The sequence below is a fragment of the Shewanella sp. MMG014 genome (assembly GCF_018100775.1).
Classification (GTDB): domain Bacteria; phylum Pseudomonadota; class Gammaproteobacteria; order Enterobacterales; family Shewanellaceae; genus Shewanella; species Shewanella japonica.
In genome coordinates, this window is record NZ_JAGJDZ010000005.1 from 57,672 (window position 1) to 115,342 (window position 57,671).

The following is a 57,671-nucleotide window of genomic DNA, read 5'->3' on the forward strand; positions in this document are numbered from 1 at the left end:
TGGTATTTCCTCTGCAACAAGTGAACTACAGTCAGAGTTTGAGCAGCTTGAATCCGATAAATCACACTTTTTGCAAGAAGCCAGACAACTAAGAAATGATGCGGATAATCACTATAATGTTATAACTGAGCTTAGCCGACAGGTTAATGTGGCTGAACAAAAACTATTAAGTGGCGGTGGTGCTTGGGCTAACGATAGAGAGGAAACAAAGAAAGAGATCGATAGCCTTATTATGGCAAAGCAGGATACTGAGTCTGAAGTATTGAAAGAGCTTGATGGTTGTTATCCGTTAAGCCTTGCCCCTAATACTCTAAAAATGCTCACTAAACACTTGGAGCAAGAATCTGATTACCGGTCTCGACAAAATTTTTCGGTGCAATTCGATGAGTTCTTGCCACAATTACAAACCGCTTTATTTAATTCAACATTACAAAGCGACGATACGTTAACGCTTCTAAAAAGTGAGCTATCAACATTTACACAAAGTGTAGATTTACCTGAAGTAGAGTTTGGTATTTCTGACCAACAAAGTGGTTTACTGCATTCTCAAATTGAAAGCTTGAGTCAACATTCATTTGATAAGGTCAATAAACTCAAATCGATTCTTTCATCATTAGAAGATACGATTGATAACGCAGCGATAAATATTGAAAGGGCACCAGAAAAAGAACAACTAAAGATTGCATTTGATGAATTACGGGCACTAGAGCAAACAAAAAAAGAAGCCGTAAAAAAATACACAGATAAACTTGTTAGTGCTAAAGAAAAGTTCAATAAAGCTCAGCAGGTCGCGCAACGATTACTTAAGCTGCATACCGATATGAAGCGTGCTTTTGGTGATAACGATTCTGCATCTCGTGCGGTTGCAGTTATTAAGCTATTAGAACAGCTAAAAGATCAATTGGGACAAGTTCGATTAACCCAATTGGAATCTGAGTTTAATAGCTCATATCACAAGCTGGCCAGAAAAGATGATTTAGATATCCATGCAAGCATCGATAGCAAGAGCTTTGATGTAACATTATATGGTTTTAACAATCGACATATTGACAGAAAGGCTATGTCAGCTGGTGAAAAGCAAATATATGCAATTGCAATGTTAGATGCTCTTGCAAAGGTTGCAGGCAAAAAGCTACCAGTCGTAATTGATACTCCATTAGGCCGCCTCGATTCCATGCATCGTAATAAATTGATAGAGCATTATTTTCCCGAGGCATCTGAGCAAGTAATAATCCTATCAACTGATACTGAAGTTGATGCTGGATTTTTTGATGCGTTAGAACATAAAATCAGCCAAAGTTATCAAGTTACTTTCAATGCAGATGTACAATCTTCATCCATTGAAAAAGGCTACTTTTGGAAAAATTCAGAACTGCAGGAGGCTATTTAATGTTACCGACTCGAGGCTTGAAACTACCCAAAGAAACTGAAGAACAGTTGAGACGTTTAAAACTTAAAGCTAAAGTCACACCTAATGTTGCTTCAAGAGTGGCTTTTTTTAAATCTGTTGAGACCGGATATCGTTATCATGACTCCTCTATTAAGCTAGATGGGTCTTTAGTATTGGATAAAGTGACCTGGTTAGGCGATTTAACTCTTGCGATTGATTGCACTTTAAAAATGCTTTATCCCGCGTTAGACAATAAAGAACTAGAAAAAGCTTGGGCAACACATGTTCAGCATGGCGTCAAAACACTACGTATGGTGAAGTCAGTAAAAGATTTAGTTTAATCATTTTTACACCTATTTGTGAATATTCACCGTTAAGTACTTTATTAAAACCCATTACCCAATTAATAGCTTTTAAAAGTGGTTAGGCCAATTATTGAAGCACAATATGAGTATCGCCTCATTGCTTTGAAGTGGTACCAGTAACGCGATTAGCTCAGTACAATTAGGTGAAAGATTTGATAAGGAAACTTAAATAAAAACACACTTAATGCTGACTTAATAAGTGTCTATGATAAAGTCTTAACTCTAGTTGCATTATCACCCCCCTCCCTAATTTAAAGAAGGTTTTGTGGAACAACTGACTATCATCATTGATTTTTTAGCAACCTATAAGTTGTTTGTTACCGTATTAATCATTCTTTTGCTGTCGATGCTTAAACGCTTTGTCGTGTCTAAGATCCGTGGCGATATCGCTTTTGTGAGCGAGGGGCAACGTAAGTGGATGTCGCGAACTAAAAACGGCACGTTCATCTTAATAGTGATGATTTTGTTTTTGCTGTGGCAGACCGAAATCAATAAGTTTGCGCTGTCTGTTACCGCTATTGCGATTGCGTTTGTGGTGGCATCAAAAGAAATCATTTTATGTTTTACCGGCTCGATTCAGCGGGCGAGTTCACGCTCGTTTGTGATTGGCGACTGGATTGAAGTGGGTAAGCTGTGCGGTGAAGTGATTGAGCACAACCTAATGGCGACGGTGATCCAAGAGATTGACTTACACCATGGCCAATACCATTACACAGGTAAAACGGTCACCTTCCCTAATAGTATGTTCTTTAGTTATGCAGTGAAAAACCTCAACTTTATGAAGCGCTATGTTTATCACAGCTTTAATATTACGGTCGTTGAGTTTGTAAACTTGTATCCGCTGTTCCCAGATTTAGTTGAAAAGATTGAAGCACACTGCGAAGACTTTTTAGAAGTCGCGACCCGATATAATAATATTATTGAAAGGCATGCGGGCGTTGATCTACCAGGGCCTGAGCCACACATTCATATTCACAGTGGGCCTAACGGCGAACAAGTCGTCCATATTATGATATTTTGCCCCACTGAGCGCGCAACGCACTTAGAACAACACATCAGAGAAGACTTTATGATTGCCTATCATCAAGCCTTTCCTAAGTCAGCTTTAAGCGAATAAAGCTTATTAAAAATAGCTATTAAAAAGCCACTCGATTGAGTGGCTTTTTTATATAATTTTCACAATTTAACGCTCGATTTTTAACGTTAAATTATTAGCGAACGATTATTTACGCTCGATTATTAGCGGTTCACTGAGTGCAATTTATCGTGCAGTTGATGCAAGTCTTTGACTTCAAAGGTGGGGGTAATCCCATCGACGACATCCTTTCCATGGTGATTAAGCCAACAGGTATCAATACCTGCATTTACGCCGCCAAGAATATCCGAGTGTAGGTTATCACCCACCATCAATACGGTGTTTTTGTCTGGATGACCCATTAGCTCAAACGTGTGCTCAAAAATACTCACATCGGGCTTAGCTTTGCCAAACTGTTCAGAAATCACTACGTGTTCAAAAGCGGGTTTAAAGCCAGTTCTTTCTAATCGCACATTTTGTAATTCTGTTAAGCCGTTAGTGATGATCCCTAAACTGGCTTTACCTTCTAAACTGTTAATGAGTTTTTTAGCGCCCGGTAACGGCTGACAAATATCAGCCATAGCAGCTAAAAAGTCGCTATTAAGCTGTTTGGTCGTTAAGCCTAATTTGGTCGCCCAGTGTAAAAAGCGTGTGTGTTGCAGCTCCGCGGCATCGATTAATCCTTGCTGATAATCAACCCATAACTGCTTATTTACGGTTTGATAAAAAGCGAAATCACTGGCATCAAATTCGATATCAAAGCGAGAGAACATCAGCTTTAACCCTGCAAAAATATCAAAATCAAATAGGGTTTCGTCGGCATCAAACAAAATCCATTGGTACTTCATGATTTACCCTTACTGATATATACAGTTGACTGAATTATTCAAATAGCGCCATCAGTTGCGCTTCTTGTGCGACTAGGCTTTTGTATACGGTTAACTGGTTGGCAGCTCTGTCGAGGTTATGGCCTTCGCGATGAATACCGAAATACACATCACCGTTTAAGTGATCGGTTAAAAAGCGCGACCCAAGCATTAACGCCATTACCTTTATGCCTAACCACAAACTACGTTTTTCTAGCGGGGTTAAAATTGCAGCTAATTGGTCGGTATACGCTTGGGTGGCTGCAGCAATGATTTCAGGACGAGCAACGACCTTATCAAGTGCTGTTGAGTCTTCTTCCTCTGGTGAGCAAAACGCGCGCACCATGTCACCAAAGTCATACATTAAGTAGCCTTTCATGCAGGTGTCGATATCAATCACTGCCATGCTCGACATGTCACGTTTATCAAATAGCATGTTGTTGATTTTGGTATCGTTATGGCACACACGCAGCGGTAATTGGCTTTCTATTTGTTCAAGCTCTGCGAAAAGTGCCTGCTGAGAAAGCACAAAGTCAGCCCAAGGCTTGCAGTGCTCAAGCCTGCCAGCGTTATCTTCGGCAATGGCTTGTTTAAGCTGCTCGATACGTTGCGGTAAGTTTAAAAAGTTGGGAATAACATCGACTAGGCTGTTGGCATCTAAGTCACTTAATGCAAAAGCGAAGTGACCAAAAGCACTGGCCGCCATTTCAGCTTGCTCAGTATTGGTGACGACTTCAATCGTATGGCTGTTAGCTAAGTAGCTAATGGCGCGCCAATAACCTCTATCACCAAGGTCGACAGATAAGCGACCATCTTTTAATACGACAGGAGAAATGACATCAAGCTGATACTCACCAAGAGTGGACTTTTGTATTAGGTGATGACTGACTTTTGCCGCATTTTCGATTAATACGTCTGGCTCGGTAAATACAGTAGTATTAATTTGCTGTAGCACAAGTTGCCCTGTAGACCATCTCACCAAAAAGGTTTGGTTAATATGGCCATTGCCTAACGGGGCAATACTGGCATTTTCATCAGTAATTCCATACAAAGGCAAAATTGTTTGCCTAATAAACTCCACCACCCAACACTCCATATTTTTTATCGCGAGCCCGATAGTCTAATCCATCCCTGAGCACAAGACTAGCTATGCACCAGTAATGCCTTAAAACTCAACAAAAACGACACTATTCACGCTATCTCACGAGGTTAAAGGCTTTTTAAGTAGTGCGCAAAATCAGGTTGACTAGACAATGTTGCTTGGCTGCCCTTCAAACTAAAATTAAATCCGCACATTTTAAAACTACCTCGCATGGCTATATTGTTGATGATCTTAGCGTTATCTAGAGGAGAGAAACGAGCTTCAGTACCGCTGTCTGCCATTAAATCTACCTGCATAGGGCGGAATTTACTGCCGTCGTTAAACACTAATTCAGCACAACGTTTATCACCTTCTGCGTTATCTAAACGCCAAATAGATTGCGCATCGCCTTCATCACCTAACCAGCGAATGATTAAAATATCTTGTTGTAAAATCAGCCAAAACCCATCTGGTAGCTTAACTCTTGCTGTCTCGCTAATGATTGCAGGCTGCTCGATAGGCGCTATTTCTACTGGCTCTTGTTCAACATCGCTGTTACTAAATAGTAAGCTTATGAGGTAAATAATTACCGCAATGACACTAACAACACCCAACCCTTTAGCTAGCATCATGAGCGTTTTTTGATTGTTTTGTCCCCAAACAAGCCATGACTTTAGCAGTTCAGATAACGAGCCAGACTCTAATGCACCACGGTCAACTCTGTAGGTCGGTTTATCATCGCTTTCATAAGCGGCTTGCTCATCAATATTGTGTTGTTGGGCTTTAATATCATCTTTATAAACGGTTTCATGCTGATAACCAGGCTCATAACTGACATCATCGGCATCATAAACAGATTGCTCATTATCTTCAGTCATTGATGAAAACGCATGCTCGCCGCCTATAACTGGCTCTTGTCTTCGGCGTACATCGCCAAGCTTTACCGCTGCTTTAGCGTGAGGGCCAAAGTAACCCATTACATACGCAGGTTTTCGCTGGTTTGTTTTTGGCGCAGCAAACCATGCAAAACCGCCCGCTGTTAGTGCAGCAAGAATAAATACGGTAATAGAGACTGCTGCAGGAAAGCTAAAACTGAGCGACATGCTAAACAGCAGCAACAACAATACAGGGATCGCAAGCAACGTATTGGGTTTAGCCGCATCTTTTAAGCGACGTAAAGTGCTTAACGCGCAAATAGGTAACGCTAAGACAGCTGCAATTAATGTCACAATCGAGTTTGAAAAAAGTAGCGCAATCAATAACACAAAGACTAAGCAGCTTAATTGAATGGCTAAGGCTCTTAGGCCGTTATCTCGACCTTGGCGACAAAATAAGGAGGCGAATGACACAAGCAATCCCAATATCTAAATAAATGAACTGTTGGCAGACTAAACAATTTCAACGCTAAAGTCAGTGAAACCCACGTAAAATGGCACAAAAAAATGCTAAAAAGCACTATTTGGTACTAAATCGAAGAGGAAACTTATCCATTGTCTTTTTCGATTAAGGTTAAATTCAGGCTAGTTAGGTGCTGCATCTATATCAGTCGGGGATTGAGTGCTAAATTCAACGCAGAATTCTTTGCTATTTTTAGTGCAGATTTTTGCATTTTTCTCTATCACAAATCTCGCAAATTGTATGGCTTTGAGTATAATACTCGGCCTGATAAATAATCTGGTTGGAAATTGCACTATGAGCGCTCGAGGAAATCTATTTATTGTGTCTGCCCCAAGTGGCGCCGGTAAATCTTCACTTATCTCTGCTTTACTAAAAGATAAGCCAAGCGACATGCAAGTGTCTGTGTCTCATACCACCCGTCAGCCTCGCCCAGGTGAAGTGAATGGTCAACATTATCACTTTGTCTCGGTTGAAGAGTTCAAAGCGCTTATTGCTGAAGAATCCTTCTTTGAATGGGCTGAAGTGTTTGGTAACTATTACGGCACATCCCGCACGGTTATTGAACAAACATTAGCAAATGGTATTGATGTATTTTTAGATATTGATTGGCAAGGCGCTGAACAAGTCAAAAAACTCATGCCAGAAGCCATTGGGGTATTTATTTTACCTCCTTCAAGAGCTGAACTTGAACGCCGTTTAACTGGCCGTGGTCAAGACAGCCAAGACGTCATTGACGGACGTATGGCTGAGGCTGTATCAGAAATGTCACACTATAAAGATGCAGATTATATTATTGTAAATGATGATTTTGACGTAGCTTTAGGCGATCTTTGCGCGATCATTCGCAGTCAAAGATCAACCTGTGCTAGTCAGATCCATACTCACAGTGGTATGATTAACGATCTGTTGGCAGATTAATTGTCATAGTGTACAATTTTGCGTCATTTTTTTCCCATAGATAACACTGGAGTTTCACCACATGGCTCGCGTAACTGTAGAAGACGCCGTAGAACAAATCGGCAACCGTTTTGACATGATCCTGGTTGCAGCGCGTCGTGCACGCCAAATCGCTGTGCAAGGTAAAGACCCTATGGTTGAAGAGATGAATGATAAGCCAACGGTTATCGCTCTACGCGAAATCGAATTAGGCTTAGTCACCTCTAACACTTTAGATGCTGACGAACGTCAAACTGTTCGTGAGCGTGAAGCCGCTGAAATTGCTGCTGTTGCAGCAATTGCTGAAGGCCGTACGCTTTAAGGAGTAGCGCCACTTGTATCTGTTTGAAGGTCTTAAGGAGTCTGCGTCAGGTTATTTAGAACCCGCGCAAGTAGAGTTACTCAAGCAGGCGTACATTGTTGCGCGTGATGCCCATGAAGGGCAAATGCGCACAAGTGGCGAACCCTATATTACCCATCCCGTTGCGGTAGCCCGCATTGTGGCTGACATGCGTCTTGATCACGAGACATTAATGGCAGCCCTGCTTCATGACACCATCGAAGATACCCCAGTTACCAAAGAAGAACTCACTGAGTTATTTGGCGTAACCGTGGCTGAACTCGTTGAGGGTGTGTCAAAACTCGACAAAATTAAGTTTCGCGATAAAAAAGAAGCCCAAGCCGAAAACTTCCGCAAGATGATGATGGCAATGACGCAGGATATCCGCGTTATTCTAATCAAGCTTGCTGACAGAACGCATAACATGCGTACTTTGGGTGCATTACGTCCCGACAAGCGTCGTCGTATTGCTCGCGAAACCTTAGAAATTTACGCACCGATCGCCAACCGTCTTGGTATTCATAATATCAAAAGCGAGTTAGAGGATTTAGGTTTCCAAGCCTATTATCCAATGCGCTACCGTGTGCTTAAAGAAGTCGTTAAAGCAGCCCGTGGTAATAGAAAAGAACTGATTAACAGTATTGAAGGTGCGATTACGACTCGTCTTGAAGATGCCGGCATTAAAGGCACAGTCAAAGGTCGTGAGAAAAACCTTTATTCCATCTATCGTAAGATGAGCAATAAAGAACTGCAGTTTCAAGAAGTCATGGATATCTATGCGTTCAGAGTCATGGTCGATTCCATTGATACCTGTTACCGCGTATTAGGTGCCATGCATGGTCTTTACAAGCCGCACCCAGGGCGTTTTAAAGATTATATTGCGATTCCAAAAGCCAATGGTTACCAATCATTGCATACCTCATTATTTGGCCCTCATGCGGTTCCTGTTGAAGTTCAAATTCGTACTGAAGAAATGGACTTAATGGCAGATAAAGGGGTTGCTGCTCATTGGATGTATAAAAGCGGCACCAGTAGTTCGCAACAAAGTACCACTCAAATTCGTGCCCATAAATGGATGCAAAGTCTGCTGGAGCTGCAACAAAGCGCCAGTAGTTCATTCGAGTTTGTGGAAAACGTTAAAACCGAACTCTTCCCAGAAGAAATTTACGTCTTCACGCCTGAAGGTCGTATTTTAGAACTTCCGGTTAACTCGACTGCCGTCGATTTTGCTTACGAAGTGCATACTGATGTGGGTAATACCTGTGTTGGCGCACGTGTAAACCGTCAAGCATACCCACTCAGTCAGCCATTGATTTCCGGTCAAACAGTGGAAATTATTACCGCTAAGGGCGCACGTCCAAATGCCGCTTGGTTAAACTTTGTGGTAACCGGTAAAGCGCGCGGTAAAATCCGTCAAGTACTGAAGAGCTTGACCAGTGACGATGCTGTAGCATTAGGTAAACGCCTATTGAATCATGCCTTGGGTGAAACCAAGCTTGATAGCATTGATGCTGAGCAACTGGATAAGGTCATCTCTGAAACCAAACATGACGATTTAGAGTCACTATTGGCGGATATCGGCTTAGGTAATGCCATGAGCATTGTGATTGCTCAGCGATTACTGGGTAAGAACCTCACGACTAAGAACGAAGATGACGACGATCACGAAGAACATTTAATGCCGATTCGTGGTGCTGAAGGTATGCTTGTTACCTTCGCAAACTGTTGTCGCCCTATTCCAGGTGATGCAGTCGTTGCCCACGTGAGTCCTGGTAAAGGCTTAGTGGTTCACATGGAAAACTGCGCCAATATTCGTGGTTATCAAGGTGAGCCTGATAAATATATTCCAGTACATTGGGATAACGTTGAAGGCGAAACTTACCAAGCTAACTTGCGGGTTGAAATTGTTAACCATCAAGGCGCTCTAGCTAAGATCACCAATATTATCGCTGCGGCAGGCTCAAACATTCATAACTTGAGCACTGAAGAGCGCGATGGCCGTGTTTACCTCATTAACCTACGTATCTCGGTTGATGATCGTGTTCACCTCGCCAATGTCATGCGCCGTATTCGCGTATTGCCAGAAGTCTTGCGCACCTCACGTAATCGCTAGTAAGATTGCTAATCTAACTTTCCTAAGCTGAATGACTCTAACTCTATGAGGCAGCTTAGGTTTGCTTGCATTTTATTTTCAATTTTGAAGTTTTTACTTTCGCAGAGGGCGTCATGGCAGAAAAAATCATTATCGCAACCGATAAAGCTCCACAAGCAATTGGCACATATTCTCAAGCTGTAAAAGTGGGTAGCACTGTTTACCTATCAGGCCAAATTCCGTTAGTCCCAAGCACAATGGAAATGGTCAGCGATGACTTTTCTGCGCAAGTGGTGCAAGTATTCGAAAACTTAACTGCAGTATGTGAAGCCGCTGGCGGCAACATGTCAGATATTGTGAAGCTCAATATCTTCTTAACTGATCTTTCTCACTTTGCAACTGTAAATGACATCATGGCTAAATACTTCAGCCAACCTTACCCTGCACGTGCTGCAATTGGTGTAAAACAGCTTCCAAAAGGCTCTTTAGTCGAAATGGATGGAATAATGGAGATCTAGGTCACAAACCGACTTTTCCTCTACAGGGCGCCAATAGGCGCCCTTTTTATTAGAGCTATTACTCGATAACGGTTCACTTTTCAGCAAAACCTGCTAGTTTATTAGTTGTATTTATTAAAAATTAACAGCTTAAGGTTTGCGCAGGGTTCTATAAATAGCCATACTGATAGCTATCGTGTTCATTATTTTCTCGTTCATTGGGAACCAGTAATGCTCGCCCAGCACAATGTTACATATGTAAGTGTTATTCGCACTTTATGCACATATTTAACCTTATAGGCGAATGTAACTGGTCTGAACTGATTAAATATTCAATGCGATTACAATAGATTATTACGTTAAAGACATTGAAATAAACACGACCTACATTAAAACAAAAAAGAACACGGAATCGTCAATGGAAAATCTAATGAAAACGCCAGTAGAAATGTTGTCGCACTGGGTAGAAACCCAGGGTAATGAAGTCTATTTACGCCAACCTATCAATGGTCAGTACGTTGACTTTACTTGGCGTGAAGTACAACAAAAAGTTCAGCAAGTTGCCGGTGCACTGCGTCATTTAGGCTTAGTACCAGGCGATAAAGTCGCGGTACTTTCTAAAAACTGTGCTGAATGGTTTATCACTGATTTAGCATTAATGCATGGCGGTTATATCAGTGTGCCGATTTACCCAACAGCAAATGCTGAGACTATTCGCTATGTCCTTGAGCACAGTGAAGCTAAAGCCATTTTTACAGGTAAATTAGATTTCTGGGCTGATCAAGAAGCCGGTGTAGGTGGTGAAATCTTACGTCTTGCAATGCCATATGACACCATGCCTTCTCAGTATCACTGGGACAAAATTCTTGAACTTGGCACGCCATTAGTTGATGCGCCGACGCCTACCGCAGAGCAAGTCATGACGCTGATTTATACCTCTGGCTCTACCGGTAAACCTAAAGGCGCAATTCAAACATTTGGTAGCTACGGTTGGACTTGTGAAGCCGTCGTGCGTGATTTAAAAACCAATACCACTGACAGATTATTATCTTACCTGCCATTAGCCCACATTACTGAGCGTGTCGCAATTCAAGGATCATCATTCTACTCAGGTTCTTCGGTCGCCTTTGTTGAAAGCCTAGACTCGTTTGTTGCAGATGTGCAGCGCTGTCGTCCTACGGTGTTTTTCTCGGTGCCACGTTTATGGACACTATTCCAGCTCAATATTATTGAAAAAGCCGGTGAAGCTAAATTGGACTTCCTGCTTAAAGTCCCCATCATTAGCAGCTTAGTTAAACGTAAAATCCAAAAAGGCCTAGGGCTGGAACATTGTCGTTTGCTGGGTTCAGGTTCAGCGCCTATTCCACCAAGCCAGCTTGAGTGGTACCACAAAATCGGCATGAACATTTCTGAAGCTTGGGGCATGACTGAAAACTGTGCTTACTCGATAATTAACTTCCCATTCGATGCCACTAAAATTGGTACAGTGGGGCGCCCAGTCGAAGGTTGTCAAGTGCGCCGTAGTGACGAAGGTGAGCTGATGGTTAAAAGCCCTGGCTTAATGCAAGGCTATTACAAACAAGAAGAAGTCACCAAAGCTTGTTTTGATGAAGATGGTTTTTTCCATACTGGCGATTTATGTGAAATTGATGATGAAGGCTTTATCTCAATTACGGGTCGCGTTAAAGATAACTTCAAAACCTCAAAAGGTAAGTATGTTGCGCCAGTCCCAATTGAGCGTAAGTTAGCTCAAGATTCGCATATTGAATTATTGTGTGTCATTGGTTCGGGTTTACCGCACCCTGTGGCATTGGTTCAATTATCAGAAGGTGCTGCGTTGCAACCTCGTGAAGAAGTACGCTCATCACTCAAGGCGACCTTAGACAGCATTAACCCTAACTTAGAATCACACGAGCATGTTGACGCAATGGTTGTGGTAACAGAGCCTTGGACCATTGAAAATGATGCAATGACACCAACGCTTAAAATTAAACGCCACGTGCTAGAAAAGCAGTTTAGTGCCAAAGTTGATGGTATTCGTGGTGCGAAAATTTGCTGGGAAGATGAAATTTAACCCGCTGTTTGGTTAGACTGATTAAAGCACACCTTATTGGTGTGCTTTTTTGTCCCTGGTATTTGCGAAATAACCCTATGCTATACCTAAGCTATATGAACAAAATTTAACCTCCGGCTCGATAATTTAAATTGCGCAAAACTAAAAAATCACTATGCTTGCCGTCCATTTCGGTTTCAGCCATTTTTGAGAGTGAATCATGCTAATTATGTTGTCGATTATCGGCGGTTTTTTGATTTTAACCCTAGGTGCAGAAGCGCTCGTGCGAGGAGCAAGTCAAATCGCGCTCAAGTTGGGACTTACGCCGCTTATTATCGGTTTAACAATCGTGGCCTTTGGCACCAGCGCCCCTGAGCTTGCAGTGAGTGTTAAATCAGCTATTGCAGGTAATAGCGGAATTGCGTTGGGCAACGTTATCGGCTCAAACATTGCCAATATCGGTTTAATCTTAGGAATAACCGCGCTTATCCGTCCAATAAAAATCGAATCACAAATGGTGCGCCGAGATATCCCTATTATGATTGCGGCCTCATTATTGTTTTGGGGGTTATTACTGGATGGTGGTTTAAGCTTTTTTGATGGCGTCATTCTCACTACGTTGCTTATCAGTTACTTACTATTTAGCTATTTCACAGCAGACAAACAACAAAATGACGACTCTGAAAGTGCAACAAATCAAAGCAACCTCCTTTCAGTACTAATGATTATTGTCGGTATTTCTATGCTGGTCGGTGGCGGCATTTTGTTTGTCGATGGCGCAGTTGCCATGGCAAAGTCGGTAGGTATTAGTGAGGTGGTTATTGGCCTCACCATCGTCGCGATAGGCACCAGTATGCCGGAGCTTGTCACCTCTATTGTGGCAGCACTGAAAGGCGAAAGTGATATAGCGATTGGTAATGTTGTTGGTTCAAACCTATTTAACATTTTAGGGATTTTAGGGGTAACGGCCCTTATCCACCCTATTATCAGTAATGAGATAAGCCAAATAGACTGGGTGGTCATGATCGCATTAGCAGCAGTATTACTGCCCTTTGCTTACACAGGCCTGCGGATTGGTCGCCGAGAAGCTGCTGTTTTAGTCGCCAGCTATTTAGGCTATATCAGTTACTTAGTGATCCAAGCGTAAGTATAAAAACGGTTCAGTCTATTCGATAGGGTCAAACAAAAAACCTAAGACGATAACATCAGGGCTAAACCATAAGCCAGCATGCTAATTCAGTATGCTGGCTTTTTTATTAATGACATTTGTCATTATAAACTGATGACGTTTGTGCCTGCACACATTCACGCCAATATTGAATACTAACTCTGCACTCAACACACACTTGAATAAACGGAGTTAATCATGAAAACATTATTTATTGCCGCTACCTTATCTTTAGTCAGTCAAACCAGTGTCGCAGATATCAGTAGTATTGATGCTGCAGCCAATACCATGAACCTTGAAGCGCTCAATCAAATCAGCCAGCAAAGTGTTGATTATGAACATGCCTATGCCCAATACCGTATTGCAATTACTGCCAATATTTTAGGACAACGTGGTGTCGCAAAACGTGCGCTTACTGATGCACAAGCCACACTTGAAGCAGTTATCAGTCGTGAAGATCATGCTGAATCGATGACATTATTAGCGCAAATCTATGGCATGCAAATCGCTTATGACGGCGCTAAAGCCCAACAATTATCATCTAAAGCAGGCGCTTTATTACAGCAGGCTGAACAATTAAGTCCCGACAACCCTCGAATTGCATTAGTTAAAGCTATGAGTGCATTTTACACGCCTGCGCAATATGGTGGAGGTTACGACAAAGCCAGTGAGTTGGCCTCATTAGCCATTGCACGCTATCAAAACCCTTGTGATGAGATCTGTTGGGGACATGCTGAAGCTTACACTTGGCGAGGTCTTGCCAAACAAGAGCTCGGTCAACAAGACGCTGCAGAGCAGGACTGGCAACAAGCGTTAACCATTAATCCAGACTATGGATGGGCTAACTTCCTGCTAAACCCAACCTCTACAGTGAATGCTAGTCAATAATGCCACGGGGCCTGTTAGCTACTGCTACCCATTGCCGATGGGTTGCAGTATGCTAACTTGCTAAGGAAAGGTTATGAATACTCAAGATACTGCCAATCAGTCTGCTCAAGGAATGGTTCACACGGATATGACCACTAACGAAAACAACCACCCAGAAAAAGCCTACAAGCAAAAAACGGCTTGGGTCTATTTGTTAAACCTCATTTTTTATTTCATACCTATTTGGTTTATGCGTGATGATGTTATGCGTGTAAGCATTAGTCTATTGCTATTAATTCCATTCTTATACGGTTATTTTTGGGCTTATAAAAGTAGCCAAGCAAAAGCCATACACCCTATATCCTTAATGATTTCGACTGCGGTTATCGCCAGTTTATTTACCAGCGGCGGAATTTCATTTTTTAGTTTTGCGGGCTTTTTTATTGGTTTTTTTTACTCATTACGCACCAGCATTATCAGCTTTATCGCCATCAGTATTGGGTTATGGACACTAAACTACCTTGTAGGGTATCCCGCATTTTATTTCCCGCTATACGGCATGTTAATCGTGTTTGTGGTGGGATTATTTGGTGTAGTAGAACATAACAATGAGCGAATTAGACGTCAGCAACGTCAATCAAATGATGAAATTGCCAGTTTAGCGACAGCCCTAGAACGAGAAAGAATTGCTCGAGATCTTCACGATATTATGGGTCACAACTTATCGTCTATCGCCCTTAAAGCGCAGTTAGCGGAAAAACTCGTTGAAGCAGGAAACCTGCCTTTAGCAAAAGAGCATTTGAGTCAATTAGCAGAAATAGCCAGAGACAGCCTTAGTCAAATCAGACAAACAGTATCGGATTATAAACATAAAGGCTTGGCTGACACCTTACAGCAATTAACCGCATCCCTTCGAGAACAAAGCATAGAAGTGAACGTCAACGGCCAATTACCTGAGATGCCCGAGTTATATGAATCACAACTAGGGTTAATGTTTACTGAACTAGTCAATAACATGCTCAAACACGGCACCGCAACTGAATGTTGGTGGCAGTTTAGCCATCAAAACAACACCCTAAACGTACGTTTATCTGATAATTCATCAACACAAGCGATAGTGGAAGGGAATGGACTAAAAGGCATCGCAGAACGGGCTCAGTTGCTCAAAGGCGCATTTAACTATCAAATTACCGATGGTTATCAGTTCACGATTTCATTGCCTCTTTCTACCGATAAGGACAGCTGATTCATGAAAATTTTACTGGCAGAGGATCAAGCTATGGTGAGAGGAGCGCTTTCAGCACTGCTCACTCTTAGCAATGATGAAACCATTGGCCCAGTTGAAGTCACAGAAGCCGAAGACGGCACTCAGGCTATTGCGTTACTCAAACAACACTCGTTTGATTTACTGCTCAGTGACATCGAAATGCCAGGGCATACAGGCCTTGAATTAGCACAATGGCTTAAAGAACAGCATGGTGCAGCACTGCAAACCAAAGTCATTATCTTAACCACCTTTGGTCGAGCCGGTTATATCAAGCGAGCGCTTGGCTGTGGCGTCGATGGCTTTTTATTAAAAGATGCCCCCACAGAAAGTTTATTATCGGCAATCAAGCAGGTCATGGCTGGCAAAAAGGTGATCGATCCAGAGCTTGCAATCAGTGCCATCGGGGATATTGATCCGCTAAATGATAAGGAACGAAAAGCGTTACGATTTGCCAGCGAAGGATTATCTACCAGTGATATTGCCGCGAAGCTGTTCATTGCCGAAGGGACAGTCAGGAATTACTTGTCTGAAGCGATCAGTAAGCTTAATGCCAGTAATCGTATTGATGCTGCCCGTATCGCTAAACAAAAAGGCTGGTTATAGCGTTGCTTAGCTGCCAAAAAGGGGAATATTATTGCCTTGTATTCAAACTCTGCTAAGATAGGCATAAATATCTGTATATATTTACAGTACTATTGTCTCTAGCAAGCATTCTCACTCGATAGTGAACTGTATAACTTATTGGATAACTCTGTTAACCCTTGCTAGCATGATAGCGCCAACACTCGACAATATGAAGGCATTGTGGATTTGCAACCATTGGATCAGGTTCCTATTACCGACTTAAAAGGCGTAGCCAAAAAAGTCGCTGAAAAACTCGATAAGCTGGGCATTAAAACAGTACAAGATGTGCTGTTTCATCTGCCTATGCGCTACGAAGATCGCACCCAAATCTATCCTATTGCGAGTTTATATCCTGCCATGTATGGCACTGTCGAAGCAGAAATCATTTCTACCCAAATTGTCCCTGGCCGCAAACGCATGCTGACCTGCACTATTGCAGACGACACAGGAATGCTAACCCTACGTTTCTTTAACTTTTCAGTTGCCCAACGTAATGGCATGCAAAACGGCGCGATTATTCGCGCTTATGGTGAAATTAAGCGCGGTAAAAGACACTTTGAGATTATTCATCCCGAATACAAGATAATCAAAGAAGGCGAGAATCCAGCATTAAGTGATTCACTGACCCCCATTTACCCTTCAACAGAAGGTCTTAAACAAGCCAGTTGGATTAAACTAACCGAACAAGCTCTGACTCACCTAACTCACGGCGGGTTAACCGAGTTGCTCCCCGCCGAGTTACAGCCCAATAATATGAGTATTAGCCATGCTTTACAGTTAATACATAGACCTCCCAATGACATCGAACAAGCTGACTTGGAGATGGGGATGCATCCTGCTCAGCAGCGGTTAGTACAAGAAGAGTTATTGGCGCACAATTTAAGTATGCTAAAGCTGCGTCAACGTAACAACCTTGATAAAGCTGTCACGCTTTCGGCAACAGGCCAACTACTAAACCCGTTTTTAAAAGCCCTGCCCTTCAAACCCACAGGGGCTCAACAGCGAGTGGGTGCAGACATAAGCCAAGATATTGAGAAACCAACACCAATGATGCGTTTAGTGCAAGGTGATGTCGGTTCAGGAAAAACCTTAGTTGCTGCACTGGCAGCGCTACAAGCCATTGAAAATGGCTACCAAGTGGCGATGATGGCACCCACCGAATTGCTGGCTGAACAACATGCCATTAATTTTGCAGCGTGGTTTGAGCCGCTCGGACTAAAAGTCGGCTGGCTTGCAGGTAAACTAAAAGGCAAGGCAAGGGCTCAATCACTAGCGGATATCGCTGATGGTAGCGCCAATATGGTCATTGGCACCCACGCCATCTTCCAAGAACAAGTCAGTTTTGACAAATTAGCACTGATAATTATCGATGAGCAGCATCGCTTTGGAGTGCATCAACGGTTGGGCCTACGTGAAAAAGGCATTAGCCAAGGTTTTCATCCTCATCAATTGATCATGACAGCCACTCCGATACCTCGCACGTTAGCAATGACAGCTTATGCAGACTTAGAAACCTCTATCATTGATGAGCTACCACCTGGCAGAACGCCTGTCAGTACAGTTGCTGTGAGTGATAATCGCCGTGATGAAGTCATTGAGCGGGTCAAGCAAGCAGCCTTAAACGACAATCGACAAATTTATTGGGTCTGCACCTTAATTGAAGAATCTGAAGTGCTGGAATGCCAAGCTGCTGAAGATACAGCAGAAGAACTCAGTCGTTTATTACCAGAGCTCAATATTGGTCTGGTGCATGGACGAATGAAAAGCGCAGAAAAACAGCAAATAATGGCTCAATTTAAAGCGGGTGAGCTACATTTACTAGTGGCAACCACTGTGATTGAAGTTGGTGTTGATGTACCCAATGCCAGTTTGATGATCATTGAAAACCCCGAAAGGCTGGGCTTAGCGCAATTACACCAATTACGTGGTCGTGTCGGTCGCGGCTCAGTCGTGAGTCATTGCCTACTGCTTTACAAAGCGCCATTGTCGCAAACAGCAACAAAGCGACTTGGTGTATTAAGGTCGAGTAATGACGGTTTTGTTATTGCCCAAAAAGATTTAGAGATCCGCGGCCCAGGTGAAGTGCTCGGCACTCGTCAAACTGGGCTGGCAGAAATGAAAATAGCAGATTTGGTCAGAGACCAGTATTTAATTGAAAACACCCAAAAACTTGCCGCACATGTCATGCGACAAGTACCTGAAAATGTTGATGGCATCATTCACCGTTGGTTAGGTGATCGCCAGCAATACGTACAAGCATAAATTATTGTTAACTTAGGTCTAGTATCACTAGACAAGCGTTAATAATATTGCAGAATGAGTGATGAGCTTGAGGCTAAACAATATTTATCTCGTGTTCAGTTCCACTTTTGATGTTTAAAGCTAAGGAATAGAAATGCAAGTCAATCAAGAAGACAGAACAACACCACAATCGAGCCGTGCAGGTGGCAGCAATGCAGGTGTTATCGGCGTAACCATTGCCGTTATTTTGGCTGGTGCAGGTTATTTCTATTTCACGTCAGAGCCGTCTGAACCTGAGGTGATAGCCCCAACACCAGTACAATTGCCAGAGCCGGTGCCTGAACAGCCCATCGAGCAAGAGCCAATTGAAGAAGTGATTGTTGAACCAGAAGTGGTTGAGCCGACCGAAACCATTCCAACAGAACCTGAAGTGGTCGTTGAACCATTACCAGCACTGACCGAAAGTGATGATTTTGTAGAGCAAAAAACCATTGAAATGGCTGATGGAATGAAAATCGAATCCATCATCCTTAAAAAAGACATTGCTCGCCAGTTTGTGGTATTTGTCGACAACATGGCACAAGGTGAAGTCATTCATAAAGCCAGCCCTTTGAAAGGTCCTAAAGACAGCTTTAGCGTCAGTGAAATTACCGACAAAATCTACTTAAACCCAGACAGCTACCACCGTTATGATCTCTATGCAGACATGATAGCGGGCATGAATGATGAACAGCTAATCAGTACTTTTGAAGAATTATCGCCTTTATTTGACGAAGCATTCGAAGAACTTGGTTATAGTGACATGAGCTTCAATGAACGCATGGTAGAAGCATTTGATGTGATTTTGGCAGCCCCTATTATCGAAGATCCAATTGAGCTGTCATCAATCAGTGTTAACTATTTATTTGTTGACCCTAAACTTGAGTCGCTACCCAACATTCAAAAATTAATGGTGCGCATGGGGCCTGAAAATACCAAGAAAATCAAAGGTGCTGTAAGAAAGCTTAAACAACAGCTAAACAACTAGCTTTGGTAGGTATTTTTAGTACTAGCCAACCTATCGCTGCCAAACCCTAATCTAATAAGAGCAAGTTACTCGATCAGGTTTGCAGTTCAAGCACCCACAAAATAGCGACCTTATGTCGCTATTTTTTGTTTTTGTGATGCTAAATATTACGGTACAATTGCTGACGTTATTAAATTAACAACAAGCTGCCATATTCATAGCGTCCAAACCCTATCGATGTGGCCATCTCAGCAAGGGATACCTGAGTCGTACCAGAGGCAATGTAGTGCAATTAGTATTTGATATTCTTTCATGGGGCGCATGGTCTCTAGACTTTCAAGATAAAGAAAGCTGGCGCCAATGGGCTAATGCTGTCACCCCGACTACAGAAAATAAAACCTCTCCCGCTTTAGCTCACGTGCCAGCCATGCAACGTCGCCGTTTTAGCCGCTTAACTAAAATGATGCTGACTGCAGCCCATGACTGCCAACCCGCAAAACATTGCCGCAGCGTGTTTGCTTCTCGTCATGGCGAACTCACTCGCACACTGGGTTTATTACAAGATATTGTTGATAAAGAAGCGCTTTCTCCATTAGCTTTCAGCCAGTCAGTACACAACACAGCCAGTGGCATTTACGGTATAGTGAGTGGCAATACCGCAGCTTCAACTTCTGTTGCAGCAGGTGAAGAAAGCCTATCCCAAGCCATGATTGAAGTATTTGCGCAGCTAGCTGAAAACCCTGAACCGGTTCTGCTTGTCTTTGGTGACGATCCTGTCCCGCCTATTTACAATCAATACACCCAAGAATATGAATTACCTTTGGCAATGGGCTTATATCTTGCCCCAGCCAACAGCACTGAGCATCAGCGCACTGTTCTAGGTCAATTGACGCTATCAAACGGCAATACATACGAGTCCCAGCCAATCAGTTATGCGCAATTTATTCATGCTATTGCTTCGCAAACTTCGCTAACAGGTCAATTGGCTCATTGGCAGTGGCAATTGACCCCTCAATTAGGTCATGACCACACGACCCAGCGACATGAAAGTCGCTGATATTATAAGTTGCAGAGTATGACGAATAAAAACAGCGCAGTAGAGTTCCCTGAACCCGCCCCTTACTTAACGGGGCTAGCATATGTACCTCGTTGGATAGGTGGCACCTTATGTTATGTTGTTTTTGGTTTAGGTGGACTATTAAGCTCGCTCACTGTTTTACCTATATTACGTTTGTGGCCGGGTACAAAACAGCAACGAATTGCCAGAGTACAAAAAGCGGTCCACATTATGTTTAAAGGTTTTGTGTGGATGCTCAGTGCAACCGGTGTCATTAAAGTCAGTACCAAAACGCTCCCTAGCTTAAGCGAGGCAAAAGGAGTGATAGTGGTGGCTAACCACCCAACCTTAGTTGATGTGGTGGTGTTAATCAGTTTAATGCCCAATGCCGGTTGTATTGTTAAACAAGGATTATGGCGCAACCCCTTTATACGCGGTGTATTAGCATCAGCAGGTTATATTCCTAATCGTGGTGCAGACTTGTTACTAAAAGACTGTCAGCAAGTGTTAGCAACAGATACAAACTTAATTATTTTCCCAGAAGGCACTCGTACCCTTGTGGGAGCTAAAACAAATCCATTTGCACGTGGCGCTGCAAATATCGCATTACGTACACAAACTGATATCATGCCTGTCATACTTCGTATTGATGTGGCCGGACTGACAAAACAGCAACCTTGGTACGAACTACCAAGGCAAACAATCAATATGTCTGTAGAAATGGGCGCACCTTTTGAGTACCTAAGGTATGATGCTAGTCAAAACAATGAAGCTAAAATGGCCAGAGTTCTGACAAGAGAGTTACACCAGTATTACGCTGAGCAACTCACAGCATTACCGCCATTACGCAACATGAGCAAACATTAATTACACCAATCACAATTAGAATATTAATATGAATTTACACAACGAAATTAAGCAGCTCATTATTGACTGCCTCGACTTAGAAGATGTCAGTATCGACGATATTGAAACTGACGCACCACTATTTGGTGAAGGCTTAGGATTAGACTCAATCGATGCGCTTGAGCTAGGTTTAGCAATTAAAAAGCAATTCGATATCAAAATAGAAGCTAACTCTGAAGCAACTAAAGCACACTTTTACAGCGTAGCAAGCTTAGCTAGCTTTATTGAATCACAGCGTTCTTAGGAGTCATCATGGAAAATCGTGATCAAATCCTAGACATGTTGACGCAAATTTTAGTCGATGATTTTGAAATTGAAGCAGAAGATATCACCTTAGATGCTTCACTTTATGAAGCACTTGATTTAGACAGTATTGATGCTGTGGATTTAGTGATAAAGCTTCAACAAATGACCGGAAAAAAGATTCAACCAGAGCAATTTAAAACAGTGCGTACAGTTGAAGATGTCGTTAATGCGATTGAAGGTTTAATGAAAGATTAATGGTGCTAGTACTGCAAATTATCACCGCCATCGCACTTATTTGCTACCCGATAGCGGTGTATTTAGGTTTGCAGTTCTTACCACCAGGCACAATAGCATTACTACTTTGTGCTGTATTAATTGCGCGACTTGCGCTGAGTAAGCAACAACTTAAGTCTATGGCGCTGCCGCTACTGGTGGGCATTGGACTCACAGCGGCGAGCTTTATTGCTAAACGCAATGATTGGTTACTGTTCTACCCAGTGGTGATAAACCTCACCATGCTAGGGCTATTTAGTTACTCACTAAAACAAGGCCCAAGTATGATTGAACGTTTGGCCAGATTAAAAGAACCAGATTTACCTGATTCGGCCATTGGTTATTTAAATAATGTCACCCGTTTATGGTGTGGATTATTTATCATCAATGGCAGTTTCGCGCTCTACACTGCACAGTTTGCCTCGCTTGAATGGTGGACGCTTTATAATGGATTCATTGCCTATATCCTCATGGGTTTATTACTCGGTGGAGAATGGTTATATCGCAAATTTTGGTTGAAAAAACATGAATAACTTGCTGATAAACTGGCTACATAATGGCCCTAAAACGCAACAATTAATTAGTTTCAATCATCATGACATTGTGACGGGTTCACTGTTTACAGCCCATGTTGCCCATCTATTTGAACAACTTAATGCCAGCCCAATCAAACGTTGGTTACTCGCAGCTGAAACCAGTGATTTATTTGCTGCTGGCATGTGTGCAGCCTTGCTTGCAGGTAAGCAAGTGGTTTTGCCCGCTAATATCCAAGGTGGCACGCTAACTGAGCTAAACCATGCCTTTGATGGGGTAATTTCAGATCAGCCTCTTAGTGAAGTTAAGCAATTTATTTTGCTTAAAAAAGAGCTCGGCCTTGCCAATAAATCTTGGCCTGAAACCAGCCAAATTGGCGAGTTAGTTTTATTCACATCAGGGAGTAGCGGCGAACCTAAAGCCATTGCAAAGTCAATTGAACAACTGGATGCTGAAGTCAGCATTTTAGAACAAACCTTTGCATCTCGACTGCCACAGTGCAGCGTTATTTCTACCGTTTCACATCAACATATTTATGGTTTGTTATTCAAAATATTGTGGCCTTTAGCTGCAAGTCGTCCGTTTTTAAGTGATCTCGTTGAATACCCTGAAACCTTAAGTTACTACATCGCCTTAATGCCGAACTTATGCTTGATAAGTAGCCCTGCCCAATTATCACGCTTGCCAGAAGCTTTAGAGTTTGAACAACAACAGTTAGCACCAAGTCTGATTTTCAGTTCAGGTGGCCCTTTGTCATACGATGCCTCTCAGCACATTCATACCTGCTATGGTCAGTTCCCTATAGAGGTCTTTGGCAGCACAGAAACTGGCGGTATTGCCTATCGACGTCAAATGGAGCCAAACAGAACTTGGCTTCCTTTCAGCTGCGTTGAGATATGTGAGAATGATGAAGATGGCGCATTGATGCTCAAATCACCTTATTTACCTGCCAGTAATGGATGGATGAAGTGTGATGACAAGATTGAATTAGCTGAAGATGGCCGTTTTACCTTGTTACACCGACTCGACCGCATCGTAAAGGTGGAAGAAAAACGTTTATCTCTAGCGCAAATGGAAGGCTTGCTCTGCACTCATCCGTTTGTGAAAGAAGCTGCAGTGATTCAGCTAACCGAGCCAAGAATCATGCTAGGTGCGGCAATTTGCTTATCTGAAGAAGGATTAGAGCAGCTTGATGATGCCGGTAAATTAAGTGTCAATAATCACCTTAAAAAGCATCTATTAAGTCAGTTCGAACGAGTCACGTTACCACGCCGCTGGCGCTATCCTGATACATTACCGCTTAACGCACAGGGTAAGCGTGTACAAACCGATCTATTAGCAGTATTCAATGATGATTAAATCAGCGTTACCCCAAATATTAGCGCAACACAGCAATGAAGATGAGATCTGTTGGCGGATCTTTGTGTCTGCCGAGTTAGATTATTTTAAAGGCCACTTTGAAGAACAAGCCGTATTACCTGGCGTCACCCAACTTGATTGGGCAATTCAGCTTGGCTGCCAAGCATTTGGTTACGAGCCTACCGTTGCCACGCTAGAAGTGCTTAAGTTTCAACAATTAATGTTACCTGATACTGAAGTTGAGCTATTCATTAGCCACAATGCCGCCAAGTCAAAATTAACCTTTAGTTACCGTGATGGTGACAAACGGTATGCTTCAGGCCGCATCGCATTAGCTTTGGCCTCTGCAACATGCAATAGGGATGGCCAATCATGAAACTGGCTCTGATTATTCCCAATTATAATCATCAACAAGCCATTGCTGACACATTAATCGCTTTAGCACCTATAGGCTTACCTTGTTATTTAGTTAACGATGGTAGTAATGATGAAACGCGTTATTTATTGCAATCATTAGCAGATAAGTATGATTGGGTAACCTTACTAACGCATCCCTTTAATCGAGGTAAAGGCGCAGCAGTCACCACAGGTCTGCGGGCAGCTTATGCAGATGGCTATAGCCATGCTTTGCAAATTGATGCCGACGGTCAGCACTGTCTAGATGATATTCCAGCCATGATTGAAGCCGCATCAGAACAGCCTCTTGCGTTGATTTCAGGCAAACCCGAATATGATGAGTCAGTTCCTAAAGGGCGTTTATATGGCCGTTATATCACCCACTTTTGGGTGTGGGTTGAGACCCTAAGTTTTGATATTCAAGACTCAATGTGCGGTTTTAGGGTTTACCCTCTTGCTGCTACAGAGCAGTTATTTAAACAGCAAGCGCTAGGCGAGCGCATGGACTTTGATATTGAAATTATGGTCAAGCTGCACTGGCAAGGTGTACCAATCAAGCATATTTCTACCAAGGTGATTTACCCTGAAGATGGCATTAGTCACTTTCAAGGTATTAAAGATAATGTCCGCATTTCAGCAATGCATACCGGCTTATTTTTCGGGATGCTAAAACGTTTGCCGCAAATTCTGTCAAAAAAAAACGCTAATAAACACTGGTCAGCTATGGGTGAGCGTGGCAGTTATTGGGGCATTAAGCTCATTGCTGACAGCTATCGTTTAGGCGGTCATTGGCTTTGTAGAGCAATCATGTACCCTGTGATTTGCTACTTCTTCCTTACTGGCGTAACCGCAAGAAACGCCTCCATGGACTTTTTACGTCGAGTTAAGCGTAAACATCCGCAGCATGAACAATTATCTGATCCTGTTACATGGCGAGACAGCCTGAAGCACTTTTTTGCTTTTGGAAATGCGGCACTGGATAGAATCGATGCATGGTGCGATCGTATTAAACTGGCACAGGTAGACTTTCCTGACAGACACGTTTTAGCAGACCAAGTGGCATCTGGCCAAGGTGCAGTATTATTGGTGTCTCACTTAGGTAACCTTGAACTTTGCCGTGCGATCTCAATCCACCAGCAACAAGTCAAAGTCAATGTTATGGTGCTGACCAGTCATGCAGAAAACTTTAATAACGTGCTAAAACAATTAAACCCAAATAGTGGTTTAAATCTGATTCAAGTCAATGAATTGGGACCAAGCACGGCGATGCTATTACAAGACAAAATTGCCGCTGGAGAATTAGTCGTTATCGCAGCAGACCGCACCTCATCTGATACTGCAGGTCGCGTTTTTTATAACGACTTTATTGATCAACAAGCCGCATTCCCACAAGGCCCCTTTATTCTAGCAGGGCTACTTGATTGTCCGGTTTACACTATGTTTTGTTTACAAGAGCATGGTCGTTATCGTGTCCATGTCGAACACTTGTCAGACAGTTTAAAAGGGCCTCGTAAAGGACGAACAGAGCGATTAGCTGACGCGGCGACAGAATATAGCCGCCGACTTGAGCACTTTGCAACACAACAACCATTGCAATGGTTTAATTTTTACGATTTTTGGCGCCGTGATGAAGACTCCCAAAGAGATTCAGGCCCCACAGAAGTGACACCTTCGACTGAGCTGTCGTCGCCCTCACATTCAAGCAATCCCAATTTCAAGCAGGAACAGTAATACCATGAGCCAATCAACCACTTCTTCAGCTGCAACTTTGGCAACGGTCGCTTTCGGTCAGCAATCTATTAGCTTAGAGCAAGTTGTCAGTGTCGCAAAAGGCGCACCAGTAAAGCTAAATGATAGCCAGCAATACCAAGAGTACATTCAAAAAGGCGCACGCTTTATTGATAGTCTCTTACATGAAGAAGGTGTGGTTTACGGGGTAACAACCGGTTATGGCGACTCATGTACTGTGACAGTCGGATTAGATTTAGTCCACGAGCTACCGCTGCATTTATCACGTTTTCACGGCTGTGGTTTAGGAGATATATTCTCGCCAATGCAGTCGCGTGCCATTATGGCTTGTCGTCTCAATTCCTTGGCTGTTGGTAAATCAGGTGTCACTTACGAGTTATTACAGCGTATTGAGCTACTACTGAATTTAGACATTTGCCCAGTAATACCAGAAGAAGGATCGGTAGGTGCAAGTGGTGATTTAACCCCGTTATCTTATTTAGCAGCCGTTTTAGTCGGTGAGCGAGAAGTGACATATCAAGGTCAACGTCGCGCTACAAAAGACGTATACGCTGAGCTAAATATTGTGCCATTAACCCTTCGTCCAAAAGAAGGTTTAGCCTTAATGAATGGCACTGCGGTTATGACGGCTTTAGCTTGTTTAGCGTATGACCGAGCTCAGTACTTGGCACGATTATCAAGTCGTATCACTGCCATGGCATCATTAACGCTCAAAGGAAACTCGAACCACTTTGATGATATTTTATTTGACGCTAAGCCTCATCCAGGCCAAAACCAAATTGCCACCTGGATTCGTGAAGACTTAAATCACCATACCCATCCAAGAAACTCTGACAGACTGCAAGATCGCTACTCGATTCGCTGTGCTCCACATATTATTGGCGTACTACAAGATGCATTACCTTTTATGCGTCAGTTTATTGAAACTGAATTAAACAGTGCTAATGACAACCCGATTGTCGATGGTGAAGGAGAGCATATTCTTCACGGTGGTCATTTCTATGGTGGCCACATAGCCTTTGTCATGGATTCAATGAAAAATACTGTTGCTAATTTAGCTGATTTAATTGACCGTCAAATGGCCTTAGTCATGGATCCTAAATTCAACAATGGGTTACCTGCTAATTTATCTGCAGCAACTGGCGCACGACAATCCATTAACCATGGCTTTAAAGCAGTACAAATTGGCGTATCCGCTTGGACTGCAGAGGCACTTAAAAATACCATGCCAGCCAGTGTTTTTTCACGCTCAACTGAATGCCACAACCAAGACAAAGTCAGTATGGGCACCATTGCAGCTCGAGACTGTATGCGAGTATTACAGTTGACTGAACAAGTCGCAGCTGCTGCACTGCTCGCGATGACTCAAGGTATTCACCTGCGAATTGCTCAACAAGAGTTGGCAGAAGAATCATTAACCCCTTCTTTGGCGAAAACCGTTCAGCAAGTCAGTGCAGACTTTGAGTTATTAACCGAAGATCGCCCACTTGAAGCCGTTTTACGTCAAACTGTTAGCAAGATTCAGCTTGGTGAGTGGGAGGTCTGTTAACAATGAAAGCCATTTTTAGCACTGAATTAGAAATGATAGTGCCTTTTCATGATGTCGACTCTATGGGCATCACTTGGCATGGTAACTACTTACGCTATTTCGAGGTTGCCCGTTGTAAGTTACTTGACGAACTTGGCTATAACTATCGTCAAATGATGAATTCGGGCTATGCTTGGCCGATTGTTGATACCCAGCTTAAATATGTAAAAAGTAGCACCTTTGATCAAAAGCTCATTGTCCATGCCGCAATTGTTGAATGGGAAAATCGATTACGGATTAATTATCAAATTAAAGATGCTGACACCCAGCAACGCATCACCAAAGGCTATACCATTCAGGCTGCCGTTGAGATTAACACTGAAGAGTTGTGTTTCGTTACTCCAGATATCTTTCGCGCGAGAATCCTTCCATTACTGGATGAATCAAGCCTCACTGATGAGCTCATTCAAGAACGTGAGCGATTATCATCGCTAATATCATCGCTAAAGGTGAGTGCGTCATGAAGTCCCTAGGCGGTTGTTACTGTGTACTCGTATTTTTCCTGCTAGTAGGTCAAACTTACGCATATGGCAATGGCGCAGACAAGACGAATGGCTTTGAGCTTAAGCAAGCTCAAACAAGCGAGCAAAGTGTCGTCGACACCACACAGACAAGCCTACCCGCTAATACAGTCCCTAAAAAAATACAGCCAACAGCACTCAGCGCAGCGCAAGTTGTCACTCTCTTTAATACGACCGCCTCCAACGAGCAGTTAACCCATCTTGCGAGCCAACTACAACTCGGGACGCAAGCCAAGGGGCAGTTTCAACAAACTCGCCATTTAGCGGTGTTAAAACGTCCACTAAAAAGTGCTGGTCAGTTTATGTTTAGCCAAGATATTGGCTTACTATGGCAACAGCAAACCCCTTTTAAAAGCACCTTGTTATTGAAGCAAAATACCCTTTTTCAACAAGACAGCTTGGGCAATATTCAACAAACAACAGCAAACCAAACCAGTTCAGCCATGGCAGAGCAACTACCGCAATTAATGCAAGGTCTTCTCACTGGGGACGTTGATGCGTTAGCTAAAGATTTTCATCTATACATGGCCCCCAATATTGACCAATCCAACCCATATTGGCAACTGGGGTTAGTGGCCAAAGACCCGCTAATTGCTAAAGCCATCGGGGCTATGGTGCTCGAAGGACAGCAGCAAATACATCGCCTTACCATGCTGTCAGAAAAGCCAACAATCGCCGAAAAAGACCAATTGAGCGGAGATAAAACCGTTATCGAGTTTGCGCATGTCAGCCCAACCCTTAGCAAAATGGATTTACAACAATTTGACCTTAAACCCACATCATCCGTGACAGAGGGTCAATAATGTCACGCCTTGCCAGCTGGTTTAACTCACCGCAACACGCATTATCACGCTTTATCGTTTGGTGTTTACTCATCATCCTCGTCAGTGGATATGGGATAAATTTATGGCAAGCCGGTGCGACGATTCAAAGTAATATTTTGGCGATGCTGCCTAAAATATCAGAAGCGCCACTGACCCAAACCGCATTAAACCGTGTCGAAAAACGCTTAGCCGATCAAGTTTATATCGGCCTGATTGCCGATAACAACGCTGAAGCGGTTAATGCGGCAACCCTGCTGATTAACCAGCTAAAACAAGAGCCAAGCGTCTTTACTGATGTTCGTAGTGGCGACAGTCATACCATGCAAACCTTGAGCGAATACTATTTCTCAAAGCGGTTTATGTTACTGACAGAAAAACAACGATCGACGCTTGGCGTCACAGCACAAGGCTCCCCCTTATTAGCGTCGAGCACACCCAAGCCATTGCCCCCTCAATGGCAAGGATTGCTCAATGCCGCGCAGCAACAGCTATATAGCGGTTTTGGTTTTGCCAGTAGCGCATTGTTAACGCAAGACCCACTACTGCTTTTTCCTGATAATTTACTGGCACTTGCGCCAATCAACTCGCTTTCCACTGAACAAGGAATACTGCTTGGTTCTAGCCAATCTCAGCCCGTTGCTATTGTGATTGCCAAAGGAGTACAAAGCGCTTTTAGTCCTCAAGGGCAAGCAGAACAAAGCCGAGTGCTAACCGACAGCTTAGCTGAGATAAGTCATCAATATCCTCAGATAAACACGATCCAAGCTGGCACCTTATTTCATGCCCAAGCAGCAACTGAAACCGCCAAATTTGAGATTTCAACCATTGGCAGCATCTCCTTAATTGGCGTGATGCTGTTAGTATGGTTCGCTTTTAGAAGTGTTATGCCACTGTCACTAGCCGTTGTAACCCTTTCTAGCGGCTTTTTATTTGCCACAGTGGCCACACTCGCCCTATTTGGTGAAATGCACTTACTGACGCTGGTATTCGGTACTAGCTTAATTGGTGTGGCAATCGACTATAGCTTCCATTTTTACTGTGAAAAAATGGCGTTAAAAAACCAATCGGCCACTCAAATCATTCAACGAATATTGCCAGCATTAACACTGGCATTAGTGACCAGCAGCATCGCATTTATCGCGATTGGTTTAACCCCTTTTCCCGGCATGCAGCAAGTCGCAATCTTTTGCGCTGCAGGCCTGTTTGGTGCTTATTTAACCCTAGTGTTTGCCTATCCTTTATTAGCCAATCATCGCTTACCTAGCGCGACTAAGGCATTATCATGGGCAAGTCGTTACCTAAATTGGTTAAATGCAATCATCATCAGCCCCATTGATCGCAAGCTATCCAAAACAGCAATAGTGATGATGGTTGGCATACCTCTATTTATCGGCTTAGGTTTTACCCAACTCAGTAGCGATGATGATATTCGTCACTTACAGCAAAGCCCTGATCGCATTATCCAAGCCGAAAACCAGCTTAGGCAAATACTGAGTGGTGGCACTGACAATCAGTTTATTCTCGCCAGCGCTGATAGCGAACAAGGTTTATTATCTCAGCTTGAACAGACTCAATCACTATTATCCCAAGCAGTAGAGGCAAACGAGATACAAAGCTTTGTTAGCCTAAGCCCCTATTTACCTAGCAAGTTGCAACAGCAGCAAAACTATCAAGCATATCAGGCACTCTACCTGCAGCACTTAGATGACATTACTGCAGGCCTTGGAATCGATGAATCCATTAAACCAACGCTGCTCAAGCAGCTTGAGCAAGCAAGCAGCCAATTCATCGAACCAAACGCAGTGCTTAACATTGCAGGTGATGATTTAGCGGCATTATGGTTAGCACCATCAGAACACTCTCAAAGCCAGCAATATGGCAGTATTATCTTACTCGGCGGGATTAATGATTTAACAGCGTTAACACAACGAGTTAATGACAGCCAATTATCTATTACTGTAGTAGATAAAGTCGGTGAAATTTCTCAATTAATGAGCCAGTTTCGGCTCATTACATTGCAATTGTTAGCCCTAGTTTGCGCCATCGCTATTGTCATCTTTAGTGTAAGATTTGGTCTTAGATTGGCGGCAGCGATTGTGCTGGTTCCAGTCAGTTCCATTCTACTGACCTTAGCCAGTTTGGGTATTGTCGGTTCGCCATTAAGTTTGTTCCACGCGTTGGCATTAATTTTAGTGCTCGGTATTGGAATTGATTACAGTTTGTTTTTTGCTTCGGTAAAAACGGACAAAAAGACAGGGGCTAATGGAGTGATGATGGCAGTCTTTATGTCGGCTTGCTCAACATTACTCGCTTTTGGATTGTTAGCACTCAGTCAAACCAATGCGATACATTATTTTGGCTTAACATTGTTGTTTGGGATCGGGTTTACCTTTTTACTCGCACCACTTATCAGTTTCATAACAAGACCCTATTTTAGCTTTATAACAAGAGAAGTTACCCAATATGGAAAGTAACCCATTCGGCACTAGCATGGATGAAAACAGTGCAAACTTACCTCAACATCTGCACGTCGATGTAGTGATTATTGGCGCAGGCCCTTCCGGCGCAGTAGCGGCAAGCTTATTACACCAGCAAGGAAAACGCGTATTGGTTGTAGAAAAGCAGCACTTCCCTCGATTCTCTATTGGAGAAAGTTTATTGCCTTGCTGCATGCAATTTATTGAACAAGCCGGCATGTTGCCAGCGGTTGAAGCGGCGGGATTTCAATTTAAAAATGGCGCAGCATTTCGCCGAAATAATCAGTACACGACGTTTAATTTTACTGAAAAATTTACTCCCGGTCCTGGCACCACCTTTCAGGTACAACGAGGCCAGTTTGATAAGATATTGGCAGATACAGCGGTATCGCAAGGGGTAGAGATTCGCTATGGCCATAGTGTTAATGCTATCGACTTAGGCGAAAACCAACATGCCTCACCAGTGCTAACGGTGACCGATGAGCAAGCAAACAGTTATCAAATTACGGCACAATATGTACTTGATGCCAGCGGTTTTGGTCGAGTGCTTCCAAGGTTATTAGATCTTGAGCAAGCATCTAGCCTGCCTTCACGCAGTGCAATATTCACTCATATTGACGATAATATTACTGATGCAAATTTTGACAGAGAAAAAATTCTCATCAGCGTCCATCCGACACAAAAAGATATTTGGTATTGGCTTATTCCGTTCAGTAATGGCCGCTGCTCAATTGGGGTGGTCGCAGAGCCTCACTTAATTGAACATCACCAAGGTGATTTAGAGCAGCAATTATGGCAACTGATTAACGAAGAGCCTGGTTTAAAAGCGTTATTAAGCCATGCTAAGGTCGTGCAAGAATGTGCGACGTTAAAAGGTTATTCAGCCAATGTGTCAACGTTAGCCACGCCTCAATTTGCACTATTAGGTAATGCTGGTGAGTTTTTAGATCCAGTATTTTCATCCGGTGTCACCATTGCCATGCAGTCAGCACAAATGGCTGCAACGACATTAGTGAAGCAGCTCGATGGCGAACAAGTTGATTGGGAGCAAGATTATGCCAAGCCCTTAATGCTTGGCGTAAATACCTTTAGAACTTATGTTCAAGCTTGGTATGACGGACGCTTCCAAGATGTGATTTTTTACGACGATCCTAATCAAACCATTAAACAAATGATTTGTTCCATTCTCGCAGGCTACGCTTGGGATACGAACAACCCTTTTGTTAAAGATTCAGAGCGCCGACTCAATATGATTGTTGATTTGTGCCGTGAACAAACGATAGCGAGTTAATCATGCGTCAATTAATGCCAGCCATAGGAATACTACTCGTCATGTTAACCACAGGCTGTAGCCAACAGCTACAGCGACAAACTTGCGTAAAGCTGACGCCAGAAGTGAATTATTGCTTGGCACCTTTGTTACAAAGCAGCTCCAATAGCGAGCAAGTGTTAAGTCAGAAGATTAGCTTTACCCATGGTGAAAAGCATCACGAACTACTCACAGAACTTGCATTAGACGCCTCAGAAATGGCCTTAGTCGGCCTTGCTCCAATTGGACAGCCATTATTTACGGTCACCTATAACGGCGATGAAGTGTTAAGCCAACAGAACGTGTTAATGGGTGAAGATTTTAAAGCTGAGTATTTAATGGCAATTATGCAGCTGATATATTGGCCTCATGAGCAGATCAATGGCTATTTTAATCAAGGTGAAATGATTGACTTTGATTGCCAACAACCACGATGCAGTGCGTTAATGGTGAATGAAAAACACGCGATCACAATTGATTACTCCGATGTTAACCCTTGGAAATCCAATGTGAGCTTACATTTTCCAGCCGCGAATATCACCCTAGTGATTACGCCATTGCTATAATGCAAAAATGTTGAGCCAGCAAAGTGCTATCTGGCTTTCTAACATCACTGAATTTGAGATGAAACATTAACTATGAGCTGTGCCATAGCAATTACACAAATCGGGCTTTGTACGCCACTAGGCAATAGCAGTAAAGACGTGCTGCAAAACTTGCTATCAGCAAGCACTGACGCCATGGTGCTGCGTGATGACTTGCTGTTTAATGCAAGCACACGAGTCGGCGCAATTAATAATGCCAACCTTTTGGACATTCCTGCTGAATTGACGCAATTTGATTGTCGTAATAATCAATTGCTTTACACAGCCGCAGCCTCAATAACAGCCGATATCGAGCACGCTAAAAAGCAATACGGTGCTGATAGAGTGGCAGTGGTGCTAGGCACCAGCACATCAGGCATCTCTAAAGGCGAGGCAGCCCTTGCCTATCATCAACAACATGGTGAATTTCCACCTAGCTATCATTATGCCCAACAAGAGCTTGGCAGCGCGAGCGACTTTTTGCGTCAGCTATATCAATTAAGCGGCCCTTGTTACACAGTTTCTACGGCATGTTCATCGAGTGCCAAAGTATTCGCTAGTGCTAAGAGATTACTTTTAGCTGACTTATGTGACGTTGTGATTGTGGGCGGTGTGGATAGTTTATGTCAATTAACGTTAAACGGCTTCAATGCCTTAGAGTCAGTGTCTAAAGGCTTATGTAATCCCTTTAGCCAACACCGTGATGGAATTAATATAGGTGAAGGTGCCGCCTTATTTGTGCTGAAAAAAGCACAGGAGGATGCGCAGTCACGCTCGAAATCTCAGGTCTATTTAGCGGGCATTGGCGAGTCATCAGACGCCCACCATATTTCAGCGCCCCACCCTCAAGGCTTAGGTGCAATTAGCGCTATGCAGGCAGCACTTGCCGATGCCAGTATCACTTCTGCACAAATTTCTTACGTTAACTTGCATGGTACAGCAACACCTAAAAATGATGCGATGGAATCCTTAGCCATGCAGCAAGTTTTTAATTCAAGCAATAACAACGAAGCGGCAAGCATCCCTTTATGTAGCTCGACAAAACCCTTAGTTGGCCATTGTTTGGGCGCTGCTGGCGCCATTGAGGCGGCTTTTTGTTACTTATTGCTCAGTGACGCTAATCTGCAGCAACAATTACCGCCGCACGTATGGGATCAGCAACAAGACATGAATAACCCGATATTGCCATTCGTTACTCCAGGACAATCAGCCGAGCTCACATTCATCATGAGTAACTCGTTTGCCTTTGGCGGCAGTAATGCCAGTGTTATTTTTGCAAAATGCGGAGCATTAACATGACTGAGCAACAGACCAAGCAAATCGCTCCTGAAACATTGCTATCGCAAGATATATCAGCCTTTGTGCCTCATAAAGCACCGATGATATTAGTGACACGCATTATTAAACATCAACCTGATAGCCTCACCACTGAAGTTGAGATCACTGAGCAAAGCGCTTATTTCAGTCAACAATTGAATGGCGTCCCTAACTATGTTGGTATCGAATACATGGCGCAAAGTATTGCCGCATTAGCAGGCGTGGAAGCGCACCTTATTGAAGATAAAATTCGAGTCGGCTTTTTATTGGGCACCCGTAAACTGAGCATGATGCAGCCAACGTATCTGCTCAATAACACATATCAAGTTGATGTGACTCGCTTATATCAAGAAGCATCAGGACTTGCGGTGTTCGATTGTCAAATTACTCTTGATAGTGAAATGATTGCCTCAGCCAATGTTAATGTATTTCAGCCTCAAGATACCCAAGCTTATATCAATGAAACCTTATCAACTTAAGCTCGATATCAATGACGAGCGTACTATGAACACAACGATTAATGTAAACCTGCAGTCCCTACGGAGAAACAATGACAACAACAAATAGAGTCCTAGTGACAGGTTCAAGTCGTGGTATAGGTAAAGCCATCGCGCTCAAACTTGCAGCGCAAGGCTTTAATATTGCCATCCATTTTCACAGTAACACTGCAGCGGCGCAGCAAACTCAATCAGAAATCCAAGCCTTGGGTGTCGAAGCCAGTTTAATTCAATTTGATGTAGCAGACCGCCAGGCTGCGAAGCAGCAAATTGAAGCTGATATTGAACAACATGGCGCTTATTACGGCGTGATTTTAAATGCAGGTATCACCAAAGATACCGCTTTTCCGGCAATGACAGAAGATGAATGGGACAGTGTTATTCACACCAACCTGGATGGATTTTATAATGTCATTCAGCCAACCATCATGCCAATGATCCAAGCACGTAAAGGCGGTAGAATCATCACTATGGCATCAGTTTCTGGCATCGCTGGTAATCGAGGGCAAGTGAATTACAGCGCCTCAAAAGCTGGACTTATCGGAGCGACAAAAGCACTGTCTTTAGAGCTTGCCAAACGCAAAATTACAGTCAACTGTATCGCACCAGGGTTAATTGAAACCGACATGGTTAACGACTTCCCTAAGGACATGGTTAATCAAATCGTACCGATGCGCCGTATGGGTAAAGTGAATGAAATCGCCGGGCTCGCCAATTTCTTAATGTCTGAAGATGCAGCCTACATTACTCGCCAAGTGATTTCGGTCAATGGAGGCATGATATGAGCCATAGAGTTGTTATCACAGGTATTGGCGGTATTTCAGCATTGGGCCAAGACTGGTCAACTATCGCTAAACGGCTACAAGATAAATACAACTGTGTGGTCACGATGACTGAGTGGGATAAATACCCTAATCTCAATACTCGTCTTGCCGCGCCAATAACCGATTTCGAGCAACCCAAGCATTACTCTCGGAAAAAAACCCGTTCCATGGGACGTGTCTCAATCATGGCAACGCGTGCCAGTGAAATTGCATTAGAAGATGCAGGCTTACTCGACGATCCGGTTGTGTCATCAGGAGATATGGGCATCGCTTACGGCTCATCAACTGGCAGTACAGACCCCATTATTGGTTTTGGTGACATGCTGAAACATGGCGATATGTCCGGCATCAATGCCACTAGTTATATTCGTATGATGGCCCATACTACCGCTGTCAATGTCGGTGTATTTTTCGGTCTAAAAGGCCGAGTGCATACTACAAGCAGTGCTTGCACTTCAGGAAGCCAAGCTATTGGTTACGCCTATGAAGCCATTAAGTTTGGACAACAAAAACTGATGCTTGCAGGTGGCGGTGAAGAACTTTGCCCAACAGAAGCTGTGGTATTTGATACTTTATTTGCCACCAGCACGAAAAATGACTCACCAACAACGACACCAAGACCATTTGATCGTCAGCGTGACGGTTTAGTTATTGGAGAAGGCGCTTGCACCTTAGTGCTTGAGCAACTTGAACACGCTGAAGCCCGTGGCGCTAAAATTTACGCGGAGCTCGTTGGGTTTGGCACTAATTCAGACGGGTTGCATATCACTCAACCCAATGCAGAAACAATGGAAGTGGCGATTCGATTGGCTATAAAGGATGCTGCAATCGCACCTGAGCAAGTGGGTTATATCAATGCCCATGGCACAGCAACTGATCGAGGCGATATTGCAGAATCACAAGCAACTTACGCAGTATTTGGTTCACACACCCCTATATCATCATTGAAAAGCTATACAGGGCACACCTTAGGTGCATGCGGCGCACTTGAAGCTTGGGTCAGTATAGAAATGATGAATGCAAATTGGTTTGCACCCAGCTTAAACCTTGATGAAGTTGACCCTGAGTGTGCACCGTTAGATTACATTCAAGGCGAAATTCGCTCTATCAGCACTGACTATGTCATGAGCAATAACTTCGCCTTTGGCGGGATTAATACTTCGCTTATTTTTAAACGTTGGCAGGGATAAGACGCTTACCTAACGTACATGTAACTGTTGTAAACATTTTAGGTAGGACGTCGGCTTTACTCTTAACCATTTTGAGTAAAGCCATTTCTCACCCTTTATGACAGGCATTCCTTGATGTAACGATAACGGTAAAGGGCCATAACTATTGTCGGTATTATTAAACACAACCAACCGTTTTTGTTTTGATCGCACCGATTTCGATAACCTTGGAAAGTGCGTGTCTCCCCCTTGCTCAACATCATTAAGGTAAATTAAAACGGTTTTGAATCGTTGACCGCCATCTTTTAAAGCTTGTTCGCTGCCTTTATCGTTTGGGTGAAAAAAATCATAATGTGGCTTATATTCTTCCCCAACCTCATATTTAAGAACATTACTTAACTCACCGTTTTCGATAGGGATGTTGAAATAAGCAGCGATTTTCATCTCAATGTTAAGTAGCACCCAATCATTTGCAGTAGGCGCTAGTTGAGCCACAGAGCCCGTTCTAACATTACTCACAATATTTGAGCCACTCTCGCCATCAACAACCATAGAGCGCTTAAGCTCGCAAAGTGCGCAGTTTTTTAGCCACAAACACTCAAAGTCAGTTAAGAAATCATCAACATAAAATAAGTTAATCTCAGGCGCTACCGATTCATACGTTAACTTAGAAAGGTCAGCCCTACGGATATCATTAAAGTCTAATAACGCTTCTTCATTGTCAGAAATTAAACCAAGTGACTCAGTTAACTGATTCACCTCTGAAATATGACGATTCTTTGTTAAAACCTGACTAGCTTTAGCAACAAAGCCCTGTTGTAAATACAAATTGGCAGCAGCAATAATTGCCTCGGGATCGCCTTGTTTGAAAGCACTAAACAGATATGGTCGGAAGTCCACTCCCACCTCAGGGTGAAAATACAATATAAAAGCGGCTTTAAAATTAGCACCAGCAACCTTCCCTTTGCACAGTTCAAAAAGGTACTTTAAACCTATTTGTGGCGATTGCTGTAACAACAAGTCAGCCTTCATCAATAACGCTTCTTCGATAGCTAAATCAACCAAAGGTTGAAGCAACTCATCTGCCTTTGAAAAACGCTTATCTAGAATCAAAGCGTTTATCGTTTTTAATGCTTTTCTTGAATCTTCGCTTAAGGACATAGACTTCTTAATGATGTTAAACTGAACAATCAATACAGCTTAATGAAAAAACGATTAAGTACAACTTTGCAGACAAATAAAATTAGAAGCAATTACAATCTTACTAAGCTCACCATTAACTTCCAGTCATAAGGATATGTCATGAAACCAATGTGCTTATTGCCAATAGCCCTAATTGCCAGCTTCAGTTTACTCAGTCCAATCGCTCAGGCTGATACTTATACAAAGGAAGAATACCAACAGATATTTGCAGGTGATGATACCTATAAACAAGAGCAAGCCATTGAGTCTATTTTCTTCGTTGGTTTGAATGATCCCAGTACCTATCAATCGATTAAAACCAAGATAGATACCTTATTACCATTGGCCAAAGATAAGCATGTCATTGATAATATTGCCTGGTTAATAAAGGGGCTTGGCTATTCTGGCGATCCTCAATTTCGTGAATACCTAAACCAACTGGCACAAGGTGATGCTCATAAGAAAATCCGTAAATACGCCAAACGTGCACTAGATGACTTATCAAAATTCGAGCAGTGGAACCCGATTTTACAAGACAAAAGTCAATATAACCCCGAGCAATCACATCGAGCTAATGTCTATGCCGCAGCACTACGTAGTGACAACCTTGAGCTGATGAGAACGACGGCAAAACGTATAGCAAATGAGCGATTATTTGATAATTACATGCTGCAACAACTAGCTACACAACTTAGTCCTATGCGTTTAATCGACGACAATAAGCTAGCCATAGATACTTACGCTTGGATAACACGTGCACTAGCGACCTCAGGTAATGAAGACTTTAAAGCAGATGTGGAAGCCGTCGCACAAAATGCAAAACAGAAAAAACTACGCAAATACGCCACTAAATATTTAGCGAAGTTTTATTAAGCCCATTGATTAGTGATGCATGGGCGTTAATCCCTAAGCAATAAGCGGTAAGTCATAAACAATTTGTCATCAACATTAGTTATAGAGCATGACCACTTCATGCTCTTGTTATTAACAACCTTGATCTTTACAATGCATTAGAATAATCTTATTGAATAAAATCTAATGCAAATCAAAGTGAGGTTCTAATGGTCACAGCAAGCACAACTTCGATTTCGGTAAATACCAAGCTGACAGGGGCACAAGCCACTGCAATCTGTTGGGAGTTAATTAAGCATGGTGCAATGCTAATTGATGTACGAAACCCTGATGAATTTGCGAGTGGCCATTTACCACAAGCCATAAACGTGCCGTTAACTGAATTACCGGTTTGGCTTGATGCCCATCATGTAGAGCAGCAATTTGTCGTATATTGTGGCGCCGGGATAAGAGCGCAAAAGGGTTGCGATATATTCGAGTCTAAAGGGTTCAATTGTGCAGTAAATGGTGGAGCAATGAAGGACTTACTGTGCTGCGAATCTTTAAGTCAGTAATTTAGTGAAGGATACCCTCAGCTAGGCCTATACGACGTGGTTGTGTCCTTGAATAATACCTAACGATTATCTATAAATTAGTAACTAAAATATAAGCCACTAAACGTAGCGCAGAGCTTACCTGCGCAATGTAATTGCACCTCAAGCTTAACCTTCGCTTTTTTACCATTATTAATTGTTTCGAAGACACTCATATCGGGTAACCCCGTCTCAGAAGAAGCTGATTTATCAGTCAGTGATTCTGGCCAAATCACTGTCACTATTGGCGCTTCGGTTACAGGAGCCAAATATCGAATGTTTGCATCGGCTAAAACAATATTGCCTTCTACTCCAGCCAAGCGTTGTTGTAACCACAACATTCCCCACCCCGTTAGGGTCATTAAGGTATAAATACTGCCAGCAAACATAGTTTGATGAAGGTTGATATTGGGGGAAAGTGGCGCTGTAACAGTAAAGCATTGATTGTCAAAACTGAGCGGAGTAACTTGCATAAACTGACTCACAGGAATGGTTTGATACCACGTCTGCGTTAACTCATTAAGTAAAACCGCTATCCTGGATGAGTCAGTATTCATGATGCCTTTCCGTTATACCTGAAGGTTAAAGGTAACTGGACCATCATTGAGCAATTCAACTTTCATATCTGCACCAAACTCACCCGTTTGCGTCACCACGCCTTGCTCTTGGCAATAGGCAACAAAAGCTTCATACAACTCATTAGCTTGTTCAGGGGTTGCTGCAGAAGAAAAGCTAGGACGTAACCCGCGGCCAGTATCTGCTGCCAAGGTGAATTGAGACACGACTAACAGTTCTCCACCTACCTGTTGCAGGTTGAGGTTCATCTTGCCATTTTCATCACCAAAAACACGGTAAGCCATCACTTTTTTAGCCAACTTACGCATTTTTTCCAAGTCATCATCTTTTTCAACACCAAGCAGCACTAATAAACCTTTATTAATGCTACCTGTTACATGCTTATCATCATCACGATGAACGGTGACACTGGCATGTGCCACCCGTTGAATTAACCCAATCAAAGTTACTTCCTATTAATCGACCCGAGAGAGCCGATATTCTACAAGATTATGCGCCCGTGTCAGGCTTAATCACTGGAATAGGTTTGATCAAGTGCTCAGAACCTTTAGGTAAAGATTTACCCACTTGCTTTAAGCCTTCATCGGTCCACAACATAAAGCGACGTAATTCTTCAACTTGAATAGAATCAACAAATGTCGCAGCACCTTGAACCTGAATCACACCGCCATTTTCACGAACAACAAACTTTGCAAAATTAAGCTTTTGGTTTAATGAACCAATCAAAACCAACAGTTCTTTACTGCCATGTAATTGCGGGTGAACGGCAAATAAACGGTTCGTTAAAATGCGGTCTATCCCCTTTTCACTCATACTTGGTTGCAATACAAATTGATTATCGCCAAATTGCACAGCCACACTGGTAGGGCTGAGTTTAGTCGCTAAATAACTAGACTTAATCAATGCATTATAAAGCGCATCAGCAGCTTGTTGGTCCGTCATTCCTGTCATGTCAATGCTGGCAGGGGCAGCTGATACAACACTTTCTGAAGTGTTATTATCTGTTGTTGCACAAGCCGATAAACCTAATACACATGCCGCTAAAATCAATTTTTTCATTTGCTTTCCTTATAGAATACAGACTGCACTACTGCCATAGCAGTAGGCTTTCATAGTGACTTCTGCTATTGAATGACATTTATAATTACCCCAAATGGGAGCGAAAAAGTCAGGCCACTTGCCCATGATAATGACAGAAGCCCAACAAAATTACTTAATATTTTGCTGATATACGCTTTATTAGACTCTTAGCAATCACGTTTTATTAGATGCCTGAGTGTTAAAAGTAGACGCTGCTTGATTACTCTTTTCTTGCTCACTTGCAGCGATACCATTGCTGTCATCACTGGCTTGCACCTCACTATTTTCCGAAGTGCTGTCAGCCAACATGTCTCTTTGTAAATATTCTGGCATTGCAGCGGTAATTTCAGCGCCAAGTAACACGATCATCCAAGACACATAGACCCAAACGAATAAGATAGGAATCGTCGCCAGAGCCCCATAAATGGCCTCATAACTCGGAAATTGAGTCACATAAAACGCGAACCCTTTCTTACCTGCTTCAAACAGCATTGCCGCAACGATAGCCCCGAGTAGCGCATGTAAAAATCGAACTTTTCTATTAGGAACAACCATATATAAAAGTAAGATTGATGCTACAGAAAACAACATTGGTAAACGCTCAACCAGCCAAGTCATCAGCCCTGAAATTTCTGCCATTTCAAATACTTTAAGTGACACGACATATGAGGTTGCCACTAAACTTGCCCCAATTAACACTGGACCTAAGGTCAGTACCATCCAATACATCGAAAAAGACACCACATAAGAGCGGGTCTCTGTGGTACGCCAAATATTGTTTAATGCTTTATCAATGGCAGAAATCAACATCAACGCTACGACCACTAACGCAATGACACCGACAAACGTGCCTTTCGAAGCATTTTCAACAAATTCATTGATATAAATTTGTACTGTGTCACCCGCTGCAGGTAAAAAATTGTCATAAATAAAACTTTCAATCTTGCCGCGGATCCCCTGAAATACAGGAAAAGCAGACAGCATCGACATGGTCACAGCAACCATTGGAACTAACGACAATAAGGTGACATAAGTTAAATGACCTGCCTTAACGTTAATTTGATCTTCAACCACACGTCGCTTTACATGGACGATAAATTTCCAAATACTGAGATTAATATTTTTTAAATACGCTACATCTATCTTATTTGTCACAATTTTCTCTGATTATTTATTTTCAATTACCGAGTTAACTTCGTACAATGTTATAACACGATAGTTACACTCCAAGGGAGTTTTTTAATGTCTCAACAAGGTTCAGCTGGCAATGTCATCGCCGCTATTGCCAGTGTTTTCTTCCCAGGCTTAGGGCAACTCGTTCAAGGCCGTATCATTGCTGCAATTTTATTCTTCGTGATCACTGCAGTGTGTTATTTCTTCTGGGTACTTATTATTCCCGCCATTATTGGAGCGGTGTTTCATCTTTGGAGCATCATTGATGCTGCCATGTTTAAAGCAGATTAATTTAACGACAACATTTAAGAGAGCATAAGATGAAGAAATGGATATCACTTGCCTTCCTTAGCGCAAGCTTGTTACTAAGTGGCTGCCAAAGCGCCTATTACGGTGCAATGGAAAAAGTTGGCTATCACAAGCGTGACATCATGGTGGATCGCGTTCAAGAAGCAAAAGAGTCTCAAGAAGAAGCACAAGAACAATTCAGTTCAGCTCTCGAAGAGATGCAAGCACTACTCGCTTTCGATGGCGGCGATTTAGAAGACGCCTATAACAAAGCTAAAGATGAATATGAATCAGCTCAATCAGCAGCCGATGAAGTTGGTAGCCGCATTGATAAAGTTGAAGATGTGGCCGAAGCCTTATTCGAAGAGTGGGAAGCTGAAATTCAAGAAATCAGTAAAGCAAGCCTTCGTCGTAATAGCACTAATAAGTTAAACGAAACTGAGCGTTCGTATAATTCATTAGTCAAAGGCATGCGCCGTGCAGAAGCCAAAATGCCTCCGATTTTAACCGCGATGAAAGATAACATGCTGTACTTAAAGCATAACCTTAATGCCCAAGCCATTGGCGCAATTAAAGGCGAGTTTAATAGCTTACAGTCTGACATTTCTAGCTTGATTTCAGAAATGAATAAATCAATTGCTGAATCAAATAAGTTTATTGAGGCAATGGAAAAAGGCTAACTGCCACCATTGAACTCATGAAGCATAAAATGGCGCTTGAAGACCTCTACATTCGGCGCCATTTTTATTGAGCCTAGCCCGCCCTTTCGCCTAGTCCACAGTTATCGGGTAAGAAGATGTTAACTTAAACCGATTTGATTTATATTTCAGTTTGCCGCATTCAAGGTCGCTCTGTTAGTAGCAGTTTTTATATAAACGCACCATGTCTAAACGGTAATAAGCCTAAAATGGTAACAGGTATAAATGGCAACAGCATCGCAAGCTGCACCAATATGGAAGTCTACTCACTACATACATTTAACCCGTAACGTCTTATATTAATTGCTAACTTTTTAATGCTTACTTTTATTAGTTTACTATGGTGGATTCAATGAGCAGCCTAATGCATACCATGCGCTTTTTTATACTGCCGATTATTATCACTTTTCTATCATTAGGCTTATTAGAACACTTTCAAACTCATTGGATTGATTGGCAAGACACCCTACATTTTGCACCTTATTGGTTATTGGCTGCATCTTCATTAATTTGTTTGCAATTTAATCGTAGTCGACTGTTTTATATAGGTTTAATGTTACTCACTTTTTACGCATTGCAAAGTAACCGTCTGTTTTTATCGCCTGTCATTCATCAATTTTTACCGCTTTTTGGCACCTTGGTGATCACGCTATTTTGTTTTATTAAAGATCGCGGCGTCATCAGTGTGCACAGTTTTTATCGTATCGGTGGCATTGTTCTTTGTGGTTTAATCGCCTATTGCTGGGTGTATCTCACTGGCCAATACTCGGCAACGATTAGTCAATTTCAGCAAAGTATTGGGTTAACAATCGAGCAGTCCCCCTTGTATCTGCTCCCTATTTATCCACTGGCAATCATCTTACTGTGTAAGCTCAGTTGGAAAAGCAACTTAGCGCAAACCAGCCTTGGTATTTGTTTACTGCTATGGCTGGGCTACTTTTTGGTACCGACTAACCTGCCGTTATCTGTACTATTTAGCTGTATTGCGATTAGCTTTTTAATCACAGTCCTGTTCGACTCTTACTTTTTAGCTTATCGGGATGAACTCACGGGACTACCGTCACGTCGAGCCTTGTTTAATTTAAGCCTAGCTTTAGGCAGAAAGTACACGGTTGCTATGGTCGATATCGATCACTTCAAAAGCTTTAATGACACCTATGGGCACGATGTGGGTGATGATGTATTGAAATTAGTGGCAGTAAAATTATCCAAAGTCACTGGTGGCGGCAAAACCTTCCGTTATGGCGGCGAAGAGTTCACGATTGTATTTCCCCGTAAAGACATAGAACAAGTTTACTCTCATCTTGATGATGTGAGGCAAAGTATTGAAGATTATGACATTGTGCTGAGAGATGAAAATAGAAAGAACAGCTCAAAGAAACAGCGTAATAAAGCCCCTGTAAAAAAGAAAACCGTCAACGTTACCGTCTCTATTGGCTGTGCCGAACACAAACCTGAACACAGCTTTGAGCAAAGCATGAAACTGGCAGATAAAGCCCTGTATCGAGCTAAAGACAGAGGTCGTAACCAAGTCAGGTTTTAATACTCTGCACCAGTTTTATCGTCATCACCGCTTTTATTTATCACTGCTATTCATCACTGCGTAGCGATTAGCTTTATTGGTGTTTGTCACAAGATTAACATTCAAAAAAGGCCAAAGCGCAAAACGCTTCGGCCTTTTTATTACACAAGGTTCAGACAAAGGTGTTAACCAAGCTGACCTGCCACCATAAGCTCTCGGCTCTCAGGTATTTCATTGTACGACAATACATGTAAGCCTCTTGCAAATGCTAAAGCATAGCGGGCCAGTATCGGCCTAAGCTGTGGTGCAACCAACAGCAGTGGACTATGTCCTTGCTCTTTAGCGTCAGCTAAGATTTGCGGCATACCTTGTTGCAACTGAGCCAGTAACGTTGGATCAACAGGGAAGCTATCCAGCGCGACCTGACCTTGCTGCTGCGATTGGGTTAAGGCGTTCATTAAGGTTTGCTCAAGCTCTGGCGCTAATGTCAGTACACTCAATTTAGGCTCAGCGCCAGCAATACTATGCACTATGTTATTTCTTAAAGCACAACGCACATCTGCAGCTAACAGCACTGGATCTTTACTGTTTTCACTGCAATCAAGTAGTGTGGTTGCAATTGTGCGGATATCTTTTAATGACACCTGCTCTTTCAGTAATAACCGATACACTTTTAACTGCACAATTGGACTTAACGCACCGTTAAGCGCTTCCGCTAACTTGGGCGATTGCTTTGCCAAGCGATCGCTGAGTGCCAACACATCATCGTGTTGCAACATGTCAGGCAAATTTTCACGGATCAGCTTACTGACGTGTGTCGCTATCACAGTGGCATTGTCCACCACCGAATAACCTAAGTTTAATGCTCTCGCTTTAGCATCTTGGTCAATCCAAATCGCGTCCATGTTATAGGCAGGCTCTTTAGTAATGATTCCATCAATATCACCAAATACCGGCCCACTTTGAATCGCCATCAGTTTTTCAGCTTGCAACTCCGCTGTCGCTGTTGGGTTACCCATCATATTAATTTGATAAGCATTTGGCGCTAACGATAAGTTATCCCTCACCCGCACTTCTGCGAGTAAAAAGCCCGCTTGTTCAGACAAGGTGCGGCGGATCCCTGTTAGGCGTTTTTGTAACTCAGCGCCTTTAGTCCGCTCAACTAAATGCACTAGCTGATACCCCAAACGTACTTCAATCAAATCGGTATAAGGTAATGCATCCCAACTTGGTGGCGATGGTTCTGTAGTATTGCTTTCCAGTCGCTCTTCAAGCTTGGTTTCAACAACGGCGGGTTTATGCTGGCTTTGTTTCCAAGAAGCAAAAGCCAATAAAGCAGCGAAAGAAATAAATACCATGCCAGGCATACCTGGCACTAAACCTAAAATCAGCATTACCAATGCTGCTGTTGCTAAGGTTTTTGGGTTTGCAAGCAGTTGCTTTTGCAACTGCTCAGGCATTTCTTCAGCATCCGAAACACGGGTTACAATAATCGCCGCTGCGGTAGCTAATAGTAATGATGGGATTTGAGCAACAAGACCGTCACCAATGGTCAGTAAGGCAAACGTCTTAAATGCATCAGCTGCGCCCATACCATGCATAAACACACCAATGGCAATACCACCAATAATGTTAATCAGCAGGATCAAGATGCCAGCAATAGCGTCACCACGCACAAATTTAGATGCACCATCCATCGAACCATAGAAGTCTGCTTCTCGAGCAACTTCTTGACGTCGAACACGGGCTTGTTCTTGACTTAAAATCCCAGCATTTAAATCAGCATCAATTGCCATTTGCTTACCAGGCAACGCATCCAGAGTAAAACGTGCTGAAACCTCTGATATCCTTTCCCCACCTTTGGTAATCACCACAAAGTTGATAATCATCAGAATTAAGAAGATCACGGCGCCTACAACATAGTTGCCGCCAATCACCACTTCACCAAATGCTTGAATGACTTTACCTGCCGAGTCTCCACCATTGTGGCCTTCGATTAACACCACACGAGTTGAGGCAACGTTCAAAGTTAATCGCATTAAGGTGGCGAGTAGCAATATCGTCGGGAATACCGAAAACTCTAGAGGCCGACGTATGGATACACTGACTAGCAACACCATGACTGCAAGTACGATGTTAAACGTAAATAAAATATCCAACAGCCAAGGTGGCAATGGCAAGATGACCATCGCCAGAACGGCTAATAACATTATCGGAATACCGATGTAGCTTCGATTGCCAGTAAAGACTTGTGCAAACCAATTCATGGTTTAATGGTTCCTTTAATCATGTCGTAAATGGGGAGGAATATAAAAATGCGGCAATGGTTCAGGCTTCTCTTGGCTGCCTGTTCTTGCTGCTTTGATTTGCAACACGTAACTCAGCACATGCGCAATAGCGACAAACAATGCCGCTGGAATTTGTTGTTCAATCTTAGTGGAATAATAAATCGCACGAGCCAGTGCTGGGATTTCAATAATTTCAACCGCATTACGTTTTGCTACATCACGCATATAAAGCGCCAGTTCGTCCACTCCTTTAGCAATAACATAAGGCGCATCTGCTTTATCCGCGTCATAACGAAGTGCAACTGAATAATGAGTAGGGTTAACCAGTAATACATCGGCTTGTGGCACAGCAACATCAGCACGAGAGCGGCTAATTTTTTGCTGCATTTGGCGAATTTTAGCTTTAATTTCTGGCTTACCATCTTGCTGTTTATGCTCATCTTTCACTTCCTGATGAGACATTTTTAGCTCGTTATGATGATGCCAATACTGATATGGCACATCGATAAACGTGATAATCAGCAGACCGACGCCTAAATAAAACATCCCAGTTGATATCGTATCAATGCTGTATTTAACGGCTTCATCTACTGGCAGCTGACTACTTGCCATTATGCCTTGCAAGTTACTCTGTAAGAAATACAGCATGATGCTGACAAGCAAAGTGATTTTTAAGACCGATTTAACCAACTCCACCAATGATTTAATTGACACCATTCGCCCTAAGCCAGCAATGGGATCAATACGGCTATATTTGAAGAAGGCATTTTTAATACTAAATAGCGGCCCACCAGGTAATGCGCCAGCAATCATACCGATAGCGGCCACTAAGATAAATAACGGCCCAAGAAGATGTAGAATTCCGACAATCGCAGCCCCCATATGCATTTCTAGCATTTTGGGCTCATTTAACTGCTCTTTAGTGAGATTCATATTGAAGCGAGTAATTTCGGCCATTTCACTGCCTATCCACTCGGCGCTGCTCGTTAGCATGACAGCGCAACCAATGATCAGCGCTGATGCGGCTAAGTCTTTAGAGCGTGGAACTTGCCCTTGCTCGCGGGCTTTTTTGAGTTTTTGTGGTGTTGCCTGTTCAGTTTTACTTTGGCCGGTATCTTTATTGCTCATCACTAGCCCCCGATAAACTGATGCATGCTAGATAAGGCATCGAGGCAAATGTCACTATAGCGACTGGCAAGACCGCTAAACGAAAAGAATACGCACAGCAGCCCCATTAACATCGACATAGGAAAACCTAAGGCAAACACGTTTAATGAAGGCGCAGATTTACTCAACACACCAAAAGTTAAATTAACCATCAACATGGCGACAATTGCAGGTAAAGCCAGCATAAATGCGGCCGCAAATAACCAGCCGACTCGCTCAACCAGTCCCATTAAAGGCAACTCAAATATGCCCATGCCAATTGGCCACAAATAAAAGCTATCAACGATAACGCCAATAGCAACTAAGTGACCGTCTAACGCTAAAAATAATAACGTGCCATACAGTAAAAACCATTGACCAAGAATAGGATTAGAGTTGCCGTTAGCAGGGTCATTCATAATGGCCATTGCCAAGCCCATTTGCATTGACATCATCGCGCCCATCTTGGTCATTACACTGATCATGATCAGTAAAAATAATGCCAACATAAAGCCAACAAGCAATTGCTCAACGGCCAATAACGCAGCCCCTAGTGAGATAGCGTCAACGGCAGGCACTGGGGGTAAAATTGGCGCCACTAGAGCACTCAACAGCATGGCAAATAACAGTCGTATTTTTACCGGAATATAGTTACTGCTTAAAAAAGGCATCACAATAAATGCCCCCATAAACCGACAAAATGGCCACCAAAATGAGCCAATAAAAGCACTGATTTGTACCGATGTTAACGACAACATCAGTGGCTATCTACCCAGTCAAAATTCAGCGGTTCAGCCATGCTAAATGCGTTCATCTACTCGCCTAACCAATCACATGGGGAATACTGAAAAATAGCCGCTCAAACAAGTCACTGATTTTCATCAACAACCACTCACCTGCAAATAACACCATCAACAGCGTTAACACTAAGCGAGGTAAAAAGCTTAATGTTTGCTCATTCACTTGGGTCGCCGCTTGGAACACAGCGACAATCAGTCCCACAATCAAGCCTGGCACGACCAATACGCCCACCATCATCACCACTAAAAATATCGCTTCAGCAAAAAATGACGTTAGCTCGTTTACATCCATCTTATTGCTCCCGCAGGTGGCCGCTTCAGCTGTTCAATCATCTGATTTGTACTGGTCATTAAAATCCATGCTAGATGTATCATCGTCTACCCTAGCTAGCCAAAGCTGCCTGTTAACGTACCCACAGTCATTGCCCAACCATCCACTAACACGAACACCATGAGTTTAAATGGTAGAGATATAATCAATGGCGACAGCATCATCATCCCCATCGACATCAAGACGCTCGCAACCACTAAATCAATCACTAGAAAGGGAATATAAAGTAGGAAGCCAATTTGAAATGCTGTTTTCAGCTCGCTCAATACAAATGCAGGCATCAAAACAAAGAAGGGGATTTCGTCTGCGGTTAATGTCACTGGCTCATTAGCAATTTTTAGCATTTGCTCTAAATCTGTTTCACGAGTTTGCGCCAACATAAATTGTCGTAAAGGCACTTCTGCCCTCACAATCAATTCTGTTAATTCAATTTCACCCTTGTCATAGGGTAAAAATGCATCTTCATAAATCACATCACCAACGGGGCGCATAATAAAAATAGACATGACTAAAGCAATGCCAATTAACACTTTATTAGGTGGACTTTGTTGTAAGCCCAACGCCTGCCTCAAAATTGCTAACACAATGATAATTCGAGTAAAGCTTGTCATCATCATCAACATCGCAGGTAAAAAACTTAGCAAGGTCATCATGGCTAAGATTTCTAACTTGACGTTCACGGTTTGCGACTGGTCGCCGTCCGCTAAAGTGAATAAGGTTAATCCATCATTAGCATAAGCACTGGGTGCTAATAGGCATAACAGAAGCAGGATGACACGAACCATATTAGTCGTTTGCTCCAGTTAAGCTTATCGCTTCCACTTCAAGCAATCTCACACCATATCGGCCATTCACTTCAACCACTTCACCACGACCTAACAAAGCACCATTAACACGAATATCCAATGGTTCGCCTACCATGCGATCCAATGCAACAACGTCGCCTTCTCCCATTTGGGTTAGCTCACCTAAAGACATTTCTGTACTCGCTAATTCCAATGTCACTTGCACTGGTAACTGGTGAAAAAATGACATCTCTTTTAAGGTTTTAGCCTTTGGAGCAGGTTGTGGCTCTGCTAGGGTATCTTCTAATAACAGATCATCATCAAGTAAGAATTCATCATCTTGTAAAAGTATATTTTCAGGCATGGGTAGAGTCCTCTGGGTGAAACGCTTCCTGGGTAAGTTTGGCGACCATTTGTCCATCATCATTATGAACAGTGGCATAAAATAGGGGTCTGCGACCGATAGTCACAGGGCAGCGAGAATGCAAACTCATCGGTAAAATATCACCGACTTTCAAGCCTTCTAATGACGTCACAGGCATTAATTGATGACCAATTTCTAACGTGGCTTTTATCGGAATTTGTCTTAAACGCTGACTTAATTGGCTATTGAGGTTTTCAGCAGCTTGATATTCACTTGGCTGTTCAGCCATCAATCCCAAAGCAAATTCAGTCATGCATAACATCATTGGCGGGCCAACATGTTCTGCAGGAAAGCTCAGAGTCCAAGCAAGAGGCACCTCTAATGGCGTGGTATTCACCACCAATTCAAGATCTAAGCCGTCGTCATCGAGTTCAGTTATCGGTAAAACGTCCAACGCAGAGCGCAATAAACGCTTCACCAAACGAAACTCAGACAAACTAGGCGCCCGTAAAGGTGATTGTAACGGGCTAGAGAAACTACCATAATAACCGCTAGCTAACTGATCTAACGTACATTTATCAATTCGCCACCAAGCCAGCGGGGTTCGACGGTAACTCATTAAAAACCACGCGTGGTTTAAGTCAGGTGTTACTGTATTCAGATCGGTTGAAAGCGATACTTTTGACAATGCGTGATGACCTTGGCCAATAATCGGCCCTAATAAGTCATTTATATTGTCGAGCAGCGTTCTATGGCAACGCTCTAGCTGCAATACTAGTCGGCTGCGTGCAAGTTTCTCTTGAACTAACGCAACGGTTCTCACTTTTGGAAGCTGCTGCTTCTTAATCAAACTTGCTTTAGCTGTGGTTTTCATTTTAATTTAAAACTCACTTAACTATAAAATATCCATAAATTAATAACCGTAATAATATGTATCAAAATTATATTATCACCCACACGCAACTGAACTAAAAACGACCACCTTATTAATATACAAACAATTCAGGCGACATTTTTTTGGCAAACAAATATATTTTGACAACCAAATATAATAAATCAGCTAGTAGTACATATAACAACGACCACAGAAACAGATAATCAAAACAAATAACCAACAACACTTAAATAATAAATAAATTCCAAACATAAAAACAAAAAAATAAATATTATTACAAAGCGACTATAATCGTAAAAAACTTTAAATTTATTTTAAAATAACAAAAATTAATTTTTAAAATAAACAAAATCAGATACTTAAAAGCAAGATAACTGTGTCTAGTTTCTATATAACTTAGAGGAATCAGTATTTCGGCAAGATACTACATCATTTAAATAACGAAAGACAATGACATATATATGAACAAACAATAAAGCTTGCACTATTTAAAACTTTTTATAAAAATTCATTTTAATCATTTTTCTTTTAGTGTTTAATACTGCAAAACTTTATTACATTACAGACATAACAAATAAAAATAGGATGTTAGTAATTGAAAAAAATAATACTGATTACAATTATCGCATTTATTTTTCCGCTTAAATCGTATGCAGGAGTAATAGAGAATAAATATCAAACCAAGATGGAAAAATCTTCTTGGGAGTTCAGTGGAAATATATTTCACTGTGAAATAAGCCACCAAGTGGATGGGTTCGGAGACTTTATGCTCACCGCCACGCCTGGTGACGAGTTATTCATTAGTTTAACTGCTGACTGGCTGAGCCTGCGTGATCATGCAAGCGAAATAATAATTGAATCTTCTTCATGGCAGCAGCAGAACAACGCCCCTTTTGCACAATCAGAACTAAACTGGCAAGGTCATATCGCTAAAACGAGCCGAAACAGCGCAGCTTTTTTAGAGGCCTTAGAGCAAGGGCTGACGTGGCAAGTCAATATTGATCCAGGTAAAAATATCAAATATAAGGTGAATTCTTCACCCGTTTCTACTCGTGCCATCGTAAGAGAATTTAGATTATGTAAGCAAAACCTGCTGCCTAAGCCTTTTTCCTATGTACGCAGAGTGGATATGCAGTTTAATAGCAACTCGACACATCTATCTCCTGAGTACGAGCAGGATTTAATCGCAATTGCTCGCTATATTGCGGCTGATGACAATGTCACAGAAGTCCTTATCGATGGGCATGCTGACGCATCAGGAGATCACTTTGTGAACTTGCAATTAAGCAAGGAGCGCGCTTTTGAAGTTCAAGCAAGATTAATTGAGCTTGGCGTGCCCAATACAATGATTCAAGTGCGCCATCATGGCACAAGAAACCCCATTGCCAGTAATAATAGTGCCCAAGGACGTGAGCTGAACCGTCGCGTTATGGTGAGATTAGTTAAAACGAATAACCTTACCGCTCTCAAAACACAGAAGGCCAGTCGATGAGTCAGCAATACTCAATCCAGTTGGTCGATTGCCAACTGTGTGAAACCGCTGCCGCATTATTGCTAAGCAATGGCTTTCAGTTATGGAGCAATCAACAGCCATCGCCTTGGCTGAATCTGGTGAATTTATCAGATTGTGAACCTGAACAAGTAGCACAGCGTTTAGCCATGTACCCGAGTAAGAATCAGATTGCCTTACTTGATCCAGAACAAACCGAATTGGCTAGTATTGCAATGCAGTCAGGGGTGCAAGATTACCTGTTACAGCCGATTGATAATCAACAACTTATTGCACTGTTAACCCGTCTAAAAACTTTAGATAAAATTGATTCAGACATCGTTGCATCATCCGCTGTCAGTCGTCAATTATTGATGCTTGCTCAACGTGCAGCAGTCACCAATGCTACGGTATTATTGACTGGTGAAAGTGGTACAGGTAAAGAGCCATTAGCCCGTTATATTCATCGTCACTCCAATCGTTCACAAGCCCCTTTAATTTCGATCAACTGTGCGGCCATTCCTGAAAGTATTTTAGAGTCAATTCTATTTGGCCATGTCAAAGGCGCCTTTACTGGAGCTGTCAGCGATCAATCAGGTAAGTTTGAACAAGCCAATGGTGGCACTTTACTGTTAGATGAAATCGGCGAAATGCCGCTCGTCTTACAAGCTAAATTACTGCGAGTTTTACAAGAGCGCGAAGTTGAAAGAATTGGCAGCCATAAAGCGATACCACTCGATATTCGCGTGATTGCATCAACAAATAAAGACTTACGCAAAGCTGTTGAGAATGGTGAGTTTAGGCAAGATCTATTCTACCGATTAGATGTATTACCGCTAAAAATTACCCCACTAAGACAACGTCGTGAAGACATCATGCCTATTGCAGAGCACTTTTTAGACATGTACCACAACAATAACTCTGAACAAGTCTGTTACTTCAGTGATCAGGCCCGTAGTGTACTGCTCGGCCATGACTGGAGTGGCAATGTAAGAGAGCTTGAAAATACCATTCAGCGCGCATTAATCATGCGCCGTGGTCAAGCGATTCAGACCGCTGACTTAGGCATAGAAGCAGAACAAACTGCTCAGTTAGCGCCTCAACAAAGTGGCCTGAAAGACTCTAAACGACAAGCAGAGTTTCAATACATCATAGACACACTGAAACGCTTCAATGGTCAACGAAACCTCACCGCAGAATCTCTTGGCATGACAACACGTGCATTGCGTTACAAGCTTGCTCAAATGCGCGAACAAGGGATAGACATAGACCTTGCTCTTGGCAAAGTAGCGTAATTACCCTCTAGCAAATAGATAGGAAAACCAATGGCTAATGCAACCATGGTCAGTGCACCAATGACCAATGTTCAAACATTAATGGACCAAATGAATGTCCATTCAGAAATGGCCAAAGGCGCCATCAAAGTCGGTCCAAATCCGAGAGACTTTGGCACTCAACACCCTTCATTCACTGAATTGATGGAGCAAAAGGTTGCTGCAGTTAACACCGACCAAAACACCTCATCAGCACTTATGCGTGCTGTCGATAGTGGCGAAAGTGATGATTTAGTTGGTGCCATGGTGGCCTCACAAAAAGCCAGTTTGTCATTCGCCACTATGATTCAAATTCGAAACCGTTTGGTACAAGCGTTCGATGACGTAATGAAAATGCCGATTTAATCAATATTGATATAAATCAGCTCATTAACGATAAGTTTCAATAGCCTAAACCGCCTTAGTGCAAGGAAATTAGACACAATGCCTACAACTCTTACTCAAACTAGCCAACCCGTTACCGAGGTTGGAGAGAAAAAATCGCCTTTTGCGACGATAAAAGAGAAATGGACCAGTTTCAATCAAGGCGATAAACAAGTTGCCGTGCTTGCGGTTTTCGCCATCGTCGTGGCCTGCGTCATCGTGCTGATGTTATGGACCGCAAGCCAAGGCTACCGACCTTTATACGGCAGCCAGGAAAAAGTCGAAACGGCGCAAATTATTGAAGTTCTTGAAACTGAAGGAATAAGCTATCGTCTTGATACTAATTCTGGATTAGTTTTAGTGCCTGAAGACAGACTCGGCAAAGCGCGAATGATTTTGGCAGCCCGTGGTGTGAAAGCACAAATGCCAATGGGAATGGAGTCACTAGATAGTTCAGGCATTGGTACTAGCCAATTTATGGAGCAAGCTAAATATCGCTACAGTCTTGAAGGTGAACTCTCTCGTACCATTATGGCGCTACGTGCCGTTCGTACAGCCAGAGTGCATTTAGCGATTCCTAAAAAAACCCTATTTATTAGGCAGCAACCTGAATTACCTTCGGCATCGGTCATGCTTGATCTTTATGCAGGTAGCAACATTCAATCAGAACAGGTTGAATCAATTGTCAATCTGGTTGCAGGCAGTGTCACAGGAATGACTGCAGAGCAAGTACAAGTTGTCGACCAACAAGGTAATCACTTAAGCTCAGCGTTAACCCTCAATAATGACATTACCCAAGCACGAGACCGCCAGCTCAAGTACACCCACGAGCTAGAGCAAAGCCTCATCAATCGTGCTTCAAGTATGTTAATGCCAATCCTTGGGCAAGAAAATTTCCAAGTTCAGGTCGCTGCGCAAGTTAATTTTAATCAAGTCGAAGAAACGAATGAGTCACTCGACCCTCAATCTGTTATGCGCAACGAACAGCAAAGCTCAAATGAAGTCAATGGTGACTTGGCCATGGGAATACCCGGTGCGCTCAGTAACCAGCCTCCAGCTGCAGAAGGTGCTGAAACCAATCAACGCCGCAATGTCACTCAGCAAACTCAACGTAATTTTGATGTGGGACGTTCGGTTAAACATACCCGCTACCAACAAATGCAATTAGAGAACCTGTCAATTTCTGTGTTGTTAAATAATCAAGCTGCAGGCGAAAACGGTTGGACTGAAGCGCAACTTGAGTCAATGAGCAACATGGTACAAGACGCCATTGGTTTTACCGCTGCGCGTGGCGATCAATTTAGTATCAATAGTTTTGATTTTGCGCCAGTGAAAGTAGCTGAATTCCAGCCTATGCCATGGTGGCAAACAGAAGGTTACGAGTCATACCTGCGTTACTTTATTGGGTTACTACTCGGTATTGGACTGATTTTCTTTGTCTTACGTCCGTTAGTTCGCCACTTAACTAAAACCGTTGACTTAAGTGCGATGAAGGAAGTTGAAGAGCAGGATAATTATCAATATCAAGAGCCTAGCCCTGCGAAATTAGACAGTAGCAATAGTGATGCACAGTCTCTTGCAGATGAGCTAATGGGACTCGGTCAGCCTCAAGCTGATGATGACCTAATGAATATTGGACTACCAGAAACCAGTTCTCCGCTAAAAGTGAAAATGGAGCACCTCAGTGTTCTCGCTGAAAAAGAGCCCGCTCGTGTAGCAGAAGTCATTGCCCACTGGATCAGCGACAAAGATGCTAGACAACACTCATAGCGAGATAGGAAAAGACTAATGATGAATGAACTTGATATTAACTTAGATAATCTCGACCAAGCTGCCATGATCCTATTGAGCATGGGCGAGAAAGGCGCAGCGCAAGTGATGGCTCATTTAGACCGTAATGATGTGCAGCATTTGAGCCATAAAATGGCTCGCCTATCGAGCATTACTCAAAATGAAGCCGACTTTGTCATAGGACGCTTTTTTAAGCGCTACCAAGAGCAATCAGGTATTGCCCGCGCCTCACGCTCATACCTGCAAAAAACCCTCGATTTAGCCCTAGGGGATCGTGTAGCAAAAAGCTTGATAGACAACATCTATGGTGACGAAATCAAAACCTTGGTTAAACGTCTTGAGTGGGTCGACCCTAAGTTACTTGCCCGTGAAATCACCAATGAACATAGCCAACTTCAAGCGGTACTTTTAGGTTTATTGCCACCTGAAAGTGCAGCCCAAGTATTATCTGGTTTACCAGAAGCAGGCCAAGACGAATTACTGGTTCGTATCGCTCAATTAGGAGAGCTTGAGCGCGGTGTCGTTGAAGAACTGCGCCACCTCGTAGAACGATGCATGCTCATCGCAATGGAAAAGAGTCATACTCAAGTATCTGGTATTCGCCAAGTTGCCGACATTCTCAATCGCTTTGAAGGTAACCGAGAGCAATTGATGGAGATGATTAAGCTCCACGATAAAAAACTGGCGGGTGAAGTGGCAGACAACATGTTCGACTTTATTATTTTAGGTCGTCAAAAAGCGGAAACCTTGCAAGAAATCATGGCGCTTGTGCCTGCCGATACGTTAGCGCTAGCGCTTAAAGGTATTGAATCAGACCTTAAGAAAACCTTACTGCAAGCGTTACCAAAGCGTATGTCTTCAGCGATAGAAACCCAAATTGAAGCCATAGGCACAGTACCATTGAGTCAAGCCACAGCAGCCCGCAAAGACATTATGGAACTGGCTAAGCAAATGATGGACGAAGGCCAAATCGAATTACAGCTGTTTGAAGAACAGGTTGTTGAGTAATGAGCCCATTTTTGACTGATCAAAAGAGTAAAGCCATGAACAAGTCACCGCATTCTGACAGACGCTTTCGCCTCAGCGGCGAGCGTGTACGCCGTCACCAATTTAGCCCATTACATGCAGACGAGCTTGCCCAAAACCATGAAGAGCCATCATGGCAAGATTACCAACAAGCTTTTGATAAAGGTTATGATGAAGGCGTCGTAAAAGGTCATGAAGCTGGCTTAGTTTCAGGCCACAA

General features: G+C 42.7%; 58 protein-coding genes (2 of these 58 cut by a window edge). 43 read left to right on the forward strand and 15 right to left on the reverse strand.

Going from position 1 to position 57,671, the window contains the following annotated elements; genetic code table 11:
- The 3 genes from dndD to J8L86_RS09480 all read left to right on the forward strand — a co-directional run.
- Positions 1–1,390, forward strand: the 3' portion of a protein-coding gene (dndD, locus tag J8L86_RS09470) for a DNA sulfur modification protein DndD (protein WP_211030024.1). Its footprint begins 590 nt before the window's first position; 1,390 of the gene's 1,980 nt are visible here — the last part of the coding sequence; its start codon lies off the left edge, out of view; its stop codon occupies positions 1,388–1,390.
- Entirely contained in the window at positions 1,390–1,731 is a 342-nt protein-coding gene (dndE, locus tag J8L86_RS09475) for a DNA sulfur modification protein DndE (RefSeq protein ID WP_211030026.1), read from the forward strand. The genes dndD and dndE overlap by 1 nt, the downstream gene beginning before the upstream one ends.
- A gap of 289 nt (positions 1,732–2,020) precedes the next feature.
- Positions 2,021–2,872, forward strand: coding sequence for a mechanosensitive ion channel family protein (locus J8L86_RS09480; RefSeq protein WP_211030028.1), 852 nt, complete (start codon positions 2,021–2,023; stop codon positions 2,870–2,872).
- Between the two features lie 122 nt (positions 2,873–2,994).
- On the opposite strand, the gene yjjG is transcribed toward J8L86_RS09480, so the two are convergent.
- The 3 genes from yjjG to J8L86_RS09495 all read right to left on the reverse strand — a co-directional run bounded on the left by yjjG (position 2,995) and on the right by J8L86_RS09495 (position 6,126).
- Positions 2,995–3,678: a pyrimidine 5'-nucleotidase gene (gene yjjG, locus J8L86_RS09485; RefSeq protein ID WP_211030030.1), complete on the reverse strand. Its 684-nt coding sequence runs from the start codon at positions 3,676–3,678 to the stop codon at positions 2,995–2,997.
- A 34-nt stretch (positions 3,679–3,712) separates the two neighbouring features.
- On the reverse strand, positions 3,713–4,780 hold the full coding sequence (locus tag J8L86_RS09490) for an aminoglycoside phosphotransferase family protein (protein WP_211030032.1): 1,068 nt from the start codon (positions 4,778–4,780) through the stop codon (positions 3,713–3,715).
- Positions 4,781–4,905: 125 nt separating this feature from the next.
- Positions 4,906–6,126 carry a hypothetical protein gene (locus J8L86_RS09495; protein WP_211030034.1) on the reverse strand — a complete coding sequence of 407 codons (1,221 nt, stop codon included), beginning with the start codon at positions 6,124–6,126 and terminating at the stop codon, positions 4,906–4,908.
- A 343-nt stretch (positions 6,127–6,469) separates the two neighbouring features.
- Between J8L86_RS09495 and gmk the strand changes: the two genes are divergently transcribed.
- The 29 genes from gmk (at position 6,470) to J8L86_RS09640 (ending at position 36,917) form a co-directional block, all read left to right on the forward strand.
- Positions 6,470–7,093, forward strand: a complete 624-nt coding sequence (gene gmk / locus J8L86_RS09500) for a guanylate kinase (RefSeq protein ID WP_055025247.1) — start codon at positions 6,470–6,472, stop codon at positions 7,091–7,093.
- 61 nt (positions 7,094–7,154) lie between these two features.
- Positions 7,155–7,433 (forward strand): DNA-directed RNA polymerase subunit omega, encoded by a 279-nt coding sequence (rpoZ, locus tag J8L86_RS09505; RefSeq protein ID WP_055025248.1) that lies wholly within the window; start codon positions 7,155–7,157, stop codon positions 7,431–7,433.
- Between the two features lie 13 nt (positions 7,434–7,446).
- Positions 7,447–9,564 carry a bifunctional GTP diphosphokinase/guanosine-3',5'-bis pyrophosphate 3'-pyrophosphohydrolase gene (gene spoT / locus J8L86_RS09510; RefSeq protein WP_055025249.1) on the forward strand — a complete coding sequence of 706 codons (2,118 nt, stop codon included), beginning with the start codon at positions 7,447–7,449 and terminating at the stop codon, positions 9,562–9,564.
- Positions 9,565–9,677: 113 nt separating this feature from the next.
- Positions 9,678–10,061, forward strand: a complete 384-nt coding sequence (locus J8L86_RS09515; protein ID WP_055025250.1) for a RidA family protein — start codon at positions 9,678–9,680, stop codon at positions 10,059–10,061.
- 397 nt (positions 10,062–10,458) lie between these two features.
- A complete protein-coding gene (locus tag J8L86_RS09520) occupies positions 10,459–12,114 on the forward strand; it encodes an AMP-binding protein (protein WP_055025251.1) in 1,656 nt (551 codons plus the stop codon).
- Positions 12,115–12,313: 199 nt separating this feature from the next.
- Positions 12,314–13,240, forward strand: coding sequence for a calcium/sodium antiporter (locus J8L86_RS09525; protein WP_211030036.1), 927 nt, complete (start codon positions 12,314–12,316; stop codon positions 13,238–13,240).
- 219 nt (positions 13,241–13,459) lie between these two features.
- Positions 13,460–14,149 carry a tetratricopeptide repeat protein gene (locus J8L86_RS09530; protein ID WP_211030038.1) on the forward strand — a complete coding sequence of 230 codons (690 nt, stop codon included), beginning with the start codon at positions 13,460–13,462 and terminating at the stop codon, positions 14,147–14,149.
- Positions 14,150–14,222: 73 nt separating this feature from the next.
- Positions 14,223–15,374, forward strand: coding sequence for a sensor histidine kinase (locus J8L86_RS09535; RefSeq protein WP_247663318.1), 1,152 nt, complete (start codon positions 14,223–14,225; stop codon positions 15,372–15,374).
- A 3-nt stretch (positions 15,375–15,377) separates the two neighbouring features.
- Entirely contained in the window at positions 15,378–15,998 is a 621-nt protein-coding gene (locus J8L86_RS09540) for a response regulator transcription factor (protein WP_211030039.1), read from the forward strand.
- 207 nt (positions 15,999–16,205) lie between these two features.
- Positions 16,206–18,281 (forward strand): ATP-dependent DNA helicase RecG, encoded by a 2,076-nt coding sequence (recG, locus tag J8L86_RS09545; RefSeq protein WP_211030272.1) that lies wholly within the window; start codon positions 16,206–16,208, stop codon positions 18,279–18,281.
- A gap of 133 nt (positions 18,282–18,414) precedes the next feature.
- On the forward strand, positions 18,415–19,287 hold the full coding sequence (locus J8L86_RS09550) for a DUF3014 domain-containing protein (protein ID WP_211030041.1): 873 nt from the start codon (positions 18,415–18,417) through the stop codon (positions 19,285–19,287).
- Positions 19,288–19,552: 265 nt separating this feature from the next.
- Entirely contained in the window at positions 19,553–20,323 is a 771-nt protein-coding gene (locus J8L86_RS09555; protein ID WP_211030043.1) for a beta-ketoacyl synthase chain length factor, read from the forward strand.
- A gap of 18 nt (positions 20,324–20,341) precedes the next feature.
- On the forward strand, positions 20,342–21,190 hold the full coding sequence (locus tag J8L86_RS09560; protein ID WP_211030045.1) for a lysophospholipid acyltransferase family protein: 849 nt from the start codon (positions 20,342–20,344) through the stop codon (positions 21,188–21,190).
- Positions 21,191–21,218: 28 nt separating this feature from the next.
- Complete coding sequence (locus J8L86_RS09565) at positions 21,219–21,473, forward strand: phosphopantetheine-binding protein (RefSeq protein WP_055025258.1); 255 nt, start codon at positions 21,219–21,221, stop codon at positions 21,471–21,473.
- A gap of 8 nt (positions 21,474–21,481) precedes the next feature.
- Positions 21,482–21,730, forward strand: a complete 249-nt coding sequence (locus J8L86_RS09570; protein ID WP_065110114.1) for an acyl carrier protein — start codon at positions 21,482–21,484, stop codon at positions 21,728–21,730.
- Positions 21,730–22,281 carry a hypothetical protein gene (locus J8L86_RS09575; protein ID WP_065110115.1) on the forward strand — a complete coding sequence of 184 codons (552 nt, stop codon included), beginning with the start codon at positions 21,730–21,732 and terminating at the stop codon, positions 22,279–22,281. Before J8L86_RS09570 ends, J8L86_RS09575 begins: the two co-directional genes overlap by 1 nt.
- Positions 22,274–23,641 (forward strand): AMP-binding protein, encoded by a 1,368-nt coding sequence (locus J8L86_RS09580; RefSeq protein WP_211030047.1) that lies wholly within the window; start codon positions 22,274–22,276, stop codon positions 23,639–23,641. The genes J8L86_RS09575 and J8L86_RS09580 overlap by 8 nt, the downstream gene beginning before the upstream one ends.
- Positions 23,634–24,017 carry a thioester dehydrase gene (locus J8L86_RS09585; RefSeq protein WP_211030274.1) on the forward strand — a complete coding sequence of 128 codons (384 nt, stop codon included), beginning with the start codon at positions 23,634–23,636 and terminating at the stop codon, positions 24,015–24,017. Before J8L86_RS09580 ends, J8L86_RS09585 begins: the two co-directional genes overlap by 8 nt.
- Positions 24,014–25,768 (forward strand): glycosyltransferase family 2 protein, encoded by a 1,755-nt coding sequence (locus J8L86_RS09590; protein ID WP_065110117.1) that lies wholly within the window; start codon positions 24,014–24,016, stop codon positions 25,766–25,768. Before J8L86_RS09585 ends, J8L86_RS09590 begins: the two co-directional genes overlap by 4 nt.
- A 4-nt stretch (positions 25,769–25,772) precedes the next feature.
- On the forward strand, positions 25,773–27,335 hold the full coding sequence (locus J8L86_RS09595) for an aromatic amino acid ammonia-lyase (RefSeq protein WP_211030049.1): 1,563 nt from the start codon (positions 25,773–25,775) through the stop codon (positions 27,333–27,335).
- Between the two features lie 2 nt (positions 27,336–27,337).
- On the forward strand, positions 27,338–27,838 hold the full coding sequence (locus J8L86_RS09600; protein ID WP_211030051.1) for an acyl-CoA thioesterase: 501 nt from the start codon (positions 27,338–27,340) through the stop codon (positions 27,836–27,838).
- Positions 27,835–28,698, forward strand: coding sequence for an outer membrane lipoprotein carrier protein LolA (locus J8L86_RS09605; protein ID WP_211030053.1), 864 nt, complete (start codon positions 27,835–27,837; stop codon positions 28,696–28,698). Before J8L86_RS09600 ends, J8L86_RS09605 begins: the two co-directional genes overlap by 4 nt.
- Positions 28,698–31,193 (forward strand): transporter permease, encoded by a 2,496-nt coding sequence (locus J8L86_RS09610; RefSeq protein WP_211030054.1) that lies wholly within the window; start codon positions 28,698–28,700, stop codon positions 31,191–31,193. Before J8L86_RS09605 ends, J8L86_RS09610 begins: the two co-directional genes overlap by 1 nt.
- 16 nt (positions 31,194–31,209) lie before the next feature.
- Complete coding sequence (locus J8L86_RS09615; RefSeq protein WP_211030276.1) at positions 31,210–32,487, forward strand: NAD(P)/FAD-dependent oxidoreductase; 1,278 nt, start codon at positions 31,210–31,212, stop codon at positions 32,485–32,487.
- Between the two features lie 2 nt (positions 32,488–32,489).
- Positions 32,490–33,071: a DUF3261 domain-containing protein gene (locus J8L86_RS09620; RefSeq protein ID WP_211030056.1), complete on the forward strand. Its 582-nt coding sequence runs from the start codon at positions 32,490–32,492 to the stop codon at positions 33,069–33,071.
- Positions 33,072–33,143: 72 nt separating this feature from the next.
- Complete coding sequence (locus J8L86_RS09625; RefSeq protein WP_211030058.1) at positions 33,144–34,388, forward strand: beta-ketoacyl-[acyl-carrier-protein] synthase family protein; 1,245 nt, start codon at positions 33,144–33,146, stop codon at positions 34,386–34,388.
- Positions 34,385–34,885, forward strand: a complete 501-nt coding sequence (locus J8L86_RS09630) for a thioester dehydrase (protein ID WP_211030060.1) — start codon at positions 34,385–34,387, stop codon at positions 34,883–34,885. The genes J8L86_RS09625 and J8L86_RS09630 overlap by 4 nt, the downstream gene beginning before the upstream one ends.
- A gap of 71 nt (positions 34,886–34,956) precedes the next feature.
- Entirely contained in the window at positions 34,957–35,688 is a 732-nt protein-coding gene (locus J8L86_RS09635; protein WP_211030062.1) for a 3-ketoacyl-ACP reductase FabG2, read from the forward strand.
- Positions 35,685–36,917, forward strand: a complete 1,233-nt coding sequence (locus J8L86_RS09640) for a beta-ketoacyl-ACP synthase (RefSeq protein WP_211030064.1) — start codon at positions 35,685–35,687, stop codon at positions 36,915–36,917. The genes J8L86_RS09635 and J8L86_RS09640 overlap by 4 nt, the downstream gene beginning before the upstream one ends.
- 9 nt (positions 36,918–36,926) lie before the next feature.
- Here J8L86_RS09640 and J8L86_RS09645 read toward each other — a convergent pair whose 3' ends face one another.
- The gene (locus J8L86_RS09645; RefSeq protein ID WP_065110127.1) at positions 36,927–38,057 is read right to left on the reverse strand and encodes a 2OG-Fe(II) oxygenase; all 1,131 of its coding nucleotides are present in this window, start codon (positions 38,055–38,057) and stop codon (positions 36,927–36,929) included.
- Positions 38,058–38,198: 141 nt separating this feature from the next.
- Between J8L86_RS09645 and J8L86_RS09650 the strand changes: the two genes are divergently transcribed.
- Positions 38,199–38,951: a hypothetical protein gene (locus tag J8L86_RS09650; protein ID WP_065110128.1), complete on the forward strand. Its 753-nt coding sequence runs from the start codon at positions 38,199–38,201 to the stop codon at positions 38,949–38,951.
- Positions 38,952–39,139: 188 nt separating this feature from the next.
- The gene (locus tag J8L86_RS09655) at positions 39,140–39,484 is read left to right on the forward strand and encodes a rhodanese-like domain-containing protein (RefSeq protein WP_065110129.1); all 345 of its coding nucleotides are present in this window, start codon (positions 39,140–39,142) and stop codon (positions 39,482–39,484) included.
- Between the two features lie 77 nt (positions 39,485–39,561).
- On the opposite strand, the gene J8L86_RS09660 is transcribed toward J8L86_RS09655, so the two are convergent.
- The 4 genes from J8L86_RS09660 to J8L86_RS09675 form a co-directional block, all read right to left on the reverse strand.
- Positions 39,562–40,059, reverse strand: a complete 498-nt coding sequence (locus tag J8L86_RS09660; RefSeq protein WP_065110130.1) for a thioesterase domain-containing protein — start codon at positions 40,057–40,059, stop codon at positions 39,562–39,564.
- A gap of 12 nt (positions 40,060–40,071) precedes the next feature.
- Positions 40,072–40,521, reverse strand: coding sequence for a D-aminoacyl-tRNA deacylase (gene dtd / locus J8L86_RS09665; protein ID WP_055025276.1), 450 nt, complete (start codon positions 40,519–40,521; stop codon positions 40,072–40,074).
- Positions 40,522–40,567: 46 nt separating this feature from the next.
- Entirely contained in the window at positions 40,568–41,137 is a 570-nt protein-coding gene (locus J8L86_RS09670) for a hypothetical protein (protein WP_055025277.1), read from the reverse strand.
- Between the two features lie 195 nt (positions 41,138–41,332).
- Complete coding sequence (locus tag J8L86_RS09675) at positions 41,333–42,313, reverse strand: virulence factor BrkB family protein (RefSeq protein ID WP_055025278.1); 981 nt, start codon at positions 42,311–42,313, stop codon at positions 41,333–41,335.
- Positions 42,314–42,400: 87 nt separating this feature from the next.
- On the opposite strand from J8L86_RS09675, the gene J8L86_RS09680 reads away from it, so the two are divergent.
- The 3 genes from J8L86_RS09680 (at position 42,401) to J8L86_RS09690 (ending at position 44,860) form a co-directional block, all read left to right on the forward strand.
- Positions 42,401–42,622, forward strand: coding sequence for a hypothetical protein (locus J8L86_RS09680; protein ID WP_055025279.1), 222 nt, complete (start codon positions 42,401–42,403; stop codon positions 42,620–42,622).
- Positions 42,623–42,651: 29 nt separating this feature from the next.
- Complete coding sequence (locus tag J8L86_RS09685; RefSeq protein ID WP_055025280.1) at positions 42,652–43,299, forward strand: DUF2959 domain-containing protein; 648 nt, start codon at positions 42,652–42,654, stop codon at positions 43,297–43,299.
- Positions 43,300–43,669: 370 nt separating this feature from the next.
- Complete coding sequence (locus tag J8L86_RS09690) at positions 43,670–44,860, forward strand: GGDEF domain-containing protein (protein ID WP_080914667.1); 1,191 nt, start codon at positions 43,670–43,672, stop codon at positions 44,858–44,860.
- A gap of 164 nt (positions 44,861–45,024) precedes the next feature.
- Here the strand turns inward: J8L86_RS09690 and flhA are convergent, their stop codons facing one another.
- The 7 genes from flhA to J8L86_RS09725 form a co-directional block, all read right to left on the reverse strand.
- The gene (flhA, locus tag J8L86_RS09695; protein ID WP_065110132.1) at positions 45,025–47,106 is read right to left on the reverse strand and encodes a flagellar biosynthesis protein FlhA; all 2,082 of its coding nucleotides are present in this window, start codon (positions 47,104–47,106) and stop codon (positions 45,025–45,027) included.
- 15 nt (positions 47,107–47,121) lie between these two features.
- A complete protein-coding gene (flhB, locus tag J8L86_RS09700; protein ID WP_055025283.1) occupies positions 47,122–48,255 on the reverse strand; it encodes a flagellar biosynthesis protein FlhB in 1,134 nt (377 codons plus the stop codon).
- Between the two features lie 2 nt (positions 48,256–48,257).
- The gene (fliR, locus tag J8L86_RS09705) at positions 48,258–49,031 is read right to left on the reverse strand and encodes a flagellar biosynthetic protein FliR (RefSeq protein ID WP_055025284.1); all 774 of its coding nucleotides are present in this window, start codon (positions 49,029–49,031) and stop codon (positions 48,258–48,260) included.
- A gap of 64 nt (positions 49,032–49,095) precedes the next feature.
- Positions 49,096–49,365 carry a flagellar biosynthetic protein FliQ gene (locus J8L86_RS09710; RefSeq protein WP_055025285.1) on the reverse strand — a complete coding sequence of 90 codons (270 nt, stop codon included), beginning with the start codon at positions 49,363–49,365 and terminating at the stop codon, positions 49,096–49,098.
- Between the two features lie 95 nt (positions 49,366–49,460).
- Positions 49,461–50,189 (reverse strand): flagellar type III secretion system pore protein FliP, encoded by a 729-nt coding sequence (fliP, locus tag J8L86_RS09715; protein ID WP_055025286.1) that lies wholly within the window; start codon positions 50,187–50,189, stop codon positions 49,461–49,463.
- 1 nt (position 50,190) lies between these two features.
- Positions 50,191–50,553: a flagellar motor switch protein FliN gene (fliN, locus tag J8L86_RS09720; protein ID WP_055025287.1), complete on the reverse strand. Its 363-nt coding sequence runs from the start codon at positions 50,551–50,553 to the stop codon at positions 50,191–50,193.
- The gene (locus tag J8L86_RS09725; protein ID WP_065110133.1) at positions 50,546–51,427 is read right to left on the reverse strand and encodes a flagellar motor switch protein FliM; all 882 of its coding nucleotides are present in this window, start codon (positions 51,425–51,427) and stop codon (positions 50,546–50,548) included. The genes fliN and J8L86_RS09725 overlap by 8 nt, the downstream gene beginning before the upstream one ends.
- Positions 51,428–52,043: 616 nt before the next feature.
- Here J8L86_RS09725 and J8L86_RS09730 point away from each other — a divergent pair.
- The 6 genes from J8L86_RS09730 to fliH form a co-directional block, all read left to right on the forward strand.
- Complete coding sequence (locus tag J8L86_RS09730) at positions 52,044–52,940, forward strand: OmpA family protein (protein ID WP_211030066.1); 897 nt, start codon at positions 52,044–52,046, stop codon at positions 52,938–52,940.
- Positions 52,937–54,232 carry a sigma-54 dependent transcriptional regulator gene (locus tag J8L86_RS09735; protein ID WP_082972444.1) on the forward strand — a complete coding sequence of 432 codons (1,296 nt, stop codon included), beginning with the start codon at positions 52,937–52,939 and terminating at the stop codon, positions 54,230–54,232. The genes J8L86_RS09730 and J8L86_RS09735 overlap by 4 nt, the downstream gene beginning before the upstream one ends.
- A 30-nt stretch (positions 54,233–54,262) precedes the next feature.
- On the forward strand, positions 54,263–54,616 hold the full coding sequence (gene fliE / locus J8L86_RS09740) for a flagellar hook-basal body complex protein FliE (RefSeq protein ID WP_055025290.1): 354 nt from the start codon (positions 54,263–54,265) through the stop codon (positions 54,614–54,616).
- A 78-nt stretch (positions 54,617–54,694) separates the two neighbouring features.
- Positions 54,695–56,404: a flagellar basal-body MS-ring/collar protein FliF gene (fliF, locus tag J8L86_RS09745; protein WP_211030068.1), complete on the forward strand. Its 1,710-nt coding sequence runs from the start codon at positions 54,695–54,697 to the stop codon at positions 56,402–56,404.
- An 18-nt stretch (positions 56,405–56,422) separates the two neighbouring features.
- The gene (locus J8L86_RS09750; protein ID WP_055025292.1) at positions 56,423–57,433 is read left to right on the forward strand and encodes a flagellar motor switch protein FliG; all 1,011 of its coding nucleotides are present in this window, start codon (positions 56,423–56,425) and stop codon (positions 57,431–57,433) included.
- Between the two features lie 35 nt (positions 57,434–57,468).
- Positions 57,469–57,671: the 5' end (the start) of a flagellar assembly protein FliH gene (gene fliH / locus J8L86_RS09755; RefSeq protein WP_065110319.1), read on the forward strand. It continues 592 nt past the right edge of the window; only the first 203 of its 795 coding nucleotides appear in the window; its start codon is at positions 57,469–57,471; its stop codon lies beyond the right edge, outside the window.

Excerpts from the sequence above, each read along its gene's own strand:
- dndE (WP_211030026.1), top strand. The coding sequence starts at position 1,390 with ATGTTACCGACTCGAGGCTTGAAACTACCCAAAGAAACTGAAGAACAG.
- yjjG (WP_211030030.1), bottom strand. The coding sequence starts at position 3,678 with ATGAAGTACCAATGGATTTTGTTTGATGCCGACGAAACCCTATTTGAT.
- gmk (WP_055025247.1), top strand. The coding sequence starts at position 6,470 with ATGAGCGCTCGAGGAAATCTATTTATTGTGTCTGCCCCAAGTGGCGCC.
- rpoZ (WP_055025248.1), top strand. The coding sequence starts at position 7,155 with ATGGCTCGCGTAACTGTAGAAGACGCCGTAGAACAAATCGGCAACCGT.
- J8L86_RS09515 (WP_055025250.1), top strand. The coding sequence starts at position 9,678 with ATGGCAGAAAAAATCATTATCGCAACCGATAAAGCTCCACAAGCAATT.
- J8L86_RS09520 (WP_055025251.1), top strand. The coding sequence starts at position 10,459 with ATGGAAAATCTAATGAAAACGCCAGTAGAAATGTTGTCGCACTGGGTA.
- J8L86_RS09525 (WP_211030036.1), top strand. The coding sequence starts at position 12,314 with ATGCTAATTATGTTGTCGATTATCGGCGGTTTTTTGATTTTAACCCTA.
- J8L86_RS09530 (WP_211030038.1), top strand. The coding sequence starts at position 13,460 with ATGAAAACATTATTTATTGCCGCTACCTTATCTTTAGTCAGTCAAACC.
- J8L86_RS09535 (WP_247663318.1), top strand. The coding sequence starts at position 14,223 with ATGAATACTCAAGATACTGCCAATCAGTCTGCTCAAGGAATGGTTCAC.
- J8L86_RS09540 (WP_211030039.1), top strand. The coding sequence starts at position 15,378 with ATGAAAATTTTACTGGCAGAGGATCAAGCTATGGTGAGAGGAGCGCTT.
- J8L86_RS09550 (WP_211030041.1), top strand. The coding sequence starts at position 18,415 with ATGCAAGTCAATCAAGAAGACAGAACAACACCACAATCGAGCCGTGCA.
- J8L86_RS09560 (WP_211030045.1), top strand. The coding sequence starts at position 20,342 with ATGACGAATAAAAACAGCGCAGTAGAGTTCCCTGAACCCGCCCCTTAC.
- J8L86_RS09565 (WP_055025258.1), top strand. The coding sequence starts at position 21,219 with ATGAATTTACACAACGAAATTAAGCAGCTCATTATTGACTGCCTCGAC.
- J8L86_RS09570 (WP_065110114.1), top strand. The coding sequence starts at position 21,482 with ATGGAAAATCGTGATCAAATCCTAGACATGTTGACGCAAATTTTAGTC.
- J8L86_RS09575 (WP_065110115.1), top strand. The coding sequence starts at position 21,730 with ATGGTGCTAGTACTGCAAATTATCACCGCCATCGCACTTATTTGCTAC.
- J8L86_RS09580 (WP_211030047.1), top strand. The coding sequence starts at position 22,274 with ATGAATAACTTGCTGATAAACTGGCTACATAATGGCCCTAAAACGCAA.
- J8L86_RS09585 (WP_211030274.1), top strand. The coding sequence starts at position 23,634 with ATGATTAAATCAGCGTTACCCCAAATATTAGCGCAACACAGCAATGAA.
- J8L86_RS09590 (WP_065110117.1), top strand. The coding sequence starts at position 24,014 with ATGAAACTGGCTCTGATTATTCCCAATTATAATCATCAACAAGCCATT.
- J8L86_RS09595 (WP_211030049.1), top strand. The coding sequence starts at position 25,773 with ATGAGCCAATCAACCACTTCTTCAGCTGCAACTTTGGCAACGGTCGCT.
- J8L86_RS09600 (WP_211030051.1), top strand. The coding sequence starts at position 27,338 with ATGAAAGCCATTTTTAGCACTGAATTAGAAATGATAGTGCCTTTTCAT.
- J8L86_RS09605 (WP_211030053.1), top strand. The coding sequence starts at position 27,835 with ATGAAGTCCCTAGGCGGTTGTTACTGTGTACTCGTATTTTTCCTGCTA.
- J8L86_RS09610 (WP_211030054.1), top strand. The coding sequence starts at position 28,698 with ATGTCACGCCTTGCCAGCTGGTTTAACTCACCGCAACACGCATTATCA.
- J8L86_RS09615 (WP_211030276.1), top strand. The coding sequence starts at position 31,210 with ATGGATGAAAACAGTGCAAACTTACCTCAACATCTGCACGTCGATGTA.
- J8L86_RS09620 (WP_211030056.1), top strand. The coding sequence starts at position 32,490 with ATGCGTCAATTAATGCCAGCCATAGGAATACTACTCGTCATGTTAACC.
- J8L86_RS09625 (WP_211030058.1), top strand. The coding sequence starts at position 33,144 with ATGAGCTGTGCCATAGCAATTACACAAATCGGGCTTTGTACGCCACTA.
- J8L86_RS09630 (WP_211030060.1), top strand. The coding sequence starts at position 34,385 with ATGACTGAGCAACAGACCAAGCAAATCGCTCCTGAAACATTGCTATCG.
- J8L86_RS09635 (WP_211030062.1), top strand. The coding sequence starts at position 34,957 with ATGACAACAACAAATAGAGTCCTAGTGACAGGTTCAAGTCGTGGTATA.
- J8L86_RS09640 (WP_211030064.1), top strand. The coding sequence starts at position 35,685 with ATGAGCCATAGAGTTGTTATCACAGGTATTGGCGGTATTTCAGCATTG.
- J8L86_RS09645 (WP_065110127.1), bottom strand. The coding sequence starts at position 38,057 with ATGTCCTTAAGCGAAGATTCAAGAAAAGCATTAAAAACGATAAACGCT.
- J8L86_RS09650 (WP_065110128.1), top strand. The coding sequence starts at position 38,199 with ATGAAACCAATGTGCTTATTGCCAATAGCCCTAATTGCCAGCTTCAGT.
- J8L86_RS09655 (WP_065110129.1), top strand. The coding sequence starts at position 39,140 with ATGGTCACAGCAAGCACAACTTCGATTTCGGTAAATACCAAGCTGACA.
- J8L86_RS09660 (WP_065110130.1), bottom strand. The coding sequence starts at position 40,059 with ATGAATACTGACTCATCCAGGATAGCGGTTTTACTTAATGAGTTAACG.
- J8L86_RS09670 (WP_055025277.1), bottom strand. The coding sequence starts at position 41,137 with ATGAAAAAATTGATTTTAGCGGCATGTGTATTAGGTTTATCGGCTTGT.
- J8L86_RS09680 (WP_055025279.1), top strand. The coding sequence starts at position 42,401 with ATGTCTCAACAAGGTTCAGCTGGCAATGTCATCGCCGCTATTGCCAGT.
- J8L86_RS09685 (WP_055025280.1), top strand. The coding sequence starts at position 42,652 with ATGAAGAAATGGATATCACTTGCCTTCCTTAGCGCAAGCTTGTTACTA.
- J8L86_RS09690 (WP_080914667.1), top strand. The coding sequence starts at position 43,670 with ATGAGCAGCCTAATGCATACCATGCGCTTTTTTATACTGCCGATTATT.
- flhA (WP_065110132.1), bottom strand. The coding sequence starts at position 47,106 with ATGAATTGGTTTGCACAAGTCTTTACTGGCAATCGAAGCTACATCGGT.
- flhB (WP_055025283.1), bottom strand. The coding sequence starts at position 48,255 with ATGAGCAATAAAGATACCGGCCAAAGTAAAACTGAACAGGCAACACCA.
- fliR (WP_055025284.1), bottom strand. The coding sequence starts at position 49,031 with ATGTTGTCGTTAACATCGGTACAAATCAGTGCTTTTATTGGCTCATTT.
- J8L86_RS09710 (WP_055025285.1), bottom strand. The coding sequence starts at position 49,365 with ATGGATGTAAACGAGCTAACGTCATTTTTTGCTGAAGCGATATTTTTA.
- fliP (WP_055025286.1), bottom strand. The coding sequence starts at position 50,189 with ATGGTTCGTGTCATCCTGCTTCTGTTATGCCTATTAGCACCCAGTGCT.
- fliN (WP_055025287.1), bottom strand. The coding sequence starts at position 50,553 with ATGCCTGAAAATATACTTTTACAAGATGATGAATTCTTACTTGATGAT.
- J8L86_RS09725 (WP_065110133.1), bottom strand. The coding sequence starts at position 51,427 with ATGAAAACCACAGCTAAAGCAAGTTTGATTAAGAAGCAGCAGCTTCCA.
- J8L86_RS09735 (WP_082972444.1), top strand. The coding sequence starts at position 52,937 with ATGAGTCAGCAATACTCAATCCAGTTGGTCGATTGCCAACTGTGTGAA.
- fliE (WP_055025290.1), top strand. The coding sequence starts at position 54,263 with ATGGCTAATGCAACCATGGTCAGTGCACCAATGACCAATGTTCAAACA.
- fliF (WP_211030068.1), top strand. The coding sequence starts at position 54,695 with ATGCCTACAACTCTTACTCAAACTAGCCAACCCGTTACCGAGGTTGGA.
- J8L86_RS09750 (WP_055025292.1), top strand. The coding sequence starts at position 56,423 with ATGATGAATGAACTTGATATTAACTTAGATAATCTCGACCAAGCTGCC.